Annotated in this window: 53 protein-coding genes and 3 tRNA genes (1 of these 56 cut by a window edge); 33 read left to right on the top strand and 23 right to left on the bottom strand. The window is 64.7% G+C overall.

Translation table 11 applies throughout. From position 1 onward, the window contains the following. On the bottom strand, positions 1–99 hold the 5' end (the start) of the coding sequence (locus ACQ7JA_RS07695) for an HDOD domain-containing protein (RefSeq protein ID WP_430896247.1). Its footprint begins 765 nt before the window's first position; 99 of the gene's 864 nt are visible here — the first part of the coding sequence; its start codon is at positions 97–99; the stop codon falls past the left edge of the window. Further along, on the bottom strand, positions 96–425 hold the full coding sequence (locus tag ACQ7JA_RS07690; protein ID WP_430896245.1) for a hypothetical protein: 330 nt from the start codon (positions 423–425) through the stop codon (positions 96–98). Before ACQ7JA_RS07690 ends, ACQ7JA_RS07695 begins: the two co-directional genes overlap by 4 nt. A gap of 208 nt (positions 426–633) precedes the next feature. Here ACQ7JA_RS07690 and ACQ7JA_RS07685 point away from each other — a divergent pair, with 208 nt between their 5' ends. Next, positions 634–1,176 carry a DUF1697 domain-containing protein gene (locus ACQ7JA_RS07685; RefSeq protein ID WP_430896244.1) on the top strand — a complete coding sequence of 181 codons (543 nt, stop codon included), beginning with the start codon at positions 634–636 and terminating at the stop codon, positions 1,174–1,176. A 109-nt stretch (positions 1,177–1,285) separates the two neighbouring features. Here the strand turns inward: ACQ7JA_RS07685 and ACQ7JA_RS07680 are convergent, their stop codons facing one another. Next, positions 1,286–1,549: a hypothetical protein gene (locus ACQ7JA_RS07680; protein WP_430896242.1), complete on the bottom strand. Its 264-nt coding sequence runs from the start codon at positions 1,547–1,549 to the stop codon at positions 1,286–1,288. Positions 1,550–2,118: 569 nt separating this feature from the next. Here ACQ7JA_RS07680 and ACQ7JA_RS07675 point away from each other — a divergent pair. Further along, the gene (locus ACQ7JA_RS07675) at positions 2,119–4,086 is read left to right on the top strand and encodes an AAA family ATPase (RefSeq protein ID WP_430896241.1); all 1,968 of its coding nucleotides are present in this window, start codon (positions 2,119–2,121) and stop codon (positions 4,084–4,086) included. Positions 4,087–4,291: 205 nt separating this feature from the next. Here ACQ7JA_RS07675 and ybaL read toward each other — a convergent pair whose 3' ends face one another. Both ybaL and ACQ7JA_RS07665 read right to left on the bottom strand, forming a co-directional pair. Beyond that, positions 4,292–5,989, bottom strand: coding sequence for a YbaL family putative K(+) efflux transporter (gene ybaL / locus ACQ7JA_RS07670; RefSeq protein ID WP_430896240.1), 1,698 nt, complete (start codon positions 5,987–5,989; stop codon positions 4,292–4,294). Positions 5,990–6,088: 99 nt separating this feature from the next. Continuing rightward, entirely contained in the window at positions 6,089–6,724 is a 636-nt protein-coding gene (locus tag ACQ7JA_RS07665) for a TetR/AcrR family transcriptional regulator (RefSeq protein ID WP_430896238.1), read from the bottom strand. Positions 6,725–6,816: 92 nt separating this feature from the next. Between ACQ7JA_RS07665 and ACQ7JA_RS07660 the strand changes: the two genes are divergently transcribed. The 8 genes from ACQ7JA_RS07660 to ACQ7JA_RS07625 all read left to right on the top strand — a co-directional run bounded on the left by ACQ7JA_RS07660 (position 6,817) and on the right by ACQ7JA_RS07625 (position 13,639). Then, a complete protein-coding gene (locus ACQ7JA_RS07660) occupies positions 6,817–7,998 on the top strand; it encodes a lipid-transfer protein (RefSeq protein WP_430896235.1) in 1,182 nt (393 codons plus the stop codon). Between the two features lie 4 nt (positions 7,999–8,002). Then, a complete protein-coding gene (locus tag ACQ7JA_RS07655; protein WP_430896232.1) occupies positions 8,003–9,145 on the top strand; it encodes an acyl-CoA dehydrogenase family protein in 1,143 nt (380 codons plus the stop codon). A gap of 19 nt (positions 9,146–9,164) precedes the next feature. Then, positions 9,165–10,316 carry a CaiB/BaiF CoA transferase family protein gene (locus ACQ7JA_RS07650; protein ID WP_430896230.1) on the top strand — a complete coding sequence of 384 codons (1,152 nt, stop codon included), beginning with the start codon at positions 9,165–9,167 and terminating at the stop codon, positions 10,314–10,316. 130 nt (positions 10,317–10,446) lie between these two features. Then, positions 10,447–11,715, top strand: coding sequence for a DUF445 domain-containing protein (locus ACQ7JA_RS07645; protein ID WP_430896227.1), 1,269 nt, complete (start codon positions 10,447–10,449; stop codon positions 11,713–11,715). Between the two features lie 11 nt (positions 11,716–11,726). Next, a complete protein-coding gene (locus ACQ7JA_RS07640; RefSeq protein ID WP_430896225.1) occupies positions 11,727–12,041 on the top strand; it encodes a hypothetical protein in 315 nt (104 codons plus the stop codon). An 89-nt stretch (positions 12,042–12,130) separates the two neighbouring features. Beyond that, positions 12,131–12,289: a hypothetical protein gene (locus tag ACQ7JA_RS07635; protein WP_027866691.1), complete on the top strand. Its 159-nt coding sequence runs from the start codon at positions 12,131–12,133 to the stop codon at positions 12,287–12,289. Between the two features lie 164 nt (positions 12,290–12,453). Then, positions 12,454–12,843 (top strand): hypothetical protein, encoded by a 390-nt coding sequence (locus ACQ7JA_RS07630; RefSeq protein ID WP_430896222.1) that lies wholly within the window; start codon positions 12,454–12,456, stop codon positions 12,841–12,843. 55 nt (positions 12,844–12,898) lie between these two features. Next, a complete protein-coding gene (locus ACQ7JA_RS07625) occupies positions 12,899–13,639 on the top strand; it encodes a suppressor of fused domain protein (RefSeq protein ID WP_430896220.1) in 741 nt (246 codons plus the stop codon). A 54-nt stretch (positions 13,640–13,693) separates the two neighbouring features. Here the strand turns inward: ACQ7JA_RS07625 and ACQ7JA_RS07620 are convergent. From ACQ7JA_RS07620 to ACQ7JA_RS07600, 5 genes are all read right to left on the bottom strand, one after another. Further along, positions 13,694–13,770, bottom strand: a tRNA-Met gene (locus ACQ7JA_RS07620). Between the two features lie 59 nt (positions 13,771–13,829). Then, a tRNA-Met gene (locus tag ACQ7JA_RS07615) sits at positions 13,830–13,906 on the bottom strand. Positions 13,907–13,994: 88 nt separating this feature from the next. Beyond that, complete coding sequence (gene miaA / locus ACQ7JA_RS07610) at positions 13,995–14,945, bottom strand: tRNA (adenosine(37)-N6)-dimethylallyltransferase MiaA (RefSeq protein ID WP_430896218.1); 951 nt, start codon at positions 14,943–14,945, stop codon at positions 13,995–13,997. Beyond that, positions 14,942–16,846, bottom strand: coding sequence for a DNA mismatch repair endonuclease MutL (mutL, locus tag ACQ7JA_RS07605; RefSeq protein WP_430896215.1), 1,905 nt, complete (start codon positions 16,844–16,846; stop codon positions 14,942–14,944). Before mutL ends, miaA begins: the two co-directional genes overlap by 4 nt. Positions 16,847–16,887: 41 nt before the next feature. After that, the gene (locus ACQ7JA_RS07600) at positions 16,888–17,823 is read right to left on the bottom strand and encodes a peptidylprolyl isomerase (protein ID WP_430896213.1); all 936 of its coding nucleotides are present in this window, start codon (positions 17,821–17,823) and stop codon (positions 16,888–16,890) included. 104 nt (positions 17,824–17,927) lie between these two features. Between ACQ7JA_RS07600 and ACQ7JA_RS07595 the strand changes: the two genes are divergently transcribed. From ACQ7JA_RS07595 to ACQ7JA_RS07565, 7 genes are all read left to right on the top strand, one after another. Beyond that, positions 17,928–18,572, top strand: a complete 645-nt coding sequence (locus ACQ7JA_RS07595) for a VTT domain-containing protein (RefSeq protein ID WP_430896210.1) — start codon at positions 17,928–17,930, stop codon at positions 18,570–18,572. A gap of 143 nt (positions 18,573–18,715) precedes the next feature. Beyond that, positions 18,716–19,813, top strand: coding sequence for a carbonic anhydrase (locus ACQ7JA_RS07590; RefSeq protein ID WP_430896206.1), 1,098 nt, complete (start codon positions 18,716–18,718; stop codon positions 19,811–19,813). Positions 19,814–20,036: 223 nt separating this feature from the next. Next, positions 20,037–20,534 carry a hypothetical protein gene (locus ACQ7JA_RS07585; protein ID WP_430896203.1) on the top strand — a complete coding sequence of 166 codons (498 nt, stop codon included), beginning with the start codon at positions 20,037–20,039 and terminating at the stop codon, positions 20,532–20,534. Between the two features lie 41 nt (positions 20,535–20,575). Further along, positions 20,576–21,610 carry a sensor histidine kinase gene (locus ACQ7JA_RS07580; RefSeq protein WP_430896200.1) on the top strand — a complete coding sequence of 345 codons (1,035 nt, stop codon included), beginning with the start codon at positions 20,576–20,578 and terminating at the stop codon, positions 21,608–21,610. Beyond that, positions 21,607–22,356, top strand: coding sequence for a LytR/AlgR family response regulator transcription factor (locus ACQ7JA_RS07575; RefSeq protein ID WP_430896197.1), 750 nt, complete (start codon positions 21,607–21,609; stop codon positions 22,354–22,356). The genes ACQ7JA_RS07580 and ACQ7JA_RS07575 overlap by 4 nt, the downstream gene beginning before the upstream one ends. Further along, positions 22,353–23,507, top strand: a complete 1,155-nt coding sequence (locus ACQ7JA_RS07570; RefSeq protein ID WP_430896195.1) for an acyltransferase family protein — start codon at positions 22,353–22,355, stop codon at positions 23,505–23,507. The genes ACQ7JA_RS07575 and ACQ7JA_RS07570 overlap by 4 nt, the downstream gene beginning before the upstream one ends. Positions 23,508–23,539: 32 nt before the next feature. Continuing rightward, positions 23,540–24,730 carry an alpha/beta hydrolase family protein gene (locus ACQ7JA_RS07565; RefSeq protein WP_430896192.1) on the top strand — a complete coding sequence of 397 codons (1,191 nt, stop codon included), beginning with the start codon at positions 23,540–23,542 and terminating at the stop codon, positions 24,728–24,730. Between the two features lie 61 nt (positions 24,731–24,791). On the opposite strand, the gene ACQ7JA_RS07560 is transcribed toward ACQ7JA_RS07565, so the two are convergent. The 4 genes from ACQ7JA_RS07560 to tsaE form a co-directional block, all read right to left on the bottom strand. Further along, positions 24,792–26,507 carry a M1 family metallopeptidase gene (locus ACQ7JA_RS07560; protein WP_430896190.1) on the bottom strand — a complete coding sequence of 572 codons (1,716 nt, stop codon included), beginning with the start codon at positions 26,505–26,507 and terminating at the stop codon, positions 24,792–24,794. 282 nt (positions 26,508–26,789) lie between these two features. Next, positions 26,790–27,584 (bottom strand): D-hexose-6-phosphate mutarotase, encoded by a 795-nt coding sequence (locus ACQ7JA_RS07555; RefSeq protein WP_430896188.1) that lies wholly within the window; start codon positions 27,582–27,584, stop codon positions 26,790–26,792. Positions 27,585–27,592: 8 nt separating this feature from the next. Then, positions 27,593–29,014, bottom strand: coding sequence for an N-acetylmuramoyl-L-alanine amidase (locus ACQ7JA_RS07550; RefSeq protein WP_430896186.1), 1,422 nt, complete (start codon positions 29,012–29,014; stop codon positions 27,593–27,595). Then, positions 28,978–29,463, bottom strand: coding sequence for a tRNA (adenosine(37)-N6)-threonylcarbamoyltransferase complex ATPase subunit type 1 TsaE (tsaE, locus tag ACQ7JA_RS07545; RefSeq protein WP_430896184.1), 486 nt, complete (start codon positions 29,461–29,463; stop codon positions 28,978–28,980). Before tsaE ends, ACQ7JA_RS07550 begins: the two co-directional genes overlap by 37 nt. A gap of 67 nt (positions 29,464–29,530) precedes the next feature. Here tsaE and queG point away from each other — a divergent pair, with 67 nt between their 5' ends. Then, positions 29,531–30,661, top strand: coding sequence for a tRNA epoxyqueuosine(34) reductase QueG (queG, locus tag ACQ7JA_RS07540; RefSeq protein WP_430896182.1), 1,131 nt, complete (start codon positions 29,531–29,533; stop codon positions 30,659–30,661). Here the strand turns inward: queG and ACQ7JA_RS07535 are convergent. The 3 genes from ACQ7JA_RS07535 to ACQ7JA_RS07525 form a co-directional block, all read right to left on the bottom strand. Continuing rightward, positions 30,632–31,009, bottom strand: a complete 378-nt coding sequence (locus ACQ7JA_RS07535; RefSeq protein WP_430896178.1) for a DUF3052 family protein — start codon at positions 31,007–31,009, stop codon at positions 30,632–30,634. The genes queG and ACQ7JA_RS07535 overlap by 30 nt on opposite strands. A 257-nt stretch (positions 31,010–31,266) precedes the next feature. Further along, the gene (locus ACQ7JA_RS07530; protein ID WP_430896175.1) at positions 31,267–31,848 is read right to left on the bottom strand and encodes a response regulator transcription factor; all 582 of its coding nucleotides are present in this window, start codon (positions 31,846–31,848) and stop codon (positions 31,267–31,269) included. A gap of 54 nt (positions 31,849–31,902) precedes the next feature. After that, entirely contained in the window at positions 31,903–33,903 is a 2,001-nt protein-coding gene (locus tag ACQ7JA_RS07525; protein WP_430896173.1) for a sensor histidine kinase, read from the bottom strand. 122 nt (positions 33,904–34,025) lie between these two features. Here ACQ7JA_RS07525 and ACQ7JA_RS07520 point away from each other — a divergent pair, with 122 nt between their 5' ends. The 5 genes from ACQ7JA_RS07520 (at position 34,026) to ACQ7JA_RS07500 (ending at position 39,571) form a co-directional block, all read left to right on the top strand. Then, complete coding sequence (locus ACQ7JA_RS07520) at positions 34,026–35,054, top strand: TRAP transporter substrate-binding protein (protein WP_430896170.1); 1,029 nt, start codon at positions 34,026–34,028, stop codon at positions 35,052–35,054. Between the two features lie 367 nt (positions 35,055–35,421). After that, positions 35,422–35,940: a methylated-DNA--[protein]-cysteine S-methyltransferase gene (locus tag ACQ7JA_RS07515; protein ID WP_430896167.1), complete on the top strand. Its 519-nt coding sequence runs from the start codon at positions 35,422–35,424 to the stop codon at positions 35,938–35,940. Then, positions 35,913–36,818 carry a site-specific tyrosine recombinase XerD gene (xerD, locus tag ACQ7JA_RS07510; protein WP_430896164.1) on the top strand — a complete coding sequence of 302 codons (906 nt, stop codon included), beginning with the start codon at positions 35,913–35,915 and terminating at the stop codon, positions 36,816–36,818. Before ACQ7JA_RS07515 ends, xerD begins: the two co-directional genes overlap by 28 nt. Positions 36,819–36,911: 93 nt before the next feature. After that, positions 36,912–37,106, top strand: coding sequence for a hypothetical protein (locus ACQ7JA_RS07505; RefSeq protein ID WP_430896162.1), 195 nt, complete (start codon positions 36,912–36,914; stop codon positions 37,104–37,106). Between the two features lie 296 nt (positions 37,107–37,402). Then, a complete protein-coding gene (locus tag ACQ7JA_RS07500) occupies positions 37,403–39,571 on the top strand; it encodes a putative bifunctional diguanylate cyclase/phosphodiesterase (RefSeq protein WP_430896160.1) in 2,169 nt (722 codons plus the stop codon). Positions 39,572–39,778: 207 nt separating this feature from the next. Here the strand turns inward: ACQ7JA_RS07500 and ACQ7JA_RS07495 are convergent, their stop codons facing one another. After that, a complete protein-coding gene (locus tag ACQ7JA_RS07495; RefSeq protein ID WP_430896158.1) occupies positions 39,779–40,753 on the bottom strand; it encodes an endonuclease/exonuclease/phosphatase family protein in 975 nt (324 codons plus the stop codon). 36 nt (positions 40,754–40,789) lie between these two features. Here ACQ7JA_RS07495 and ybaK point away from each other — a divergent pair, with 36 nt between their 5' ends. The 3 genes from ybaK (at position 40,790) to ACQ7JA_RS07480 (ending at position 42,773) form a co-directional block, all read left to right on the top strand. Further along, positions 40,790–41,281, top strand: a complete 492-nt coding sequence (gene ybaK, locus ACQ7JA_RS07490; RefSeq protein WP_430896155.1) for a Cys-tRNA(Pro) deacylase — start codon at positions 40,790–40,792, stop codon at positions 41,279–41,281. A 91-nt stretch (positions 41,282–41,372) separates the two neighbouring features. After that, positions 41,373–41,993: a glycerol-3-phosphate 1-O-acyltransferase PlsY gene (gene plsY / locus ACQ7JA_RS07485; RefSeq protein ID WP_430896152.1), complete on the top strand. Its 621-nt coding sequence runs from the start codon at positions 41,373–41,375 to the stop codon at positions 41,991–41,993. A gap of 114 nt (positions 41,994–42,107) precedes the next feature. Then, positions 42,108–42,773 carry a DsbA family oxidoreductase gene (locus ACQ7JA_RS07480; RefSeq protein ID WP_430896150.1) on the top strand — a complete coding sequence of 222 codons (666 nt, stop codon included), beginning with the start codon at positions 42,108–42,110 and terminating at the stop codon, positions 42,771–42,773. A 1-nt stretch (position 42,774) separates the two neighbouring features. Here ACQ7JA_RS07480 and ACQ7JA_RS07475 read toward each other — a convergent pair whose 3' ends face one another. The 3 genes from ACQ7JA_RS07475 to ACQ7JA_RS07465 form a co-directional block, all read right to left on the bottom strand. Beyond that, positions 42,775–43,620: an endonuclease/exonuclease/phosphatase family protein gene (locus ACQ7JA_RS07475; RefSeq protein ID WP_430896148.1), complete on the bottom strand. Its 846-nt coding sequence runs from the start codon at positions 43,618–43,620 to the stop codon at positions 42,775–42,777. Positions 43,621–43,743: 123 nt separating this feature from the next. Further along, on the bottom strand, positions 43,744–44,781 hold the full coding sequence (tsaD, locus tag ACQ7JA_RS07470; protein WP_430896145.1) for a tRNA (adenosine(37)-N6)-threonylcarbamoyltransferase complex transferase subunit TsaD: 1,038 nt from the start codon (positions 44,779–44,781) through the stop codon (positions 43,744–43,746). Between the two features lie 159 nt (positions 44,782–44,940). Continuing rightward, positions 44,941–45,999 carry a 3-deoxy-7-phosphoheptulonate synthase gene (locus tag ACQ7JA_RS07465; protein ID WP_430896821.1) on the bottom strand — a complete coding sequence of 353 codons (1,059 nt, stop codon included), beginning with the start codon at positions 45,997–45,999 and terminating at the stop codon, positions 44,941–44,943. A 98-nt stretch (positions 46,000–46,097) separates the two neighbouring features. Between ACQ7JA_RS07465 and ybiB the strand changes: the two genes are divergently transcribed. The 7 genes from ybiB to ACQ7JA_RS07430 all read left to right on the top strand — a co-directional run bounded on the left by ybiB (position 46,098) and on the right by ACQ7JA_RS07430 (position 53,973). Further along, positions 46,098–47,057 carry a DNA-binding protein YbiB gene (gene ybiB, locus ACQ7JA_RS07460; protein ID WP_430896142.1) on the top strand — a complete coding sequence of 320 codons (960 nt, stop codon included), beginning with the start codon at positions 46,098–46,100 and terminating at the stop codon, positions 47,055–47,057. Between the two features lie 70 nt (positions 47,058–47,127). After that, on the top strand, positions 47,128–48,351 hold the full coding sequence (locus tag ACQ7JA_RS07455; RefSeq protein WP_430896140.1) for an NAD(P)/FAD-dependent oxidoreductase: 1,224 nt from the start codon (positions 47,128–47,130) through the stop codon (positions 48,349–48,351). 100 nt (positions 48,352–48,451) lie between these two features. Next, positions 48,452–48,664: a 30S ribosomal protein S21 gene (gene rpsU / locus ACQ7JA_RS07450; RefSeq protein WP_005665410.1), complete on the top strand. Its 213-nt coding sequence runs from the start codon at positions 48,452–48,454 to the stop codon at positions 48,662–48,664. A 126-nt stretch (positions 48,665–48,790) separates the two neighbouring features. After that, a complete protein-coding gene (locus ACQ7JA_RS07445) occupies positions 48,791–49,240 on the top strand; it encodes a GatB/YqeY domain-containing protein (protein WP_430896135.1) in 450 nt (149 codons plus the stop codon). A 254-nt stretch (positions 49,241–49,494) separates the two neighbouring features. Further along, entirely contained in the window at positions 49,495–51,291 is a 1,797-nt protein-coding gene (dnaG, locus tag ACQ7JA_RS07440) for a DNA primase (RefSeq protein ID WP_430896133.1), read from the top strand. Between the two features lie 228 nt (positions 51,292–51,519). Continuing rightward, on the top strand, positions 51,520–53,772 hold the full coding sequence (gene rpoD, locus ACQ7JA_RS07435) for an RNA polymerase sigma factor RpoD (protein ID WP_430896131.1): 2,253 nt from the start codon (positions 51,520–51,522) through the stop codon (positions 53,770–53,772). Between the two features lie 122 nt (positions 53,773–53,894). Beyond that, positions 53,895–53,973 (top strand) — tRNA-Ile (locus tag ACQ7JA_RS07430). A gap of 103 nt (positions 53,974–54,076) precedes the next feature. Here the strand turns inward: ACQ7JA_RS07430 and ACQ7JA_RS07425 are convergent. Together ACQ7JA_RS07425 and ACQ7JA_RS07420 are read right to left on the bottom strand one after the other, a co-directional pair. Further along, entirely contained in the window at positions 54,077–54,589 is a 513-nt protein-coding gene (locus ACQ7JA_RS07425; protein ID WP_430896129.1) for a hypothetical protein, read from the bottom strand. Between the two features lie 1,255 nt (positions 54,590–55,844). Beyond that, a partial coding sequence (locus ACQ7JA_RS07420; RefSeq protein WP_430896126.1) for a hypothetical protein occupies positions 55,845–56,086 on the bottom strand: 242 nt, incomplete at its 5' end.

Raw genomic sequence — 56,086 nt, 5'->3', positions numbered from 1 at the left:
CAGTTCCATCACGACGTCCGGCAGCGAGGGCAGGTCTTCGACGCCGCCGATCAGTTCCTCGATCGACAGTGCCATGCTCGGGGAAGCCGGGACGTTCATGGCGCCACCTCGCGCTCGAGGCGGTAATCCTCGACGTAGCGGCGTAGCAGGCCGGTGGCCCAGTCGCCGAGGTCTTCGCGGTCGTTGCGGCGGAACAGGTGATCGAGCCGGGCCTGGATCTCGGCCTCGACGGGAGGCGCCAAGGGGACGGCGCGCAGGATGGGTACGGCGCCGACGCCATGCCGCGCGAGCGACTGGATCGCCGTCTCGTTCAGGGTCGCACCCGCCGCCAGCAGGACGTGGCCGTGCTCGTCCATCAGGGCGTCGGCCAGCACCATCCCCGGATAGAGGTGGGCCAGCGGCGTCATTTCATAGGTATCGCTCATGTTTTCCCCGCGTAGTTTCTTGTGCGTAAGTCTGCCGATCTTAACACTCCAGGATGCGCCGCGAAGGCTCTTCTGGATGGATGTGGCGTTCCCGCAAAGTCTCACTCGAAATGTTGTACGATTGCAATCCAACGGCCGCACAGGCCGCGCTGCGCACGCCTGCCCGGGCTGAGCGCCACATCCCTTTCGCCTCGGATACCATCGTGCCATGAGCCAACGTTACGTAGCACTTCTGCGAGGAATCAATGTCGGACGCGCCAAACGTGTCGCCATGGCCGACCTGCGCCTGCTGGTGGAGGAGCTGGGCTACACGGAGGTGCGCAGCCTGCTCAACAGCGGCAACGTGGTGTTCCGGGCGCAGGGGGTAAGCGCGCCCGAGGCTGCCGCCGCGATCGAGGAAGCCCTGGTGCTCAGGCTGGGCGTGGCGGCGCGTGTCTTCGTGCTGGACCGCGAGGAGCTGGCCGCCATCGTCACAGCCAATCCCTTGCTCGGCGTGGCGGACAACCACGCGCGCCTGATGGTCTTCCTGCTGGGCGACCCTGTGCAGCGCGAGCGGCTGGCGGCGCTGGCGGAGCAGGACTGGGGCTGCGAGCAACTGGCGCTGGGCGAGCGCGCCGCCTATGTCTGGTGCCCGGACGGCATCCTCGATAGCGCCCCGGCGGCGGCCCTGGGCAAGCAACTGGGAGACGGCACGACGTCCCGCAACTGGAATACCTTGATGAAACTGCACGCGATGTGCGCCGAAGGCTGAGGTGGGGGGGCGCCAGGCTGGTGCATGAATCCGCAGGCAAGGAAATGGCGCGCTTTCCTGCCTTGATGCCTCGAGCCGGGCAGGGCGCCCGGCCGCTACGAAAGACTGATTACTTGAACTTCTCGCTGCTGTCGCGGCTGGCGCGGTAGCCGATCAGGACCAGGCCGAGCAGCATCATGGCGAACACTTCCGGCTCGGGCAGTTCGGACATGTGGCTTGGCGGCGAGACGATGTCCTGGCGCTGGGTCACGGACAGGTTGCGGACCGGTTGCTGGGCGGCGGGCTGCGTGCCGGAATGAAGGTCGATCAGGGCAGCTTGCGCCGGACTGCCGAGGCAGATTGCGAGCGCCGCTCCCACTACATATCTTTTCATGGCCGTTCCTCTTGCTGTGAATGCTCATGGCCCCAGGCGACCCCATATGGGAGGATGGGACCTTACCCATTGTTTGAATCAGCATATCAAAACCGCGCAAATTGTCGCGCTCAATTGAACGGTTGAGTTGCGCAAAGATGTCAACAGGATGCGCAAAGATGCATACTGTTGAGCTCACGCAAACCATTCTTTCACTGTCGCAAAATAGCCTCGCGCCTGACTGACATTATTGCAACTCGCGAGCTGCTTTGTAATGTCATTTATATAAGAAATACATTTTGTTTTACCAGTTCGATAATTTCTGCTGACAGCCTGACAATTAAAACCGTTATCGTTATTTTCACTATCGGAGTAATCGGCATTTTTTTCGTCGCACGGTATATACCTTGGTTTTTTTTGCGGGTATAGTCTCCATATCCCTATTGCCTTCGGGCATCAAAACAATACCAAACGAACACGTTTGGAACTCAGAGCGGCCCCTGTGCGCCGCAGCCGATCCCCGCGAGACCATGGCGGTACGGCACCTTCGAGAAGTTGCAACGCTGTCCCAAACTGAGCAAGAGATCACCATGCCCAATTTCGCCCAATTGCAAGTTGCTTTCAAGAATGCATTCAAGAGCTTTTACGTGCGCATCGCCCTGGCGGCGCTGCTCGGCGTGATCGCAGCCGTCGCAATCTGGAAATCGACGGTGAGCCAGGACCCGACCCCGGTCGTGCATTCGCAAAACATCGCCGAGATCACCCAGCTGGCCGCCAAAAAAGAGCGCCTCGAATACCTCCTGATCGCCAAGCCGCTGTCGGAGTCGCCGCGCTACGTCTATAAATTCAAGGATGCGAACGCGATCAACGTCGTAAAGGTGCCGAGCACCTCGCACCTCTCGCTCGAGCGTGAAGTGCTGCTGAAGAATGCGATTCCGTATTCGATCGCCAAGGACGAGTACCTGTCCAGCCACAAGGCCGTCATGGACGAGGGCGAGAGCTTCCTCGACAAGACCGGCACCTTCTTCAAGAACTATGGCCTGCAGATCGGCCTGGTGCTGCTGGTGCTCTACCTGCTGAAATTCGGTCTGCCGGGCATGAATGCCAGCGCCTCGATCATCACCCCGGACAAGCTCAAGGGCAGCATGGACGACCTGATCGGCATGGAAGACATCAAGCAGGAAGTCCTGCACCTGGAAGACATGATCCGCAACCGCGACGAATACCAGTCGCACAATATCGACAAGCCTTTCAACGTCATGCTGACCGGTCCCGCCGGCACCGGCAAGACCAAGCTGGTCGGCTACCTGGCCAAGCGCCTGGACATGCCGCTGATCTCGGCCTCGGGCTCGGCCCTGGAATCGGGCTACGTCGGCGGCGGCTCGAAAGCGCTGAATGCCCTGTACAAGAAAGCTTGCGCCAAGGGCAAGTGCATCATCTTCCTGGACGAGGCGCAAAGCCTGTTCATGCCGCGCGGCCGCAGCGAAAAGAAGTGGGAAGACGACACTGCCAACACCCTGCTGGGCCTGCTGGACGGCGTGAAAAGCGACAAGGGCCAGGGCGTGATCTGGGTGGTCGCCTCGAACTTCGACGATTCGAACACCGAGATGGACGAAGCGATGTTGCGCCGCTTCTCGGTCAAGATCAACTTCCGCCTGCCGAACAAGCAGGAACGCAAGGAACTGCTGCGCAGCTTCCTGGCGCGCAAGAAGGATGGCCTGGTGGACTGGAAGGATACCAACCTGGACCAGGTGGCGGAAATCACCCAGAACCTGAGCCCGGCCCTGCTGGAAACCGTGGTCGAGCGCGCGTCGATGCTGTCGATCCAGGAAAAGGCGATCATCAACACCAACCTGCTGTTCCGTGCCTACGAGCGCGCCACCATCGGCCTGACCGACCGCGCGACCACGGCCGAGAAGACCAAGCAGCGCGAGCGCATCGCCCTGCACGAGCTGGGTCACTTCTTCATGCAGATCGACCCCTACCTGCGCCAGGGCCTGAGCCTGGCCGAGGTGAAGGAAAAGTCGCACCTGCTGAAGATCAGCACCGAGGCGGTGTCGAAGATCGGCGCCCTGGGCTATGTGCTGCAGTCGGGCGAGGACATGTCGCTGCGCACCCTGGAAGAGCTGGAGCGCGACGTGGTCGGCCTGTACGGCGGCGTGGCGGCGGAAGAGCTGTTCTACGGCGCCCGCGGCATCTCGGTGGGCAGTCAGAACGACATCGAGAAGATCACGAAGATGCTCAACCTCATGGTGAGCAAGCTGTCGATGTACTCGCGCTCGAAGATCGACTACTCGCAGCTGCAGAAGGAAGTCGGCGGCGAGCAGACCCTGCGCCTGGTGGAAGAGAAGGCCGATGAGCTGTACAGCTACACCCTGAACGCGATCCGCGACTACAAGCTGGTGATCGAGTCGCTCAAGGACACCCTGATGGACGAGTACGTGCTGTCGAAGGATGCGGTGTTCGCGCTGCTGGAAGAGCGCAGCGAGATGATCTACGCGCAGCTGCACGGCCGCCACGCCAACCTCAAGCTGTGCGTGGAAGAAGCCGCCGCCTGAGTTATACGATTTTTCCTTGCTGTTCTTAGCCCCGCCGTGCGCAAGCCGGCGGGTTTTTTTTGTCTGGCATGACCGGGCTTAGGCAGGGTGGCCTGGGCGGCCCCGTCGCTCTGCCGGCCGCGCGTTCAAATCCCATGTGAAGGGATGGAACGCGACTATTCATCGGATGGTTGAACGCGCGTTCGGCGAAGCCGAACACCCTACCTTAATGCGCCGCGGCGCCTTGCTTGAGCGTCTCCAGCACATGCCGCGTCATGCTGGCCGCCAGCTCCTGCTCGCCCACGAACACCTTGCCGCCGGTCTCCTGGCGCAGCAGGTCCGCCTCGCCTTCGTTATGGCTGCGCACCACGACCTGGACCGCCGGGTTGAGCATGCGCGCGATTTCCACCATGCGCCGCACCTCGAAGGTGTCGGGCGTGGCGATCACGAGCAGCGCCGCGTGCGTGATGTGCGCCTGGATCAGCACTGCCGGTTCCGCCGCATTGCCGGCCACCGCCGGAATCCCGCGTGCGCGCAGCTGTTCGACAGCTTCGCGATTCTGTTCGGCCACGACGAAGTGCACGCCGCGTGCCGTCAGGTCGTCGGCGATGCGGCGGCCGACGCGGCCGAATCCCACCAGCACCACCTGGCCGCTGAGCTTTTCGTGCGCCGTTTCCATCGGCAGCTCGGCCAGCGGGTCGGCCGGGCGCTCCAGCTTGCGCGCAAGTTCAGGCTTCGATTTCAGCCATTTTTCCAACGGCGCGCCGAGGCTGAACATCAGCGGATTGACGGCGATCGAGATGATGGCGCCGGCCAGGACCAGGTTTTGGCCCAGGGCCGGGAGCAGCTCGAGCTGCATGCCCAGCGCCACCAGGATGAAGGAGAACTCGCCGATCTGGGCTAGCGAAGCCGAGACCGTGATTGCCGTGTTGATCGGGTAGCGCAGTGCGATCACCAGCACGAAAGCCGCGAGCGATTTGCCGAACAGGATGATCGCCACCACCGCCAGCACCTGCAGCGGATACTGGATTACGACCATCGGGTCGAACAGCATGCCGACCGAGACGAAGAACAGCACGGAGAACGCGTCGCGCAGCGGCAGCGACTCTTCGGCGGCGCGGTGGCTCAGTTCCGACTCGCGCAGCACCATGCCCGCGAAAAAGGCGCCCAGCGCGAACGAGACGCCGAACAGGTGCGAGGAGCCATAGGCGATGCCGACCGCCGCGGCGATCACGGACAGGGTGAACAGCTCGCGCGAATTGGTCTTGGCCACGCGCCAGAGAAACCAGGGGAAGACCTTGCGGCCGACGATCAGCATGAAGGCGACAAAGGCGCCCACCTGCAGCAGGGTCTTGCCCAGCGCCGGCCACAACTCGGCGCCGGCGTCGCCCTTGCCGCCCAGCGGGCCCGCGAGGGCCGGCAGCATCACCAGCACCAGCACCATGACCAGGTCCTCGACCACCAGCCAGCCGACCGCGATGCGGCCGTTCATGGAATCGAGCACGCCGCGCGCTTCCAGGGCGCGCAGCAGCACCACGGTACTCGCCACCGACAGCGCCAGGCCGAACACGAGCCCGGCGCCCAGTCCCCAGCCCCACCAGTGCGCCAGCCCCATGCCCATCAGGGTCGCCACCGTGATCTGCAGCAGCGCGCCGGGCAGGGCGATCTTCTTCACGTCGAGCAGGTCGCCGAGCGAGAAGTGCAGGCCGACGCCGAACATCAGCAGCATCACACCGATCTCCGCCAATTGCGAAGCCAGCTGCACATCGGCCACGAAACCAGGTGTGGCGGGGCCGATCAGGACGCCGGCGGCGAGGTAGCCGACCAGCGCGGGCAGTTTCAGGCGTATGGCGAGCATGCCGAACAGGAGGCCGAAGCCCAGTGCGGCGGCGATGGTGGTGATCAGGCTGAGTTCATGGTGCATCCGTGCGGCCTCCGTGGCAGGTTGTTAACTCCACGAGTATAAGGGACGCAAGTTCCTTGGCCGGAAAAAAATTCCGGCAAAATCGACGATCGGCGCAAATCAGGGCACGGTCGCAAGCGATAGCAGCACTTTGTGCACCGATGCGCGCACGGCCGCGAACTGCTCGGGACGCGCGTGGCGGTCCAGGCGGAACAGCATCAGGCCTTCGACCTGGGCCACGATCAGGATTGCGCGCTGCATGGCCTCGTCGTCGCCGATGGCCGGGTTCAGGCCGCGGATCAGGCCATACACGGCCTTGCGCTCGCGCCCCATCATCCGGCCCATCAGGCTCGATGCGAAGGGATGGCGCGAGGCCAGCGCCCAGATCTCGAAGAAGATCGCATGGGTGACGGGCTCGGTGATCTCGTCCAGGAACATGTCGATCGTGGTGAGGAAGCGCTCGACCTGCGGCCGGCCGGCCATCGCCACGGCGATGCGGTCCATCTTGGCCTGGAACTCGTCCATGGTGGTGAGCAGCAGCGCTTCCAGCAACTGTTCCTTGTTGCCGTAATAGTGCTGGACGTTGGACAGGCTCATGCCGGCGTCCTGGGCGACGCGCCGCATCGACAGGCCGGCATAGCCTTCGCTGGCGAGCAGGGCGCGCGCGGCCAGCAGGATGGCGCGGGCGCGCCCGAAGCCTTTCTCGGTGGTGAGCGAGGGCTTGTTGCGCAGCGCGCTGTCCAATGTCGGGGTCATGCAGCGATTATCGCATCGGCATACAAAAATACATACGGCTGACCTATAATCGAATCGATAGTAGGTCGCGCGACCTAGAACGAGGAGACAGCATGAACAAGGTGTATGTGAGCGGCGTCGGGATGATCCCCTTCGCCAAGCCGGGCGCGAGCAGCCCCTACCACGAGATGGGCGCCCAGGCGGCGCGCGCGGCGCTGAACGACGCCGGCCTTTCCTACGACCTGGTCGAGCAGGCCTATGCCGGCTACGTCCACGGCGACTCCACCAGCGGCCAGAAGGCCCTGTACGCGGTCGGCATGAGCGGCATCCCCATCGTCAACGTCAACAACAACTGCTCGACCGGTTCCACGGCCCTGTTCCTGGGCCGCCAGGCGGTCGCCAGCGGCGCGGCCGACTGCGTGCTGGTGCTAGGCTTCGAGCAGATGAGCCCCGGCGCCCTCGGCTCGGTCTTCACCGACCGCCCCACGCCTTTCGACGCCTTCGACGAGGTGACCGACCGCCTGGTCGGCAAGCCGGAAATCCCGCTGGCGCTGCGCTACTTCGGCGGCGCGGGCCTGGCGCACATGAAGAAGTACGGTACGCCCCTGGAGGCCTTCGCGCGCATCCGCGCCAAGGCCAGCCGCCACGCCGCCAACAACCCGCTGGCCCTGTTCCGCAAGGAAGTCACGCCGCAGGACGTGCTCGACGCGCCGGAAATCTGGCCGGGCGTGATGACCCGCCTGATGGCCTGCCCGCCGACCTGCGGCGCGGCCGCAGCCTTGCTGGTGTCGGAAGACTTCGCCAAGCGCCACGGCCTGCGCCGCGACGTCCGCATCGCCGCCCAGTCGATGACGACCGACACGCCCGGCACCTTCGATTCCGGCGACATGATGCGCCTGGTCGGCTACGACATGAGCCGCGCCGCCGCACGACAAGTCTACGAGCAGTCCGGTCTCGGCCCGGAAGATCTCGACGTGGTCGAGCTGCACGACTGCTTCGCGCACAATGAACTGATCACCTACGAAGCCCTGGGCCTGTGCCCGGAAGGCGGCGCCGACAAGTTCATCATGGACGGCGACAACAGCTATGGCGGCCGCGTGGTCACCAACCCTTCCGGCGGCCTGTTGTCCAAGGGCCATCCGCTGGGCGCGACCGGCCTGGCGCAGTGCTACGAGCTGACCCACCAGCTGCGCGGCACGGCCGACGCCCGCCAGGTGACCGGCGCCCAGGTGGCGCTGCAGCACAACCTGGGCCTGGGCGGGGCCTGCGTCGTCACCATGTACCGGAAGGGCTGAGGACATGGACACGACCTCCCCATGGATGAACGAGGAACTGGACGCCTTCCGTGACACGGTGCGCCGTTTCGTCAGCAAGGAACTCACGCCGCACCAGGCAACGTGGCGCGAGCAGCAGCACGTCGACCGCGAGCTGTGGCGCAAGGCCGGCGAGATGGGCCTGCTGCTGGCCGACATCCCGGAAGAATACGGCGGCGCCGGCGGCAGCTTCGCCCACATGGCGGTGGTCTTCGAAGAGCTGTCCTACGGCGGCGATACGGCCTTCGGCATCCACGTGCACGCCATCGTCGCCCACTACCTGCTGAACCAGGGCACCGAGGGGCAGAAGCGCCGCTATCTGCCGAAGCTCGCCAGCGGCGAGATGATCGCGGCGATCGCCATGAGCGAGCCGGGCGCGGGTTCGGACCTGAAGGGCATCCGCACCACGGCCGCGCGCGGCCCGGACGGCTACCGCGTGAGCGGTTCCAAGACATTCATCTCGAACGGCTATCTGGCCGACCTGATCCTGGTGGTGGCCAAGACCGATCCGTCGCTTGGGGCCAAGGGCGTGTCCCTGCTGCTGCTCGAGACCCGCGGGAATACCGGCTTCCACGTCGGACGCATCCTGGACAAGGTCGGGCAGAAGGGCCAGGACACCTGCGAACTGTATTTCGACGAGGCCCACGTGCCGCTCGAGAACGTACTGGGAGGCGAGGAAGGAAAGGGTTTTGCCCACCTGATGACCGAGCTGCCCTACGAGCGCACCATCCTGGGCGTGTGCGGCGTGGCCGCCATCGAGCGCGCCCTGCAGCTCACGGTGGAACACACGCGCGATCGACGCGCCTTCGGCCAGGCCCTCATCGAGATGCAGAACACCCGCTTCGTGCTGGCCGAGATCAAGACCGAGGCCACGATCGCGCGCATCTTCATCGACCGCTGCATCGAGGACATGCTGGCGGGACGCATGGATACCGTGCGCGCCTCGATGGCCAAGTACTGGATCTCGGACCTGCAGTGCAAGGTGGTCGACCAGTGCGTCCAGCTCTTCGGCGGCTACGGCTACATGCTGGAATACCCGATCGCCCAGATGTACGTGGACGCGCGGGTGCAGCGCATCTATGGCGGCGCCAACGAGATCATGAAAGAAATCATTGCCCGCTCGCTCTGACAGGCAACAGGAGAACACGATGGCAGGACCCTTGACGGGCGTGCGGGTGGTCGAGATGGTCGGCATCGGGCCCTGTCCCTTTGCCGCCATGATGCTGGCCGACATGGGCGCGGAGGTGATCCGCATCGACCGCAAGGCGGGCCCCGGGGAGGACAGCCCCTACCCGGTGCTGGGCACGCGCCATGACGTGATGGCGCGCGGGCGCCGCTCGATCGCGCTCGACCTCAAGAAGCCCGCCGGCCGCCTGGCCGCGCTGGGACTGATCGACCGGGCCGACGTGCTGCTCGAGGGCTTCCGGCCCGGCGTCATGGAGCGCCTCGGCCTGGGACCGGACGTTTGCCTGCAGCGCAACCCGAAGCTGGTCTATGGCCGCATCACCGGCTGGGGCCAGGACGGGCCGCTGGCGCAGGCGGCCGGGCACGACATCAATTACGTCGCGCTGTCCGGCATGCTGCACGCCATGGGCCGGGCAGGCAGCCCGCCGGCCCCGCCCCTGAACCTGGTCGGCGACTTCGGCGGGGGCGGCATGATGCTGGCCTTCGGCGTCGTCTGCGCGGTGCTGGCGGCCCGGCAGTCGGGCCAGGGGCAGGTGGTGGACGCCGCCATGACCGACGGTGCGGCCCTGCTCGGCGCCATGACCTATGGCCTGCGCGGCTTTGGCGCCTGGAGCGACAAGCGCGAAGCCAATCTGCTCGATGGCGGCGCGCCCTTCTACGACAGCTACGCCTGCCGTGACGGCAAGTTCATCGCCATCGGCGCCATCGAGCCCCAGTTCTTCGCCAGGCTGCTGGCGCTGACCGGGACGGTCGACGAGGCGTTCACGAAGCGCTGGAACAAGGCGCACTGGCCGGAACTGAAAGCGCGTTTCGCAGCCTTGTTCATGACCCGCACGCGCGAGGAGTGGTGCCGCCTGCTGGAAGGCACCGACGTCTGCTTCGCCCCGGTGCTGGACATGGCCGAGGCGCCGCGCCACCCGCACAATGCGGCGCGCAAGACCTTTGTCGAGATCGACGGCGTGACCCAACCGGCGCCCGCGCCGCGTTTTTCGCGGACGGTCCCGGACCAGCCGACGGCGCCATCGAGCCCTGGCCAGGACAACGAGGCCATCCTGCGCGACTGGGGCTTTACGGCCGAGTCAATCGAAACGCTGAGGGCCGGCGAAGTCATATAGGATGCTGTCGGGGACCCGTAGGGTGGGCGGGTAACCCGCCCACGCGGTCAACTCCTGCATGCACTGCAGCGACGCGTTCTCTTGTTGAACGCGTGGGCAAGAAACTTGCCCACCCTACGAACCCGGGACTATGACCAAGGAAGCCGAACTACGAAACTCGAAACTGCTCGCGCTCGCGTTCTTCGCGGGCGCGGCCCTGCTATTCCTGTCGACCCTGTTCCTGCCCCAGAATTGGTGGACCGGCCTGCTGCGCGCCTTTTCCGAGGCGGCCATGGTCGGCGCCCTGGCCGACTGGTTCGCCGTGGTCGCGCTGTTCAAGCGCGTGCCGATCCCGATCGTCTCGCGCCACACCGAGATCATCCCCAAGAACAAGGAGCGCATCGCCGATAACCTGGCGCTGTTCGTGCGCGAAAAATTCCTCGACACCGAATCCATCGTCGGCCTGATCCGGCGCCACGACCCGGTGCAGAAGGTGGCCGAGTGGCTGGTCAAGCCGGCCAATACCGAGCTGCTGGGCCAGCACCTGGTGCGGGTGGGCGCCTGGATGCTCGACTTCATCGAGGACAGCGCCGTGCAGGGCTTCATGCGCCGCGCCGTACACGCCATGGTGGGCAGCGTCGACCTGTCGAAGTCCGCCGGCACCATCCTCGAAAGCCTGACGCGCGACGGGCGCCACCAGGAACTGCTCAACGAAGGTATCGTGCAACTGGCGCGCCTGCTCGACAATGCGGACACCCAGGAGACCATCGGGCAGGGCATCGTCGACTGGCTCAAGGAAGACTACGCCTTCATCGAGAAGATGCTGCCCTCGGAACTCATCGGCCGCAAGGGCGCCGACCTCGCCGTTCGGCTGGCCTCGGGCATCCTGAACAAGGTCGCGGCCGACCCGCAACACCCGCTGCGCCAGCGCTTCGATGCCTTCACCGTGGACTTCATCGAGCGCCTGAAGCGCGATCCGGCCTTCGCGCAGAAGGCGGAGGAGATCAAGGCCTACCTGCTGGGCGACGAGACCCTGAACGGCTACCTCGGCTCGCTGTGGCAGGAGCTGAAGGGCTGGCTCAAGCAGGACCTGCACAGCGAGGAGTCGAGCCTGCGCCGTCGCCTGGTCGGCATGGGCGCCTGGGTCGGCAAGGTGCTGGCCGAGGACCCGCAGCTGCGCGCTTCGCTCAGCGAGAACCTGGAGTCGGCGGCGCGCGGCGTGGCGCCCGAATTCGCGGGTTTTCTCACGCGCCACATCGCCGACACCGTGAAACAGTGGGACGATCGCGAGATGTCCGAACAGATCGAACTCAACATCGGCAAGGACTTGCAGTACATTCGCATCAACGGCACCATCGTCGGTGGCCTGATCGGGGTCACCCTGTACCTGCTGTCGCAGGCGCCCGCGCTGTTCGGATAAAGGGGAGCATCATGCAACAACTCGCACTCGATGACTGGCTGGCGCTCAACCCGGACGTGGTGCAGATCCCGGGCCGCGACCTGTTCGTCATCGCCAGATACCTGGTTCCCATGGAAGCGACGCTGGCCCAGGGCTGCCTGGTCGCCGCCGGCATCCCGGCCGTGCTGGCCGACGCCCACCTGATGCAGACCGACCTGCTGCTGGCCCCCGCGCTGGGCGGGGTGCGCATCCTGGTCCCGTCCGACTACCTGCAGCAGTCGGCGGCCGTGCTCGAAGGCCTGGCGCGCGGCGACTACGCGCTGGACGAGTCGTTTACTGCCGAGTAGATCGCCCCTTTGCGTGAAATAGCGAACTTTGCCGGGACAGCTTGAGGCGTAGCCTGTGCGCATCGACTAACCATGACAGGAGGGTCATCATGCCTCAAGGTGATAAATCGTCCTACACGGACAAGCAGAAACGCCAGGCCCAGCACATCGAGCAAGGCTATGAGAAGAAGGGCGTGCCGAAGAAGGAAGCTGAACGGCGCGCCTGGGCCACAGAGAACAAGATCTCGGGTGGCGGCAAGAAACACTGATTCTTGCGTTCATCACCGTAAAGGCCTGTTTCCGACGAACCGGGCCTTTTCTTTGTGCTGGACAGGGAAGCCTTATGCGGCAGACGTAGGCGTGGATGTCGGGATTGAAGCATGCTAGAGTCGGCAAGATTGCCGATCAGTAAATCCACAGCCAGGAGGAAACCATGTCCAAGTCCGCCTTCAGCGCCAAGGTCTTCGCCGTCTACCTCTTCATCATCGGTCCCGTGCTGGTGTTCGCGCCCAACCTCCTGCTCGCGCTCTTCGGCGTCCCGGCCACCACCGAGGTGTGGATCCGTGTCGCCGGCGTGATTGCCTTCATGCTCGGCGTCTACGCCTGGGTCGCGGCGACGCACGAATTCCGTCCCTTCCTGGAAGCATCGGTCTATACGCGCTTCGTCGTCTTCATCGCTTTCTCGGCCTTCGCCATCCTGGATCTGGGCAGCCCCATGATCGCGCTGTTCGGCGTGATCGACCTGCTTGGCGGCATCTGGACGTATTTCGCCCTGAAGGCCGACGAGCAATCGGTCCGTCCGGTGCTGGTGGGGCAGCGCTGAAGGCAAACGCCGAGGGCGCCTGCCTGGGGAGGCGAGCCACGCGAAGGAACAGCATATGACAACAGAGAAACCAGAACAGACAGCAGACGTCGTTTCACTGAGCGGCAATCCCATCTACCGGCACGGTGAGCCCGCGCCGTGGAGTGCGCCACAAGGCGAAGAATTCATTCAGCAGATTTCGGACCACATCGAACAGCATCTTGGCACGGTGGACGCCGTCTTCCACGAACTGGTTTCGGATACCGTCCATATCGATGTCCATATCGTCAAGCCCACGGCAACGTTTCCTTACACCCGGCTGGTAACGTCCGGCATGAGCGATTTGCCGATGAGTACACCAGACGAGATGGACGTGCCGCGATACGTCGAACTGATGATGACGCTTCCCGCCGACTGGAAAACCGATCAGTCCTCGTTCGAAGACGAGACCTGGTATTGGCCGGTCCGGCTGATCAAGCAGCTGGCGCGGCTTCCGCACAAATACCGGACGTGGCTGGGCTTTGGCCACACCATACCAAATGGCGACCCGGCGGAACCGTATGTAGCCGATATTGCGTTCTGCGGGGCGATCATTCTCCCGCCGGTGAGCGCTCCGGAGGACTTTCATACCCTCGACATCCCCGGGGTCAAGAACGTCACTTTCTACTCGGTCGTGCCGCTCCATGCGAACGAGATGGCGTTCAAGCTGCGTCTCGGGGCGGACAAACTGCTGGAGAAGTTCGATCGCAAGGGCTTCAGTGACGTTGTCGCACCAGACCGGGCGGATGTCACCGCAAAGAGATTTTTGTTCTGGTGAAGAAAAGCCGCAGAAAATGAAAACGGCGAGATCGCTGATCTCGCCGTTTTGTCATGGTGGTGATAGGTGGACTTGAACCACCGACCCCAGCATTATGAGTGCTGTGCTCTAACCAGCTGAGCTATATCACCGAAAGCGGTAAAACAAAATGGCCTGACTGCGAGAGCCAAGCCATCCGTTTGGAATTCTGTGGTGGTGATAGGTGGACTTGAACCACCGACCCCAGCATTATGAGTGCTGTGCTCTAACCAGCTGAGCTATATCACCGCAACGGCAGGCATTATCGGGGCCAGCGCGACGCCTGTCAAGGCTGGACGCTGCTCCCTGGCGTAAAAATCTTACACCGATGTCATTTTTACAACGCGGCCAGCCGATCCAGCAAGGCTTGCGTCGGGTCCGTACCGAGGCAGTCTATCACGATCCGCTCCGGCATCGCGCGCAGCCAGGTGATCTGGCGCTTGGCCAGCTGGCGGGTGGCGATGATGCCCAGTTCGCGCAGCTCGTCGCGGGTGATCGTGCCGTCCAGGTAGTCCCAGGTCTGGCGGTAGCCGACGCAGCGCATCGAGGGCAGTGTCGGCGACAGGTCGCCCCGCGCCCGCAGCCTTGCTACTTCCGCGACCAACCCTTCGTCGTCGCGGGTGCCCAGCATCACATCGAAGCGCTGCGCGATGCGCTTGTGCAGCACGGCGCGGTCCGAGGGTTCCAGCGCGAAGGAGACGAGTTCGAAAGGCAGCTCGGGCTTGGCGCGCAATCCGAGCAGTTCCGACATGGGTTTCCCGGTCAGCTCGATGATCTCGAGGGCGCGGTTGATGCGCTGGGCGTCGTTCGGTTTCAGGCGCTCGGCCGTGACAGGGTCGAGGGCGGCCAGCTTCGCATGCATCGCCGGCCAGCCGACCCGCGCGGCTTCTTCTTCAATGGCAACGCGCACCGCCTGGTCGGCGGTCGGCAGGTCGTCCAGGCTCTCAAGCAGGCCCTTGAAGTACATCATGGTGCCGCCCACCAGCAGCGGCAGCGCGCCGCGCGAGGAGATCTCGGCCACCAGGCGGATCGCATCCTCGCGGAACTGCATCACCGAATACGCTTCGAGCGGGTCGATGATGTCGATCAGGTGGTGCGGAACGGCGGCCAGTTCCTCGGGCGAGGGCTTGGCGGTGCCGATGTCCATCTCGCGGTAGACCAGGGCCGAATCGACCGAGATGATCTCCACGGGACGGGTCTTCGCGATCGCCAGCGCCGCCGCGGTCTTGCCGGACGCGGTCGGGCCCATGATGGCCACGGCCATCGGTTTCTTCGTTTGAGACATCATTGACCGCGCAGGAAGAGCTTGTCGAGCGCCGCGATCTCTAACTGGACCCAGGTCGGGCGGCCGTGGTTGCACTGGTCGGAGCGCTCGGTGATTTCCATCTGGCGCAGCAGGGCGTTCATCTCCTGGTTCGACAGGATGCGGTTGGCGCGCACGGCCGTGTGGCAGGCGAGGGTGCCGAGCAGTTCGTTGCGGCGCTCGATCAGCACGCGCGAGCCGCCGAATTCGCGCACGTCGCGCAGCACGTCGCGCGCCAGGGTCTGCGCGTCGGCGTTCTTCAACAGGGTCGGCACCGTGCGCACGGCCAGCGTGGTCGGCGACAGGGCGGCGATGTCGAAGCCGAGGGCCGTCAATGTCTCCTGGTGGTCCTGGGCGGTCGCCACCTCGATGGCGTCGGCGTAGAAGGTCACCGGGATCAGGAGCTGCTGCACCTGCAGCTCTTCGCCCTCAAGCCTGGCGTCCAGCGCGTTCTTGATCTGCTCGTAGAGGATGCGTTCGTGGGCGGCGTGCATGTCGACCAGCACCAGGCCCTTGGTGTTCTGGGCCAGGATGTAGATGCCGTGCAGCTGGGCCAGCGCGAAGCCGAGCGGGAAATCGTCGTTCGACAGCGGGCGGTCGGAGGCGGACAGCGGCACGCCGACCGGCGCAGCCGATTTCGCCGGCTCGTTCGACGCGAACAGCGCGCCATAGGCTTCGGTGCGCTGCGCGACGCCGCCCTGCGTGGGCTGCGGGCGCGGATCGTCCCAGCGGCTGCCCGGCGCGAAGGGCGAAGGCGAGAAGGTCGGCGCGAGCTGCGATCCGAACGAAGTCTGCTCGTGCGGGCGCGGCGCCCACACCGGCGTGCCGGTCGGCCGCACTTCGGCGGCGGAAATCGGCGCCGGCGCGCTGCCGTGGGCCGTGGCCGAGGTCTGGGCCAGGGTGCGCTGCACCGCGTGGAACACGAACTGGTGCACCGCGCGGCTGTCGCGGAAGCGCACCTCGATCTTCGATGGGTGGACGTTGACGTCGACCAGGGCGGGGTCGAGGTCGAGCGAGAGCACGTAGCAGGGGAAGCGGTCGCCGTGCAGCACGTCCTGATAGGCCGCGCGCACCGCGTGCACCAGCAGCTTGTCGCGGACGAAACGCCCGTTCACGTAGAAGAACTGGCCGTCGGCGCGTGCCTTGGAGGCCGTCGGCAGGCCGACATAGCCGTGCAGGCGCAAGGGACCTGCCCCCTCGTCCAGCGGCAGGCGCGCCTCGGCGAAGTCGCTGCCCAGGATCTGGGCGCTGCGCTTGGCCGCTTCGCTCACGTTCCAGTGGTCGATGGTGCGGCCGTTGTGCGTGAGGCTGAAGGACACGTCCGGACGCGCCAGCGCAATGCGGCGCACGACCTCGGCGCAGTGGCCGTATTCCGTCTGTTCGGACTTCAGGAATTTGCGGCGCGCGGGAGTATTGAAATACAGGTCCTGCACGTCGATGGTGGTGCCGAAGGCGCCGGAGGAAGGCGCCACGGTACCCTCGTGCGAGCCGACGATTTCCCAGGCGTGGGCGGCATTCGGCGTGCGCGAGGTGATGCGCACCGCGGCGACCGAGGCGATCGAGGCCAGCGCCTCGCCGCGAAAGCCCAGGGTGCCGACGTGTTCCAGGTCGTGCAGCGAAGCGATCTTCGAGGTCGCATGGCGGGCCAGGGCGAGCGGCAGCTGCTCGGGCTCGATGCCGCGGCCGTTGTCGGTGATGGCGATGCGCTTGACGCCGCCTTCTTCCAGGCGCACGGTGATCTGGGTCGCGCCTGCATCGAGGGCGTTCTCGAGCAGCTCCTTCACCACGGCGGAAGGCCGTTCGACGACCTCGCCGGCGGCGATTTGCGAGATGAGCTGATCGGGCAGCTGCTGGATCGGACGGTGGGTAGGGACGGGCGCGTTCATCGGCAAATTATATCCCGCCCCACCGGGGTACGGCGGCGGTGTTACTTCTGCTCGCGCACCGGAATCGGCGCATTGCACAGGTCAATCTTGCCGGTGGCAACCTTGGTCCACGGGCCGCCCCGGTTGCGCTGGGCCTCGACCACGGCCTGGTAGGCGGCGCTGTCGGTGCGCATCACTTCGAACTTGCTGCGCTCGGCTTCCGGCAGGTCGGCCGCGATGCGCACCGACCCGATCGGCATGCGCTGTTCCGGCTTCTCGTAGAAGCCGGCGGCGCCCGTGCCGCGCGGCTGAGCGGACAGCAGGGGCATGCCCTGCACGATGCGGCCCACCACCGTGATGTTGCGGTCCAGGTGGCGCGGCGCGTGGCCGGTGACCACGTAGAGCTGGGAGCCGTTGCCGCTGTCGTAGCCGTTGTCGCGCGCCACGCCGATCATGCCGTAGCAGTGGGGCAGCCAGGTCTCGCCTTTGGCGGGATCGCGGGCGACGGGGAAGCCGTTGACATGGCCGACCTGGGGCGCGTAGACGTCGCCGTCCTTCAGTCGGGTGAAGGCGCCGGCCCTGGCCGCGTCCTTGATCGGCACGGTAAATTCTTCCTTGACGGTTCTGGCGGCCTTGAAGGGCTTCGGATTCTCTTCGTCCGGGTCGCCCCACTGCACCACGAAGCCGTCCTGCGAGCGGATGATGAACAGGCCGTCGAAGTATTTTTCGCGCACCAGGGCGCGGATGTTGGCGGCGGTGGCGGGGGCAAAGGCGGGCGCCAGTTCCATGATCACGCGGCCGGTCGGCAGGTCCATGTAGACCGTGTTCTCCGGGTCCAGCGCGCGCCAGTCGGACGGTTTCGACGCCTTGACCACGTCGGCCACGGTCGGCTTCGGCGGCAGGGTATTGGTCTTGGCGGCGTCTGGCGCGGCATGGGCCGCGAAGCCCATGGCGGCGAGGGCGGCGGTGGCAAGGCGCAAGGTGAACACGGCGGTCATGCAGTCTCCCGTATGGATCAGTATTCAAGCGATTGTGCGGGAATGTGGCCACAAGGTAAAGCATCCGGAGATGCTATGATGGCGGGCTACCTTCTAGGACGAATATGGATTTGATGCAATTGTTCGACATGATTCTTCATGTCGATAAGACGCTGGGCGCCTTGCTGGCCCAGTACGGCCTGTATGTCTACATCGTGCTGTTCGCCATCGTCTTCTGCGAAACCGGCCTGGTGGTCCTGTTCTTCTTCCCTGGCGACACCCTGCTCTTCATCGCCGGCGCCTTCTGCGCCACCGGCGAAATGCACTATCCGCTGCTGACGGCCCTGCTGGTCGCGGCGGCAGTCCTCGGTAACACCCTGAACTATTACATCGGGCAGGCGATCGGCCACCGGGTGTTTTCACACAATTACCGCTGGATCAACAAGGACGCCCTGCAGCGCACCCATGACTTCTTCGAAAAGCACGGCGGCAAGACCATCATCGTGGCGCGCTTCGTGCCGGTGGTGCGCACCTTCGCGCCCTTCGTGGCCGGCGTTTCCGAGATGACCCATGCGCGCTTCCAGCTCTTCAACATCACGGGCGCGGTGCTGTGGGTGGTCAGCCTGGTCACGGCCGGCTACCTGTTCGGCAACATCCCGGTCGTCCGCGAGCACCTGACCGAGATCGTGCTGGTCGGCATCTCGGCGGCCATGGTGCCGCTGGCCATCGGCGGTATGGTTAAGTTCGCACGCCGGGTGCTCAGCCGATGAGCAGTCGCTGAGTTGTCAGATCGCTTCCGGCCCTTGCAACACCTTCAACGCCCCGATATTTTCGGGGCGTTGTTGCTTCAGCGCACTCAAGTTTTGACGACGATTTGCCGATAAGCATGAGGACAGCCCAATCCTGGAATCCCATGCGCCACCTCATCGCCCTGTTAGCTTGCAGTCTCGCCATCGCCGGCGCAAGCGCGAGCGACCCCGCTCCAAAACCCGCCGCGCCGGCCAAGCCGGTCGCCGAATTCAAGGCCAGCGACGCCAAGGTCGACGGCAAGTCGGCCGACGTCAAGGCCATCCTCGAAGGCAAGGGCAGCGTGCCGGCCAAGCCGTCGATCAAGCCGAACCTGAAGCCTGCCGCCGCTCCGGCGCCGGCGCCGGCCGCGGCCGACGAAGAACAGTCCGAAGTCGACCTCTCGGTGCGTATCGCCGAGCGCCTGGCCCAGCTGCGCGAGCAGCAGGCCGCGCGCGTGGCCGCCGCCGCCAAGGCGAAGAAGGCGGCTGAGGCCAAACGCCGCAAGGAAGCCGAAGCGGCGATCGCCGCCGCCAACAAGCCGAAGAACGGCACCCACTGGACCTACGAGGGCGAGTACGGCCCCGCCAACTGGTCGAACATCAACTCCAGCTGGGCCAAGTGCAGCACCGGCAAGCGCCAGTCGCCGATCGACCTGCGCGACGGCATGAAGGTCGACCTGGAACAGATCGCCTTCGACTACCGCCCGACGTCGTTCAGCGAGGTCGACAACGGCCACACCATCCAGGTCAACGTCGGCGGCGGCAACTTCCTCACCGTGGGCAACCAGACCTACGAGCTGCAGCAGTTTCACTTCCACCGCCCCTCGGAAGAGCGCATCAACGGCAAGGGCACGGAGATGGTGATCCACTTCGTGCACCGCAGCTTCGAAGGCAAGCTGCTGGTGCTGGCCGTGCTGCTCGAGCGCGGCCGCGCCAACCCCTTGATCCAGACCGTGTGGAACAACCTGCCGCTGGAAAAGCAGACCACGGTCTCGCCCTCGATCGTGCTGGATCCGAACGAAGGCCTGCCCGAGAAGCGCGAATACTTCACCTATATGGGTTCCCTGACCGAGCCGCCCTGCACCGAGGACGTGCTGTGGATCGTCATGAAGCAGCCGATGCAGGCCTCGCCCGCCCAGATGGCTTTGTTCTCGCGCCTGTATCCCCTCAATGCGCGTCCCGTCCAGCCGAGCAACGGCCGGATGATCAAGGAATCGAACTAAACCGAGTCAACATCGGTGTCCAACCTCGGTGTCAGGTCTGACATTCGGACACGAGCTCAGCTTTAATTGCTCGCCAACTGTCGAGGCTGTGTCTGAATGTCAGACCTGACACCCTGGTTTTGTTTCACCGTTTCATCGTGCCGCGTGCACGGCTTGGCGCATTGCGCTGGACCGCCGTCCTGCCCCTCACTAAGGTGGGAACTTTCCAACCCCGGGAGTTCCCATGCGCGCCTTCCTCGCTTCGATCCTTCTCGCACTCTGCCTCACCCATTCCGCCTACGCCGCCGACGGGGTCCGCAGCAGCGGTCCCGCAGCCGATGTCGCGGCCATCAACAACGTCGTCGAGCAGTTCAAGGCCGCCATCATCGCCCACGACGGCAAGACCCTCGGCAGCCTGTTCCTGCAGGACCACGACAGCTGGCTGTCGGTGGCCGACGAAAAGCGCTGGGAGAAGGTCAAGGCGCGGCATCCGAAGGCGCGCAAGGTCTTCCCCTCGAGCTGGAAGAAGTTCGCCGAATTCGTCCAGACCGAGAGCAAGCCGATCGAGGAGCGCTTCTACAACGTGCGCATCGATACCAACGGCGCGGTCGCCTCCGTGTGGTTCGATTTCGACTTCATCGAAGACGGCAAGGTGGTCAACCGCGGTAGCGAAAGCTGGCAGATGGTGCGCGCGGAAGACGGTTGGAAAATCAGCTCGATGCTGTTCTCGATGGGCGATTGACCAGATAGAATCTCAGGATTGACAGATCCGGAACGCCCAGCGTGAAAGTCGAAACGCCCCTGCTCGTCCCCGTGCTGGCTGCCTTGCCGGTGTGCGCCTGCATGGCCATCCTCGGGCTGCCGGCCTTCGGCCACGGCTATGCGGCCGCCTTCCGGACGCTGTACTTCACGGCCTGCCTGGCCTGGCTGGTCCCGCTGGCGCTGCTGCAGCGGGCCATGTGGCGGCGCGAATGGCCCTGGCTGCGCATGGCGCTGGTGCTCTTGGCGTCGACCTATGCGATGTCCCTGCTCAATGCCGTGCTGGGACAGCGCCTCGCCATCTCGCTCGGGCTGGAGACGGACTACCGCTGGGATGAACTGGTGCAGGGACTGGACGGCTGCTGGCTGGCCCTGATCGCCTTCTGCGCGGTGCATGCGGTGGCCGGCTACTACCTGTCGCTGCAGCAGGTCCAGCTGCACCTGGCCCAGGCGCAGGCGGCGGCGCGCGACGCCGAGCTGCGCGCGCTGCGCCTGCAGGTCAATCCCCATTTCCTGTTCAACTCCCTGAACGCGATCTCCGCGCTGGTCTCGAGCCAAGCCAACCGCGAGGCCAACCGCATGCTCGGCTGCGTGTCGAACTTCCTGCGCTCCACCCTGGCGCACGACGGCCGCCACGAGCATTCGCTGGCCGAGGAACTGGCCCTGCTCGATGCCTACCTCGAGATCGAGAAGGCCCGGCTCGGCGAGCGCCTGCGCCTGACGATGAAGGCCGGCCCCGACCTGCTGGACGCCGTCGTGCCCTACCTGATGCTGCAGCCGCTGGTCGAGAATGCGATCCGCCACGGCATTGCGCCGCTGGCCGTGCCGGGACGGCTCGACATCCGCGTCGTGCGCCAGGGCACGCGCCTGCTGGTCGAGGTGCACAACGATGGCCAGCAGCCTGCGCATGCCGGTAACGGCATCGGCCTGGCCAATGTGCGCGAACGCCTGCGCCACCTCTACGGCGAGGAGCAGCAGGTCGATGCGGGGTGGGGCGCTGACGGCCGCTTCGGCGTGCGCATCGCACTGCCGCTGCGCACCGAGAAGGCAGCGGCATGAACATCCGGGTGGCCGTCATCGACGACGAGCCGCTGGCGCGGCTGGCGGTCAAGGTCAGGCTGGCGCGGAGGAGCGGCTTCGAACTGGTGGGCGAATTCGGCGACGGCGACAGCGCCTGCAAAGGGATCGCGGCGCTATGTCCCGACCTGGTCTTCGTCGACGTCGAGATGCCGGGCAGGACCGGGCTCGAGGTGCTGGCCGCGCTGCCGCCCGGGCAGCGGCCGATGGCGATCCTGCTGACCGCCTATGACGGCTTCGCCGTGCAGGCGTTCGACCTGGCCGCGATCGACTACCTGCTCAAGCCCGTCGACGACGAGCGCCTGGACGAAGCCCTGGACCGCGCGCAGCAGGCCTTTCCCTACCGGGGGCAGGGCCGCGCCGCGCCGCCGGTTGCGCCCACGGTGCACACCTTCAGCGTGCGGGTCGGCGCGCGCACGGTGCTGGTGCCGGTCGCCGAAGTCGAGCGCATCGAGGCCGACGGCGACTATGCCACCCTGCACGCGAACGGCAAGACCTGGCTGGTGCGCGAGCGCCTGCACAACCTGGCCATGCAGCTCGATCCACGCCAGTTCCACCGCATACACCGCTCGACCATCGTGCGGCTCGACATGATCGCCGAGCTGCGCGCCCTGACCAACCGCGACGCCCTGCTGCGCCTGCGCGACGGCAGCGTGCTGCGGGCCAGCCGCACCTATATGCCCGCCCTGGCGGAAGCACTGCAACACCTCAACAAGAAAACCGCATGACGCACTTCGAATCGAAACCCGTCCGGCTCGCCGGACTGGACACCTTGCGCGCGCTCGCCATCGTGCTGGTCCTGATGTCCCACTACAATGGCTTCGTCAGCCGGGCCCCGACCTTCGGCTTCATGGGCGACATCGGCTGGGCCGGCGTCGACCTGTTCTTCGTGCTGAGCGGCTACCTGATCGGCAACCAGCTGCTGGCCCCAAGCGCGCGCGGCGAGAGCCTGGAGCTGAAATCCTTCTTCGCCCGCCGCCTGCTGCGCACGCTGCCGAATTACTATGCGGTGCTGGCCGTGTACCTTCTGCTGCCGGATAGCCCGATCGCGGGCAACAGCATGGCGCCGACCTGGCAGTTCCTGACCTTCACCCAGAACTTCGGCCTGAACTACGGCGAGACCTTCACGCATTCGTGGTCGCTGTGCATCGAGGAGCAGTTCTACCTCGTGCTGCCGCTGGCGGTGCTGGCGCTGGTCGGCAGCAGGCGCTCGCCGCGCCTGCTCTGGTGCGCCCTGTTCGCCGCGATCGGCGCCGGCATGACGGCGCGCGGCATGGCCTTCATGGATGGCAAGGACGTCTTCGCGGCGCCCGTGTACTACTCGAGCTTCTGCCGCTTCGATGAACTGCTGCCGGGCGTGGCCATCGCCATGCTGAAGAACTTCCATCCGGCGGCCTTCGCGCGCGTGCTCCGTCACGGGAACGCGTTGCTGGCGGCCGGCCTGGGCATGGCGGCGGCCGTGCTCTATGGCGTGATGAACGATGCGCCGAATGCCTTCATGGCGTCGACCTTCGGCTTCTCGCTGGTCGCGATGAGTTTCGCTCTGCTGACCTGCGCCGCGCTCAGTCCGGGTTCGCTCCTGAACCGCCTGCGCATTCCCGGCGCGGCCAGCCTGGCGCTGTGGTCCTACGCGGTCTACCTGGTGCACAAGCCGGTATTCATGGCGCTGCGCCCGGAGCTGGTTCGCCTGGGTATCGATCCGGGTGCGCCCTTGACCATTGTCGCCGTCATGGCGGCCGGCGTCCTGGGCGGCTGGGTGCTGTACCGGGTGGTCGAGACGCCCTTCATGCGGCTGCGGGCGCGCTGGTTCCCGGAGGCAGGCGCAAAGGCGGCCTGGCCCGCCCCGGCCTTCCCGTCCGGCAGCGCGCGGGTGGGCTGACGGTCATTGACTCCACATTTTCAGGGACTCGTATGCGCGTGATGCTGTTCATGATGTTCTGCCTGGCCTGCACGGAAGCCCGGTCCGAAAGCCTGTTCACGTTCTCGAACACGCCCGGCCAGCACGCCGTGGGCGTGCGTGTGGTCAAGCAATACGATCGCACGCGCACGTTCACGCCGCAGCAGGGCATGCTGGCAAGCCTGTTTTCCAGACAGGAGAGCCGGGGCCGGCCGATGCAAACGGTGATCTGGTATCCGGCGGAAAAGGGCGGCCAGGGCGTCAGGTATGACGATTACCTGCAACTGGTCGGTTGGGAAACCGACCCCGAACGCTCGCCGAAAGAGCAGGCGCGGACGGTGGATGCCTGGCTGCAGATGGTCACCGATGGCAAGCGCAAGCAACAGGTCGAGTCCGAGCGGCGCAGAAGGATGTGGGCGGTGCGCGACGCCGTGCCCAAGGCCGGCAGGTATCCGGTGGTGATCTACGCGCCCAGTATCAACAACACCACCTTCGAGAACGCGGACATCGCCGAATTCCTGGCGAGCCATGGCTACATCGTGATCGCCGCGCCAACCATCGGAGAAACGGGCCGCTGGATCAAGAAGGATTTGGAGCACGCGGAACTGCAGGTGGCCGATATCCGCTTCCTGATCGATCATGCGCGCACGCTGCCGCAAGCCGACATGACGCGCGTCGCCGTGGCGGGATTCAGCTGGGGTGGGCTCAGCAACGTGCTCGCGGCTGCGAAAGACGAGCGGATCAAGGCCCTGGTGTGCATGGATGGCGCGGTACGGTATTTCAATTCCATCGTGACCCAGGCGAAGTACGCCGTGCCCGAGAAACTCAGGACGCCGCTACTCTTCCTCGCCCAGACCCCGGCTTCGATGGAAAACAATATCCGCTACAAGGAAGACATGAGCGGCAGCTTCATGAGCCGCATGAGCAATGCGGACGTGTACCTGCTGACGATGTATCCGATGGACCATGTCCATTTCGGGTCTGCGTATATCCGGCTCGACGATCCCGCCGAGTACAAGGAATACACGCCTGAGGAAGTCTCGTTCGCATACAGCCTGGGGGCCAGGTACATCCTGAACTTCCTGAATGGCTACCTGAAAAATGACGCATCCGGACTCGCCTACCTGGCGAACCGGCCGGTCGCCAATGGCGCTGCGCCGCATTCGATGAAGATGGAATACATGCCCCGGAAGGGCAAGCGTTGACTGGAAGCGCCTGATTCGCGCACCCTGGCGCAAGCCGGGAGTGCGCTAGATTTTATCGAGTCTATTTCGCCGCACTGCGCTTCTTGCGCTGCTCTTCCCGATACTCCTGATAGCGCTCGATATGCTGCTCGCGGCGCAGGATCTTCGAATTCGGATCGAGGACGTAGTGCGCGTCGGCCTCGAGCTGCACGCTGCCGCGCCCGTCCGTCATGGGCACGTTCACGATGCGCTCGCCGACGCGCACCTCGACCGGCATCGGGAAGGGCGTGTCCTTCTCCGTCTTCCACGCCAGGCTCAGGGTATTGCCGTTGCGGGTGGCCTGCAGGTCCGGCAGCGCCGCCTGATACAGGTAGGCCTGGAAGAACCAGTCCAGGTCGCGCCCGCTCACGCGCTTGGCGATCTCCATGAACTCCTTCGTCGTGCCCAGGCGCGGCTGGAAATTGCCGGGGCGCGGGTCCGGTGTGCCGTAGACGCTTTCGCGGACGGTGCGGAAGAAGGCTTCGTCGCCCATCACGCCGCGCAAGGTGTGCATCACGAGGGCGCCCTTGGTGTAGATGTCCTGGCCCGGTCCGCCGCGTTCGGTCGAATACACCTGGCCCTCGGTGCGTGGCTTGCCCGAGACGATCGGCGCCTTGTTCTGGATGCCGGCGCGCTGCGCCATCAGCTCGGCGAAGTAGGCCTGCTGGCCGCGCAGGTACTGCATGTAGAGCGGCTGCATATAGGTGCCCAGGCCTTCGTGCAGCCACATATCGTCCCAGTCGGCATTGGTCAGCTGGTTGCCGAACCACTCATGGGCGAGTTCGTGCTGCAGCAGCTCGTCGTAGCCGTACTGGGTCTTGGCGTACTTGTTGCCGTAGGCGTTGATGGTCTGGTGCTCCATGCCCTTGTGCGGGGTCTCGACCACGCCCATCTTCTCGTAGCCGAAGGGGTAGGGGCCGATGGTGCGCTCGAAGAACTCCAGCATCTGCGGGAATTCCTTGAACAGCTCGGCGGCCTGCTTGTCGTTCTGCGGCAGGTACCAGAAGCGCAGCGGGACCGTGTTGCCGTAGCGGCTGGCGTAGTTCCCTTCCAGGAGCTTGTAGGGGCCGACGTTGATCGAGATGCCGTAGGTGCTGGGGTTCCTGGTCGACCAGTTCCAGGTGCGCCAGCCGTCCTTCTCGTCCATGCCCATCGCCACGCCTGCGCCGGCCGCGACCAGGGGCGCCGGCACCGTGAAGTGCTGGTCGACCTGCTTCGGCTTGCCGGTCGGGTGATCGATGCAGGGCCAGAACAGGTCGCAGCCTTCGCCCTGCACGGCGCTGGCCACCCAGGGCTGGCCATCGGGCGTTTGCGACCACACGAAGCCGCCGTCCCATGGGGCATTCTTGGCCACGTGCGGCGTGCCGCTGTAGCGCACCCGGACCGTGGTCTGCTTGCCCGGTTCCAGGCGCTGCGGCAGCCTGACCGTGAGGCGGCCTTCCGGATTGTTCCAGCTGCTGGCGGCGAGTGCCTGGCCATCGACCTCGATGGCCTCGATCGGCAGGTTGCGGTCGAGGTCGAGCTCGATGCGGTCGACCGGCTGGCGCGTGCCGAAGGTCAGCAGGGCGTCGCCCTGGATGCTGCGGGTCGCGGGTATCACCCGGATGTTCAGGTCCGCCTTCTCGAAGCTGAGCGCCAGCTGGTCGGGACTGCGTGCGACGCCGGAATCGACGGTGTAGCTGCTCAGCGAGGGTGGGGGCGTGGTGGCGCAGGCGGCCAGCAGGGAACTGGCGGCAGCAGCGATCGCGATCTTTTTCATCTGGCGGGCGGAGGCAGTTAATAATCTGTCCAATTTATCACGGAGGAAACATTCCGGATAGTTTGACGGCCCGCGGTCCGTAGGGTGGGCGGGCTACACCAATTCCATTTGTGTAGCCGTGAATCGCGCGCCGCCCACGCGTTCAACTCACTGATGAGCAGAGAGGGCGCTCATTCGAAGTCTGGTTGAACGCGTGGGCGGCGTTAGGAGCACGATGGATCACCCGGAGTAGTAGAGCCGCCCACCCTACGGTTCCCGGCGGCTCCGGCGTGCGTGGTGGAGTCAGCTGACGCGGTAGGCGCCGGTCCAAGACTGGCCCGGCGCCAGGGACAGCGGCTCGAGCAGGGCCGGTTCGATGCACACGAAGCGCTTGTATTCCTCGTCCGCCATGTCCGACAGGGCCGCAGCATCAGCCGCGCCCGGATTCCACACGACGGCGTCCAGGAAGCCGCTTTGTTCCAGCTGCAGCGTGCGTTCGCCGGTGGCCAGGCTGGCGCGTCCCGTCACGTGCGGGTAGACCTTGTCGAGCTTGTCGATGATCGAGATCTCGTCCGAGGAGATGCCTTCGATGCGCACCGCGCACACGTCCGGCACCAGGTAATAGGTGTGCAGGGCGGCGGAGAAGGGGAAGGCAGCAACGCCCTCGTTGCGCACGGTGAGCGTCATCGCCAGCTCGTTGGCGCGGACCGCCACGCGCAGCAGCAGGCTGAAATCGTGCGGCCAGGCCTGGCGGACCGGATCGGCCAGCATGCGCGGCGCCAGCGCGAATTCGGCCCAGGCCGCGCCGTCATCCAGGCCGCTGCCGGCCAGTTCCCAGGTGCTCACGCGCGCAAAGCCGTGGCGCATGCCCGTGCCGCGTTCCGCGAACTGCGGGAAGATCACCGGCACGCCGCCGCGGATTGCCTTGCTGCCGTCCATCGCCGACTGCGTGCTGAGGAACATGCCCTCGATGCCATCCGCCCCCGTCCACGAGACCAGGTGGGCGCCGTACAGCGTCACGATGGCCTGGGCGCCGTCGGGCGCCGCGATGCGGATGGCGGGCAGCTGCCCGAAGGTGATTGGCGTGGCGTGGGTCATGGGCGATATCAGGTCTGGCGGCTCTTGGCCATCGGTGGGTTGTCGGCGAAGTAGCGCTTGATGCCCTTGGTGATGGCGTCGGCCAGCTGGTTCTGGTAGCCGTCGTCGCGCAATCTCGCTTCTTCGTCGGGGTTGGAAATGAAGGCGGTTTCGACCAGGATCGAAGGAATGTCCGGCGCCTTGAGCACGGCGAAGCCGGCCTGTTCGACGGCCGCCTTGTGCAGGCGGTTGATGCCGCCGATTTCCTTCAGGACGGCCTTGCCGACCTTCAGGCTGTCGTTGATCTGGGCCGTGGTCGACAGGTCGAACAGCACGCTGGCGAGCACCTTGTCCTGCACCGCGGCGTTGGCGCCGCCGATCAGGTCGGCCTTGTTCTGGTCGTTCGCCAGCCAGCGCGCCGCGCTCGAGCTCGCGCCCTTCTCGGACAGCACGAAGACCGAGGAGCCGCGCGCGGTCGGCGAGATCCAGGCGTCCGCGTGGATCGAGACGAACAGGTCGGCCTGCACCTGGCGCGCCTTCTGGACGCGCTGGCCGAGGGGCACGAAGTAGTCGCCGTCGCGGGTCAGCATCACGCGCGTATTGGGCAGCTGTTCGAGTTTCGCTTTCAGGCGCTTGGCGACCGCCAGCACGATGTCCTTTTCGCGGCTGCCTTTGGCGCCGATCGCGCCCGGGTCTTCGCCGCCGTGGCCGGGGTCCAGCGCAATGGTCACCATGCGCACCACCTTCTGGGCGGGCGCCCTGGCGACCTGCTTGCCCGGCGTCGGCTGGACCGGCTGCGACGGCGGCGTGCCGTTCAGGGCCGACATCTCGGATTCCAGCTTGGCGATGGCGTCCGGAGCGACTTCGGTCTGGGCCGGCGGCGTGGCCGGCAGGGGCGAGGCCGGGTTGGCGCTGTTCGCAGCCGCGGCCGGGGCACCGTCGGTGGTCCACTCGCCTTTCTGGATCATGGCCGCGATCGGGTCGACCGGCTTGACCGGATACAGGTCGAAGATCAGGCGGTGCTGGTAGCCGGCCACCGGGGCCAGGGTGAAGACCTGCGGCTTGATCTCTTCCTTCAGGTCGAACACCAGCCGCACCACGTTCGGCCGGTTCTGGCCGACGCGCACCTGCTTGATGTAGGGGTCGTTCGATTCGACCTTGGCCACCAGGCTTTTCAGGGTGTTGTTCAGGGCCAGGCCGTCGATGTCCACCACCAGGCGCGGCGGATCGGCCACCAGGAAGTGCGTGGTTTTCAGCTCGCTGTCGTTTTCCAGCGTGACGCGGGTGTAGTCGGGCGCAGGCCAGACGCGCACGGCCATGATCTGGGTGGCGCTTGCCGGCAGCGGCGTGAGGACGGACAGCAGCAGGGTGCCGCCGGCCTTGAGCAGGGTGCGGCGGTGCGGTGAACCGGGAATCAGGGGGGCGGGGCGTAGGCGAGACGGTCGAGGCATAGCAGGCCCAATTGAGACAACGCCTGCAATTCTACCTCACGGCCGAGTCCACTGACGCTAAGCAAGACCCGGACGTCGGGTGGCGGCAACACCGGCGTGCCCTTTTCGGGCCATTCGACGATGCAGACATTGCTGCCGTCGAAGTCGTCGCGGAAGCCCGCGTCGAGGAATTCCTCGGGGCTGGACATCCGGTAGAGATCGTAGTGGATGATGTTGCCAGGTTGGCCATCTAGCGTGACGCGGTAGGGCTCGGACAAGGTATAGGTCGGGCTTTTCACCGTGCCCGTGTGCCCGCTGGCCTGGATCAGGGCGCGGGTGAGCGCCGTCTTGCCGGCGCCGAGGTCGCCGTGCAGGTAGATCACCAGGCCGGGCTGGAGCGCGCGCGCGAGCGCCTGCCCCAGGGCGATGGTGGCGGATTCGTCGGGCAGATAGGCTTTGAAGGGATGCATCGAATAAAATAGCGTGGGTTAAAGCTCGTCCTGTCGCGGCTGTTGATGCCGCTGGTTCCATCCTGCCATGTCGACCACTTCCCCAGATTTGCCTGAACTTTCCCGCGCCATCAAGGCATGGGGACGCGAACTCGGTTTCGCCGACGTGCGCATCGCGGACGTCGACCTGGCGCATGCGGAAGCCGGCCTGCAGGCCTGGCTGGACGCCGGTTATCACGGCGAGATGGATTATATGGCAAGCCACGGCATGAAGCGTGCGCGGCCGAACGAGCTGGTGCCGGGCACGGTGCGCGCCATCGTCGCGCGCATGGACTACCTGCCCATGAGCCGCGACGAGGGCTGGCGCGAGCAGGAACGGGCGCGGCAGCTCGAACCGGGCGCCGCCGTGGTCTCGGTGTATGCACGCGGGCGCGACTACCACAAGGTGCTGCGCAACCGCCTGCAGGCCCTGGCCGAGCGGGTCAAGGCGGCGGTGGGCGAGCTCGGTTACCGCGTGTTTACCGATTCGGCGCCGGTGATGGAATTGCCGCTGGCCGAAAAGGCCGGCCTGGGCTGGCGCGGCAAGCACACCCTGCTGCTCTCGCGCGACGCCGGCTCGACCTTCTTCATCGGCGAAATCCTGGTCGACCTGCCGCTCCCGCTCGACCCGCCCACCGGCGCGCACTGCGGCGCCTGCAGCGCCTGCATCGACGTGTGTCCGACCCAGGCCATCCTCGGACCGGGTCGCCTGGATGCGCGGCGCTGCATTTCCTACCTCACCATCGAACTCAAGGGCAGCATTCCGGAAGAACTGCGGCCTCTGATCGGCAACCGCATCTACGGCTGCGACGACTGCCAGCTGGCCTGCCCCTGGAACAAGTTCGCGCAGCGGGCCGCGCTGCCGGATTTCGACGAGAGGAACGGCCTGGGCGAAGCGGGCATGATCGCGCTGTTCGCCTGGAACGAGGAGGAATTCAACCGGCGGATGGAAGGCAGTCCGATCCGCCGCATCGGCCACGAGCGCTGGCTGCGCAACCTGGCGGTCGGGCTGGGGAATGCGGCGGGAAAGGATGGCGCGGATGGCGAGGCGATCGTTACCGCGCTGCGCGCACGCGCCGGGCACCCGTCCAGCCTGGTGCGCGAGCACGTGCAGTGGGCGCTGGCGCGCCATCGCGTGGATGTTTCCTCTCTATTCGATACGCTTGAGGCGCAGGGCTGACCAGTCGCCGTCGATCGAGATCATCGCCACGCCGGTGATGCCGTTTTCCTTGGCATAGGCGTTGATGGAGTCGCGGTTGATGTCGGTCGCCTTGGAGGCAGTCTGCTTGAGGTAGGCGATCCACAGCGAGCCCTTGTCGCCGAGGCGTTCCTTGGCGGCGGGCAGGTATTGCTCGAGTTCCTTGCGGTTCAGGGCGAACAGCAGGATGACATCGAAGGGACCGTCGCCCTCCTTGACGATCTCGGCGGGCATTTGCGCCGCCACAGCCGGGTTGGCCTGGCCATTGAGGATCAGCATCGATTTGGCCGTCCTCAGGAACATTTTGTCTGCGACAGTCTTTTCGTTCATGAGTATTCCTAAATGCAATTGCTCGCGGCGTAGTGCGGCGAGGCGTTCAGGCTGATTTTACAAGGCTTCGTGCAAAGGGCAGGGACGCTTGCATGCGTGCAAATTTATGCGCCGGATGGCTCGCCAATGCTCGTCATATCGGCTGTTCGTAGGGTGGGCCTGGGCGGCCCCGCGGGTCTCCCGCCCACGCGTTCAAATCACGGTTGCACTGAGGCGGCTCGACCGACAGTTGAACGCGTGGGCAGAATCTGCCCACCCTACTTCAAAAGCCCGGCCAACTCGACGGCCGTCTTGACCTGCATCTTGTCGAAGATATGCGCCCGGTGCACCTCCACCGTCCGCATGCTGATGCCGAGCTTGTCCGCCACGACCTTGTTCATCATCCCGGCCAGGATCAGGTCCAGCACCTCGCGCTCGCGCGCCGACAGGGTCGCCAGGCGCGCCTGTACCGCTGCCGCCTCGGCCGCCTTGCGCGAGGCTGCGAGGGCTTCCTCGACGCGGTCCATCAGCACATTGTCGTTGAAGGGTTTCTCGAAGAAGTCGAAGGCGCCGCGCTTGAGCGAGTCGACCGCCATCGGCACGTCGCCGTGGCCGGTCAGGAAGATCACGGGCAGGCGCGACAGCAGGCCGCGCGCCGCCAGCTGGTCGAACACCGCGATGCCGTTCATGTCCGGCATGCGCACGTCCAGCAGGACGCAGTCGCCTTCCGGATCGGGCGCGCCCACGGCGTCGAGGAAGGCCTGGCCGCCGGCATGGCCGCGCGACTGCAGGCCGCGCGATTGCGCCAGCCAGGCGAGGGCGTCGCGGATGACGTCTTCGTCGTCGACGATGTGCAGCATGTGGTGTCTCCGTCCTGTCGGGGTGTGCCCGCGTTGTTGTGTGCAGCCGGGATTTTAGCCCAGCGTTCCGTCCGCCGCTTGGCCTGCATGACAAGGCAGGGCAAAGGTAAACACCGTGCCGCCGCCCGGGTTCGGCCCATGGCTCAGCGTCCCGCCATGGAATTCGATCGCCGTGCGGCAGATCGACAGGCCCATGCCCATGCCCTCGGCCTTGGTCGAATAGAAGGGCTCGAACAGGCCGGCCGCGACGTGTTCCGGAATGCCGTGGCCGCGGTCGATCACCGACACCGCCACCTTGTCCTCGATGTGGGCGGCGGCGATGCGCAGCACGCGCTGCCCCGGCGCCGTGTCCTGCATCGCCTCGATGGCATTGCGCGTGAGATTGAGCAGCACCTGTTCCAGCATCACGCGGTCGGCCGCCACCTCCGGCAATTGCGGCGGCAGCTCGACGCGCAGCACCACGCCGGCCTGGCGCGCCTGCAGTTCGACCAGGGCGCGCACGCCGTCGATCACGCTGCGGATCGTCACCTGCTCGCGGCGCGGCTCGCGCTTCTTGACGAATTCATGCACGCTGCGAATGATCTGGCCGGCGCGCTGGGCCTGCTGGCGCGCCTGTTCCAGCGCGTGGCGCAGCATGCCGCCATTGAGCGCTTCGCCCGACCCCTTGCTGCGCTCGAGCACGTTGATCGCACCCGCCGTGTAGCTCGAGATCGCCGCCAGCGGCTGGTTCAGCTCGTGCGCCAGCATCGAGGAAATTTCCCCCATGGTGGCGAGGCGCGCACTCGCTTCCAGCTTGGCCTGCTGCTGGCGGTTCAGTTCCTCGACGCGCTTGCGATCGGTGATGTCGAGGATCGAGCTCATCCAGCCGGTCTGGCGGCCGTCGGCGTCCACCAGCGGCGCTTCGAAGACCAGCACCGGCACCCGCACGCCGTCGGGGCGCTGGAATACGGTTTCGAATTGCGGGGTGATATTCCCCGCCAGCACGCCACGGAAGCGTTCCTCGTAGTCGGCCATCGCTTCCGGCGCCCAATAGGGCATGGGCGGCTTCTTGCCGACCAGTTCTTCCGCCGGGTGGCCGACGATTTCGCAGAAGGCCCGGTTGACATAGGTCACGCGGCCCTCGAGGTCGCGCGCGCGCAGGCCCGTGATCAGGGAGTTTTCCATCGCGGTGCGGAAGGCCATCTGCTGGCGCAGCGCGCTCTCCGCGGCCAGGGTGCGCGAGATGTGGCGCCACAGGGCGCCCAGGCTCAGCACCAGGCCCAGGGCCAGCACGATCACCGAGCCCACCAGCAGGTTGGGCAGCAGCTGCGGCGCGCGCTTGGTGCTGTCGGTGGACAGGATGACCAGGGCGCCCGGCAGGTCGAGCTCGCGCCGGTGCGTGTAGATGCCACGGCCGGGGCCGCCGGCCGCACGCCGCGCCACCGGCTGGTCGTCGCGGTCGAGCAGGGTCAGGGCATTGTCCTGGGCGAACCACCAGGGCACGGTTTCGTCGAGCAGGATCTGCAGGCTGTAGGTCGCCACCAGGCTGCCGGCCGGGCGCCCGTTCGCATACAGCGGCAGCACGTAGTCGAGCACGCCGGAGGTGGCGGCGGTCGCGCCGTACACTTCGCTGTAGCGGCCGCCGCGGGTCCCGGCGGCGACCTCGGCCGCCAGTTGGGTGGGCGCGGGCAGGGCGGCGGGCGGCTCCAGGCCGTGGCTGGCCATGACCTTGCCCTCGGCGTCGTACCAGACCACGCGGACCAGCTCGCGGCCATTGTTGAACATCTGCTGGAAGCGCGCCTCCAGGGCGGCGGGCGAGGGTGGGCGCGTGACCAGGTCGGCCCCCAGGCCGGCCAGGGCTTCCTCGCTGCGCGCGAGCTCGAAGCGCAGGGTCTGCTCGACCCAGAGCGTGTCGGCGATCAATTGCTCCTGTCGCTCGGTGGCTTCCATCTGGCGCGCCTGCCAGGGCAGCCAGACCAGCACCGCCAGGAACAGCAGCACCAGCAGCACCGGCACCAGCCAGCGCCAGGAACGCGCGCGCTGGGCGGCTCCGGGCTGGGCTGAAGGAAATGTCATTCGAGGCTGCATATACCTTACACTGTCGAGCGATTGTGGATGTCCACGATGGTGCACCTGTCCTGGTGCGCGCAGACTGGGACTATCTTATTCCCATTGTTCTTCAGGAAGACCGAAACCTCATGCGATTCCCCCTCCTGGCCGCGGTGCTGCTTGCCTGTGCCGGATTCGCCTCCAGCCCCGGCGCCTTGGCGCAAGCGCGCACTGCGCCGAACGCGTCCGCTGCGCCGATCGTCATCAAGTTCAGCCACGTGGTCGCACCCGGCACGCCGAAGGGCCGCGCCGCCGAGCGCTTCAAGGCGCTGGCCGAGCAGATGAGCAATGGCCAGGTGAAGGTGGAAGTCTACCCGAACAGCCAGCTCTACAGGGACCGCGAGGAGCTCGAGGCCCTGCAGCTGGGCGCGGTGCAGATGCTGGCGCCTTCGCTGGCCAAGTTCTCGCCGCTGGGCGTGAAGGAATTCGAAGCCTTCGACCTGCCCTACATCTTCCCCTCCAAACAGGCGTTGTATGCGGTGACCGAGGGCCGCATCGGCCGCAAGCTGCTGGCCAAGCTGGAGTCCAAAGGCATCACCGGCCTGGCCTATTGGGACAATGGCTTCAAGATCATGTCGGCCAACAAGCCGCTGCTTGCGCCCGCCGATTTCCGCGGCCTGCGCATGCGCATCCAGTCCTCGCGCGTGCTGGACGAACAGATGCGCGCGCTCGGCGCCCAGCCGCTCTCGCTGGCCTTCTCGGAAACCGCACCGGCCCTGCGCAACGGCGTGGTGCAGGGCACCGAGAACACGCCCTCGAACATGTTTACGCAGCGGATGCATGAAACCCAGAAGCACCTGACAGTGTCCAACCATGGCTACCTCGGCTATGCGGTCATCGTCAACAAGAAGTTCTGGGATGGCCTGCCGGCCGCGACCCGCCGCATCCTCGAGCGCGCCATGGCGGAAGCGACGGCCTACGAGAAGACCATCGCCCAGCGCACCAACGACGAAGCACTGGAAGCGATCCGCCGCGCGGGCACCACCACCATCCATACGCTCAGCCCGCAGCAGCAGGCCGAGTGGCGCAAGGCGATGGCGCCCGTGTATGCACGGGTGGAAGAGCGTATCGGCAAGGACCTGGTGCAGGCGATCCGGCGCGAAGCGGGCGCCAGGTGACATGGAGACGACACATGTCGCGAACGGTCATGCGATTTCTTCATAAGTAAAATAATTGTAGTAATGTGGTCAAAAAGATACGTTTGAGCGCAATGCTTGCGTTATGATGGGGCCTTCTCGCACTTACATGGTGCGTACGCGAACAGAACACACACGGTTTTGGGGAGCATAGAGAAAATCACGGTAATCCATACCGGAGAAAAATCGAGGAGACACACGTTTTACAGAAGCCGTTAGCACAGCTAAACGGCCGGGGACGTGACCCGAATTGGAGCGCACCTTTGAGTGCGCTTTTTTTTCGTCCGCAGCGCCGCCCGGCGTCTTCAAAGGGGTGGCCTGGGGACCGCTCACCGGTTAAGATGGGGGCATGAAGACAGACTCGGTTTCGTTCAACGCCATCGTGCCGGCCCCGTTTGGCGCGCTCGGGATCCGCACGCAGGAAGGCCGGGTGCGCGAGCTGGTCTACCTGCCGCCGTCCTACGAAGAAAAGGCGGCCGACAACGAGGTAGCCGCACAGGCTGCGGAGCAGGTCGGCCGGTATCTGGCCGACCCCGATTTCCGTTTCGACCTGCCCCTGTTCCAGGCCGGCACCGATTTCCAGCGCCGTGTCTGGGGTGAGATCTCGAGCATCCCGCGCGGCAGCGTCAAGACCTACGGCCAGCTGGCCAAGCTGATTTCTTCGGCCCCGCGCGCGGTCGGCCAGGCCTGCGGCGCCAACTGGTTCCCCCTGATTATTCCCTGCCACCGCGTCACCGCATCCGGCGGCCTGGGCGGCTTCTCGAACCAGGACGACGAGAACGGCTTCCACCTGTCCGTCAAGCGCTGGCTGCTGCGCCACGAAGGCGCAACCGCATCCCCATGGCAGCAGCAATCGATCTGGGACTGATCGACGAGTTCTGCGACACCCTCTGGCTGGAACAGGGGCTGGCCAAAAATTCGCTCGACGCCTATCGCCGCGACCTGAAGCTCTTCGCCGGCTGGCTGGAAGCGAAGCGCCCGCAGCGCGCCAGCCTGCTCGCCGTGCAGCCGGAAGACATCGCCGCCTATTTCGCCGAGCGCCACGAAGACACCCGCCCCAGCTCGGCCAACCGGCGCCTGTCCGTGCTCAAGCGCTTCTATGGCCTGGCGCTGCGCCGCAACCAGATCGCGCAAGACCCCTGCCTGAAGATGGCCTCGGCGAAACAGCCGCTGCGCTTCGTCCACACCTTGAGCGAAAGCCAGGTCGAGGCCCTGCTCGCCGCGCCCGATATATCGACGCCGCTGGGTTTGCGCGAACGCACCATGCTGGAGCTGATGTATGCCAGCGGCCTGCGGGTATCGGAACTGGTGGCATTGAAACTGGTCGAAGTGAGCCTGAACGATGGCGTGCTGCGCATCACCGGCAAGGGCAGCAAGACCCGCCTGGTACCATTCGGACAGGAGGCAAGGCTGTGGCTGGAGCGTTACCTGAAAGATGCGCGCGGCATCATCCTGAACGGGCAGGTCGACGATGCGCTCTTCGTGACCGGCCGCGGCGGGCCGATGACGCGCCAGATGTTCTGGATCCTGATCAAGAAACATGCACTCAAGGCCGGCATCAAGGGGCCGCTGTCGCCGCACACCCTGCGCCACGCCTTCGCCACCCACCTGCTGAACCACGGCGCCGACCTGCGCGTGGTGCAGCTCTTGCTGGGCCACGCAGACATTTCCACCACACAGATTTACACGCATGTTGCGCGCGAGCGCCTCAAGCACCTGCACGCCCAGCACCACCCGCGGGGTTAATTCAAACCGCGGCGCAATCCCTCGTCCATAATGGCCGTGCAGCACGGCAGTGGACATCCCTCTTCAATTGGCAGAGCTCGTAACGAGGTAAACATGGCAAAGACAAACTTCCAGTACGAAAAGCGACAACGGGAACTCGAGAAAAAGCGCAAGGCCGAGGAAAAGGCGCGGCGCAAGCAGGAAGCGAAACATGCGGCGCCGGAAGGACAGGATGGCGCCGCCGGCGGGCAGGATGGCGAAACCTCGGCCGATGCGGAAGACGAGGCGGCGCCACAAGGCGCCGCCTGAACCGTCCGCCTTCGGCTGCGTGCGAGCGCCGGTGCGGGGAAGATTGGGCGCGCGGACTCCGTCTTGTTAGCAAGATGGAGCTCCTTGCGCATGGTGTGACTGTAGGCCTGTGCGCCATGCGGCGCCACCGGCATGCGACAGGCGGCCGCGCGGCGGGTCTGGAATGCAGAAACGCGCGACGAAATGCGGGCCGCCGGCCCGTTTGCGTACCCGCAAAGGGCGTGCCGGAAGAAGGGAAAGAATAAGGGGATTGTCATCGGACTCACGATGCTTTCTTCTTGATAAGGATCTTTCCCGTGAACGACTCCACCCAGGGTCAGACCGGCCGGCCGGGCCTATCCGGCGGCGCGCCCGATCCTGGCCGGCCGGAGCCTGTCGCACGCAGCGACGACCAGGCCGGCGCCTTCCACAGCGACAGCCCCGGCCGTGAAGCGCTGGACTGGCTGTACCGCTTCGTCACGGCCATCGAACTGGCGCCGGCAGTCGCCGTGCACTCGGTCGACGCCCGCGGCATCGTGCGCTTCTGGAACCACGCCTGCGCCCAGCTGTTCGGCATCCCGGCCAGCCATGCCCTGGGGCGCCCTTTCCGCGCGCTCGTCTCCCACCTCGAGCGCCAGGCCGAATTCGACGCCGCCATCGCCGACATCTGGCGCGAGGGCAGTGCGCCCGCCCCACGCGACTGGCATGTGGAAACCGCCGCCGGCCGGCGCCTGTGGCTGCACTCAAACCATTTCCCCGTCAAGCGCGAGGGCGCCACCCAGCAGGTGTTCTGCATGGAGGTCGACATCACCGGCCGCAAGCAGGTCGAAGAAAACCTCATGTCGGCCGCGCGCGTGTTTGAGAACGCGCACGAGGGCATGATCCTCATGGATGCCCAATACCGGGTGCAGGCAGTCAACCCGGCCTTCACCACCATTACCGGCTATGCCGCCGCCGACATCGTCGGGGCCACGCTCGCCAGCCTGCCCTGGCGGGGGATCGAAGCCGGCTTCTACGAAAGCATCTGGTCCCAGCTCGACGGCAACGACTACTGGCAGGGCGAGGTCGCGGCCATGCGCAAGAACGGCGAGCGCTACCCGGCCTGGGTGGCGCTCACCACCATCCGCGATCCGCGCGGCGAGGCCATCAGCTACATGGCCATGCTGTCCGACATCAGCGAGCGCAAGCGGGCCGAAGACCAGGTGCGCCACCAGGCCGAGCACGATCCGCTCACCGGTCTGCCGAACCGCACGCTCTTCCTCGACCGCATGCACCACGCGCTGGCCACCTGGCGCCGCCAGCGCGACAACTTCGCCGTGCTCTTCCTCGACCTCGACCGCTTCAAGGCCATCAACGACAACAATGGCCACCAGGCCGGCGACGCCGTGCTGCGCGAGGTGGCGGCGCGCCTGCGCGGCTGCGTACGGCGCGTCGACACCATCAGCCGCCTGGGCGGCGACGAGTTCGTGGTGCTGCTGGCCGATATCGGCGGCGCCGACCAGGCCGCCCATGTGGCGCACGCCGTCATGCAGGCGGTGGCGCGGCCCGTCGAGGTGGGCGAAAGCCTGGTCACGCTGTCGGCCTCGATCGGCGTGGCGATCTGCCCCACCGACGGAACCGACGTCGACACCCTGATGCACCACGCCGACGTCGCGATGTACCACGCCAAGCAGAACGGGCGCGACAGCTTCCGCTTCTTCAGCCCCGAGATGAATGCCCGCGTGCTCGAGCGCGGCGTGCTGGAGCAGCGCCTGCGCCAGGCCCTGGACCGCGGCGAATTCCTGCTCGAATACCAGCCCGAGCTCGACGTCGGCAGCGGCCGCGTGATCGGCGTCGAAGCCCTGATCCGCTGGCGCCATCCCGAACGCGGCCTGCTGCTGCCCCAGGACTTCCTGCCGGTGGCCGAGGAGTGCGGGCTGATCGTGCCGATCGGCGACTGGGTGCTGCGCGAAGCCTGCGGCCAGGCGCGTGCCTGGCGCGACGAGGGGCACGACGTGACGGTGGCCGTGAACCTGTCCGACGCCCAGTTCCTGCACGGGCGCCTCCTCGACACCGTCGACGAGGCCCTGGCGCAGTCCGGCCTGGCGCCCGGATACCTCGACCTGGAAATCACGGAAGGGGCGATCATGCACGGCGACGCTGGTCTGGACAACATCGTGGAGGCACTGCGTTCACGCGGCGTGCAGCTGACCATCGACCGCTTCGGCACGGGGCTCTCGAGCCTGTCGTCCCTGCGGCGCTATCCGCTGTCGAAGTTGAAGATCGACCGCAGCTTCGTGAGCGACATCGAGCACGATCCCCTGGACGCGGCCATGATCCCGGCCATCATCGCCGTGGCGCGCAGCCTGCGCCTGCGGGTGGTGGCCGAAGGGGTGGAAACGGCGGAGCAACTGCGCTTCCTGCAGCAGCACGGCTGCGACCAGTACCAGGGGTTTTATGCAGCGGGAGCGAGCAGCAGGCCGGATTTCGGGCCGGCGCCCTCGTGAATGGGCAGTTGCCAGGTACTGCTGATGTGCAAGAGAACGTTGGGTGGGCGGCTCCACCGCGCAATGAATCGCGCGATAACCTTGGCGCCGCCCACGCGGTCAACGAACGGATTCGCGCCACGGAGCGTGCCGGGATGCGTAATGTGAACGCGTGGGCTGAGTCTGCCCACCCTACGTTATAGAAGACGCGTCGGCCGGCTCTTTCGCTTAATCAAGGCCGCCGTCGAGCCGCCCCGTCTGCGGATACAGGCGAATCCGCGCCAGCACCTGCCCGTGGTCCGAGGCCTCCGGCAGCCCCAGGTCCAGGTGGTCGTTCAGGTACACCACGTCCACCACCTCCCCGATCGCGTCCGGCAGCACCGGATTGAATTCCTGCGACACCAGGATATGGTCGATGGTCGAATGCCGGCTCTCGTGCACGATCGAGAACCCCACGCTGCGCAGATTATCCTGGTGCATGTGCAGGCGTGCGGCGTCGAACATGCGTTCGGCCAGCGGCGCGCCTTCGCCCAGCACGATCTCGGTGGTGACGGAATCGGCGACGTCGTTGAAGTCGCCCAGCACGATGCGGGGACGCTGATTTTCGCGCGCCATGTCGGTGAGCATGACGCGCAGGGCGGTGGCTTCGGTGCCGCGCCGGATCAGGGAGCGCAGGCAGGCGAGGGCATACAGGTTCGGGTCTTCGCCCGTATCGCTGGCGCGGTAGTCGGGCCGGCGCGACTTCAGGTGCACGACCACGACGTCGATGACGATGCCCGGCGCCAGCTCGACCTCGGCATGCAGCGGCGCGCGCGTGAAGCGGTCAGGGTCGCGGCTGCCGGCCGGCATGGCCACGCTTTCGGGGAACATGGTCAGGGGCCGCGCGTGGCTCACGACCGGCAGGCGCGAGACCAGGGCCACGCTCGGTGTCAGGCGCGGGGCTTCCGGATCGGGATCGAAGCCGAGGTGCACTGCCTCGCGAAAGCGCCGGGTGCGTGACAGCACCTCGCGCAAGGTAGCCTGAGAAAAAATCTCCTGGAAGCCGATCACGTCGGCATTCAGAAGATCGATTTGATGCGCCGTCCACTGCAGCTTGGCCTCGTACTCCTCCGGACTGCAGGGCTCGAGGTTCTCGTAGCAGCGCATGCCGGGCGGGGCCAGGTTATAGGTGTTGAAGGTGGCAAAGCGAATTTCTTGCTGCATAATAGAAACTCCCATAGTCATCTTAGCGTACCACGCATGGCCAAGAAAGAGCACGTGTCAGAGACACCCGCGACGCAGTTCCTGCGCAAGCATGGGGTGAGTTTCACGGAACATCCCTACGACTATGAAGAACATGGTGGCACGTCAGTTTCTTCGCGCGAGTTAGGAGTGCCTGAGCACCATGTCGTGAAGACCTTGGTGATGCAGGACGAGGCCGCGCGCCCGCTGATCGTCCTGATGCACGGCGACCGCAAGGTCTCGACCAAGAACCTGGCGCGCGCGATTCCCTGCAAGTCGGTCGAGCCCTGCAAACCGGAAGTCGCGCAGCGCCATTCGGGCTACCTGGTGGGCGGCACTTCGCCCTTCGGGATCCGCAAGGCGATGCCGGTCTATGTCGAGGAAACGGTCCTGGCGCTGGAAAAAATCTATATCAACGGTGGCCGCCGCGGCTACCTGGTCGGCATCGATCCGGGCGTCCTGACCGGCGTGCTGGGCGCGCGGCCGGTGCAATGCGCGCTGGCCGAGTGAGCTTCCTGGGCGCCGGGGCAATGGTGTATAGTCCCGAGCGCCCGAGCATATGTACTCATAAGAACAAGCAAGAGACCACTAGAAAGACGTGATGAACACCCTGATTGCCACCATTGCCGCTTATTTGATCGGCTCGATTTCCTTCGCCGTCGTGATGAGCCGCGCCTTCGGCCTGTCCGACCCGCGCACCTACGGCTCCAAGAACCCGGGCGCCACCAATGTGCTGCGCAGCGGCAGCAAGAAGGCCGCGATCGCGACCCTGGTCGGCGACGCCGCCAAGGGCTGGCTGGCGGTCTGGCTGGCGGTCAAGTTCGGCCCGTCCTACGGCATCGAAGAGGGCGGCATTGCCCTGGTCGCCATCGCGGTCTTCCTGGGCCACCTGTGGCCGGTGTTCTTCCGCTTCGTGGGCGGCAAGGGCGTGGCGACGGCGCTCGGCGTGCTGCTGGGCATCAACGTCTGGCTCGGCCTGGCCACGCTCGCGACCTGGCTGATCGTCGCCTACGCCTTCCGCTACTCCTCGCTGGCGGCCCTGATCGCCTCGGTGTTCGCCCCCTTCTACTATGGCCTGCTGTTCGGCGCGGACGAGATCCTGTTCGCCGTGGTCGTGATGAGCGCGCTGCTGCTGTATCGCCATGGCGCGAACATCGCAAACCTGATCGCCGGCAAGGAGTCGAAGATCGGCAGCAAGGCCAAGGGCGCTGCGAAGAAATAGCACCGTAGCTCCTGGCGCGCCGAAATAGCCGGCGCGCCACGCCAAAACGCACATCGCGTTACCATAACGCCACCTGGCACACTCCGTGCCGCAATGAACAGAAAGGTGGCATCAATGGCCAAGCAACTCAGGATCGACTTCGTGTCGGACGTCTCGTGCCCGTGGTGCGCGATCGGCTACAAGTCGCTGGAAACGGCGCTGCTGCGCATGGGCGGCGACGTGACCGTCGACCTGCATTTCCAGCCCTTCGAACTGAACCCGAACATGGGCCCGGACGGCCAGGACATCGTCGAGCACATCACGGAAAAATACGGCGCGACGGCCGAGCAGCAGGCCAATAGCCGCGAGATGATCCGCCAGCGCGGCCTCGATGTCGGCTTCACCTTCGACATGGAGCGCCGCGGCCGCATCTACAACACCTTCGACGCCCACCGCCTGCTGTCCTGGGCCGAGGAAGAGGGCCAGCAGCGTGACCTGAAACTGGCGCTGTTCGAAGCCTATTTCACCCGCTGCGAAGATCCGAGCAACCACGACGTGCTGCTGCGCGCCGTCGAGCGTGTCGGCCTGGACCGCGACACCGCCGCGCAGATCCTGCAATCCGATGCCTATGCGGACGAGGTGCGCGAGCGCGAGCAGTTCTTCCAGCGCGCCGGCATCCACTCGGTGCCGGCCATCATCATCAACCAGCGCCACCTGATCTCGGGCGGCCAGCCGCCGGAAGTGTTCGAGCAGGCCCTGCGCGAGATCGCCGCACGCGGCGACGCGCCCCAGCCCGGCTGACTCAGTTCAGCTCCAGCAGGATCGGCTGGTGGTCGGAGGCCGCCGTCTCCGACTGCACCTCGACCGTGGCCACGCGCGGCGCCAGGTCCTCGGTGACGAAGAAATAGTCGTAGCACTCGGGACGCTCCGGCCAGGGGTAGCCGTGCAGGCCGGTGGTCGGCGCGCGCGCGACCGTGCCGTGCGCCACGCGCCAGGCATCCTGGAAGGCGGGGGCGCCGCCCTCCATCGGCGCCAGCAGCGCCGCGTAATCTTCCGCATCGGGCGCGAAATTGAAGTCACCGCACAGGATGCTCGATGCCGGCCGGAAGCCAAGCTGGTAAGGCGCGTCGAGGTTCGGGTCGGGCTGGAAGATGCGGGCCCGGTTGCTGGCTTCCATGTGCAGCTCGCGGATGCGGCGCACCTGCGCCATGCGCTGCAGCGGTGAGTAATACTCGAGGTGGGTGGTCATCAGGCGCAGCTTGCCATTGGGCGCATCGATGACGGTTTCCATCAGGCCGCGCGGCATGCCGGCCGGGTTGCCCGGGTCGGCCGGCCAGGGCAGCAGGTGGCGGTGCACCTGCGAGATGCGGTATTTCGAGAGGATCAGGTTGCCAAACAGGCGCGGCGAGTTGTTCTTGTAGAGTTCACTCGGCGCATGTTCCATCATGTGGTAGCCGCCGAAGGCGCCGCCCAGCTGCTTGAACTGGTTGGCGGTGGCGCCGCCATCCAGTTCCGAATGATTCGCCGCCACTTCCTGCAGGCAAACGACATCCGGATTCAGCCGGCGCAGGACGTCGATGATCGCATGGATGCGGATCCGTCCATCCTTGCCACAGCCCCAGTGAATATTCCAACTCACAACGCGCATTGCACCTACCTCCGTAAAACTTTACCGCCGGATATTGCCACTGTTTGGCATGGGGCGGTCACACGGTAGGATCGATGTCAGGCTTGCAAGTTCAATTGTGATAACAAGGTTTTCAGCAGAGAATCAGGCGGCTTCGAGCTCGTCGAGCGGCCAGCGCGGACGCACGTTGAAGGCGTACTCGCGCTGCGCCAGCGCAGGATTGCGCTCGAGGCGCATGGCGCCGGCGAAGGCGATCATGGCGCCATTGTCGGTGCAGAATTCCAGCTCGGGATAATAGACCTTGAACTTGCGCCTGGCGGCCGCCGCATTGAGCGACTCGCGCAGCTGGCGGTTGGCGCCGACGCCGCCGGCGATCACCAGGCGTTTCAGGCCCGTGTGCTTCAGCGCGTTCACACACTTGGCGGTGAGCACCTCTACGATGGCATCGACGAAACCGCGCGCGATGTTCGCCTTGTCCTGCTCGCAGATGTTCGCCACCGCTTCGCTGTGGTTCTTCACCACCGTCAGCACCGCCGTTTTCAGGCCCGAGAAGCTGAAGTTGAAATCCTTCGAATGCAGCATCGGGCGCGGCAGGGTATAGGCAGCCGGGTCGCCGAATTCGGCCAGGCGCGAGATCGCGGGGCCGCCCGGGTAGCCGAGGCCGAGCAGCTTGGCCGATTTGTCGAAGGCTTCGCCCGCCGCGTCGTCCAGCGTTTCGCCCAGCAGGGTATAGCGGCCGACGCCATCCACACGCATCAGCTGGGTGTGGCCGCCGGAGACCAGCAGGGCGATGAAGGGGAATTCCGGGCGCTCGCTGGCCAGCAGCGGCGAGAGCAGGTGGCCTTCCAGGTGATGCACGCCGAGCACCGGCTTGTCCAGGGCGAGGGCCAGCGAGCAGGCCACCGAGGAGCCGACCAGCAGGGCGCCCGCCAGGCCCGGGCCCTGGGTGTAGGCGATCGCGTCGATGTCCGATGCCGGGGTGTCGGCGCGTTTCAACACTTCCTCCAGCAGCGGCAGGGCGCGGCGGATGTGGTCGCGCGAGGCGAGTTCCGGCACCACGCCGCCATACTCTTCGTGCATGGCCACCTGCGAATGCAGGGCATGGGACAGCAGGCCGCGCTCGGTGTCGTACAGAGCCAGGCCGGTTTCATCGCAGGAGGATTCGACGCCGAGGACAATCATGGGGAAACAGCTGGAGGGAAAAACGAGATTTTACAGTAGGGTGGTCGGCTTCGCCGGCCGCGCGTCCAATCAGCGTAAAAATGGACGATACGTCAATTCAAAAACGATTTGAACGCGCGTTCGGCAGAGCGTGTTCCGGTCCACTGGACCGGAACACGCCTACGGGCGCTGGAGCAGCTCTGCGTGCGCGCTGCGCAACATCGCCTCGGTTTCTTCCCAGCCGATGCAGCCGTCGGTCACCGAGCAGCCGTACTTCAGCTGCGACAGGTCGGCCGGAATCGCCTGGGCGCCACTGACGATATTCGATTCGATCATCACGCCCACCAGCGAGCCGTTGCCGTGCTTGATCTGCTGGATCACGTCCGACATGACCAGCGGCTGCAGTTCCGGCTTCTTGTAGCTGTTGGCATGCGAGCAATCGACCACCAGGTTGGACGGCAGGCCCGCCTTCTTGAGCGCACCTTCGGCGATCGCCACCGACACGGAGTCGTAGTTCGGACGTCCGCCGCCGCCGCGCAGCACCACGTGGCCGTAGGCATTGCCGCTGGTGCGGACGATCGACACATTGCCCTGGCCATTGATGCCGAGGAAGGCGTGCGGATTGGCCGAGGACAGCACCGCATTGATCGCGATGCTCACATCCCCGTCGGTGCCGTTCTTGAAGCCGACCGGGGTCGACAGGCCGGAGGACATTTCGCGGTGGGTCTGCGATTCGGTGGTGCGGGCGCCGATGGCGGTCCAGGCGATCAGGTCGCCGAGGTACTGCGGCGAAATCGGGTCCAGCGCCTCGGTGGCGGTGGGCAGGCCCAGTTCGCAGACGTCGAGCAGGAAGCGGCGCGCGCGTTCCATGCCCACGTCGACGCGGAAGGAATCGTCCATGAAGGGGTCGTTGATATAGCCCTTCCAGCCGGTGGTGGTGCGCGGTTTCTCGAAATACACGCGCATCACCAGCACCATCGTGTCCGCGACTTCGGCCTGCAGCGCCTTCAGGCGGCGCGCATAATCCAGGCCCGCTTCCGGATCGTGGATCGAGCAGGGCCCGACGACCACGAAGAGGCGCTTGTCCTTGCGATCCAGGATATTGCGCAGCGTCTCGCGGCCTCCCATGACGGTGGCGAAGGCGCGGTCGCTGAGCGGCAGGGTGGCGTGGAGTTCCGTCGGCGTCGGCATGCGCGCGAAGGAACTGACGTTGGTATTTTCGATGGCTGGGGTGTTGATCATGATGCGATAGTGTCTGATGGACGCTCCAGTGTAGACCGAAATTGCTGCAACTGCACATCAGGGCGCGATTTTTCAACGCGTTGTATGCTGGCGCCATGGACAAGAATATCGAACGATTTGCCGCCGCGCCCTTCATCAAGGAAATCGGCCGCGGTGTGAAAGGCGCGCGCAGCATGTCGCGCGAAGATGCCAGGGCACTGTATGCCGCCATGCTCGGCGGCCGCGTCTCGGACCTGGAACTCGGGGGCATCCTGCTGGCCATGCGCATCAAGGGCGAATCGGTCGACGAGCTGGCCGGCTTCATGGATGCGGCGGAACATTCCTTCGCTCCCTTGCCGGCGCCGCCAGGCCCCTATGCCCCAGTCCTGATCCCGAGCTACAACGGCGCGCGCAAGCTGGCCAACCTGACGCCGCTGCTGGCCCTGCTGCTCGCGCGCGAGGGCGTGCCGACCCTGGTGCATGGCGTGCGCAACGATCCCGGACGCATCACCACGGCCGAGATCCTGGCCGAACTGGGCCTGGCCGAGGCCGGCACCTCGAACGACATCCTCGAGGCGATGGGGAGCGGCCGCCCGGCCTTCATCCCGATCGAACGCCTGGCGCCCGAGCTGGCGCATCAATTGTCCCTGCGCCGCATCCTGGGTGTGCGCAATTCCACCCACACCCTGGTCAAGATCCTGCAGCCTTTCGAAGGACCGGCCCTGCGCCTGGTGTCCTATACCCATCCAGAGTATCTCGAGACCCTGGCGACCTACTTCACGACGGCGGCGCCACCGGCGCGCGGCGACGCTTTCCTGATGCGCGGCACGGAAGGCGAGACGGTCGCCAATCCGCACCGCGCCCAGCAGATCGACTGGTTCCACGGCGGCGAGCGAACCCTGCTCGTCGAGCGCGATGCGCCGGCCGACGAACTGGCCGAGGTGCCGGAGGCGCGCGATGCCGCCACCACTGCCGCCTGGATCGCCGCCGCCCTGCGCGGCGAAGCGCCGATTCCGCGTCCCATCACGGCCCAGGTTGCACACTGCGTGCGCGTCGCCCGGGCCCTTCGTTCCTGATACGTCTGCCTTTCTCGCGGCTTCTCAACCGTTTACAATGGCCGGTTTGGCGAACGGTTTAGGGCGGGGAATGGCAAAACACTATGATGTGGCAGTAATCGGCGCAGGCGCCGCCGGCATGATGTGCGCGGCCGTAGCAGGCGGGCGCGGCAAGCGCGTGGTGCTGCTCGACCATGCCGGCCGCCTGGCCGAGAAGATTCGCATTTCCGGCGGCGGGCGCTGCAATTTCACCAACGTCAACGCTGGCCCGGCCAACTTCCTGTCCGAGAACCCGAACTTCTGCCGCAGCGCCCTGTCGCGCTACACTCCGCAGGATTTTCTCGGCCTCGTGAAGAAGCACCGCATCGCTTACCACGAGAAGCACAAGGGCCAACTGTTCTGTGACGATTCCTCCGAGCAGATCATCGGGATGCTGCGCGCCGAATGCCAGCAGGGCGAGGTCGCCTGGCGCATGCCCTGCAAGATCGGCGCGATCGAGAAAACCGACACGGGTTTCCTGGTGACGGCGGAAGGCGGCGACATCAGCTGCGACAGCGTGGTGGTCGCCACCGGCGGCCTGTCGATCCCGAAGATCGGCGCGACCGATCTCGGCTACCGCATCGCGAAGCAGTTCGACATGGGGATCGTCGAGCCGCGCCCCGGCCTGGTGCCGCTGACCTTCGACGGCCCCAGCTGGGAAGCGTTTGCCCCGCTGGCCGGCATTGCGCTCGAAGTCGAGGTGAGCACCGGCGGTGGCAAGGGGAAAGGGAAGGGCGGCAAGGGCAAGAGCGGCGGCCATTTCCGCGAGGACCTGCTGTTCACCCACCGCGGCCTGTCCGGCCCGGCGATCCTGCAGATCTCGAGCTACTGGCAGCCGGGCACCCCGATCGTGCTCGACCTGCTGCCGGAGATGGATGTCGCGGAAGAACTGATCTCGTCGAAAACCACGGTCAAGAAGCAGCTCGGCAATGTGCTGGCGCAATGGCTGCCGGCGCGCCTGGCCGAGGGCCTGTTGATCGCCAATGGCTTCGCACCGGATGCGCGCCTGGCGGACATGGCCGACGCGAAACTGCGCAAGCTGGGCGACGCCATCAACCGCTGGGCCATCGTCCCGACCGGTTCGGAAGGGTATAAAAAGGCCGAAGTAACCCTGGGCGGCGTGGATACGCGCGAACTGTCTCAGCAAACCATGATGGCAAATAAGGTGCCGGGCCTCTACTTCATTGGCGAGACCGTCGACGTGACTGGCTGGCTGGGCGGCTACAATTTCCAGTGGGCCTGGGCCTCGGGCTACGTCGCCGGGTCGAGCGTATGAGCGCTGTAGCAATTGTGGAACAAGTTGATAAAACCTTCCACTGGACGGCAAATGGTGCTAGAATTTCGTTCTTCCCTAAATCCAACGGTTTGATTTTTACATGACCACTATCCGCCTTAAAGAAAACGAGCCGTTCGAAGTCGCTATGCGTCGCTTCAAGCGCACTATCGAAAAAACCGGTCTGCTGACTGAACTGCGTGCTCGCGAGTTCTACGAAAAGCCAACTGCAGAGCGCAAGCGCAAGCTGGCCGCCGCAGTGAAGCGTCACTACAAGCGTATCCGCAGCCAACAGCTGCCGAAGAAGCTGTACTAATCAGACTGCATTGACGGCTTGGCCGGTGACAGCATTGTCCCGGCGAGCCGCTGAGCGTCCGCAAGCCCGCTCCGGTTGTTACCGCGGCGGGTTTTGTCGTTTATACCCATCGAATACGGAGAAGCCATGAGCCTGAAAGCACAAATCACCGAGGACATGAAGGCCGCAATGCGCGCCAAGGAAAGCGCCCGCCTGGCCACCATCCGCCTGATCCTCGCCGACATCAAGCGCAAGGAAGTGGATGAGCAGATCGAGCTGGACGACGCCCAGACCCTGGCCATCGTCGAGAAGATGATCAAGCAGCGCAAGGATTCGATCACCCAGTTCGAAGCCGGCGGCCGCGCCGACCTGGCCGAGATCGAGAAGGGCGAGCTGGCGATCCTGTCGACCTATATGCCTGCCGGCCTGTCGGACGAGGAAATCGCCGCCGAGGTGAAGGCCGCCGTGGCCTCGACCGGTGCTGCGGGTCCGCAGGACATGGGCAAGGTGATGGGCGTGCTCAAGCCGAAGCTGGCGGGGCGTGCGGATATGACGGTGGTGTCGGGTCTGGTCAAGAAGGCGCTGAGCGGGGGCTGATCTCCGGCTGGCTGGACGCGTGGGCGGAGTACCGTCCACCCTACGAACATCGCAGTTGTAGTACCGTAGGGTGGGCGGGGTAATTCCGGGCAACGCCCGGAATCACAAACGCCCACGCGTTCAACCAGCTTTGGAACCGCCGCGATGCATGTTTCCCACAGCCGGCCCCATCAAGACATCTGTCTTGTCATTAATCAACTTGCAGTCAGCGCTGCGGTATAGTCTGAGTTGAGACAAACACTGAGTACCTCCTAGTGATTCCGCAATCATTCATTACCGATTTGCTCAATCGTGTCGACATCGTCGATGTCGTCGGCCGCTACGTCCAGCTGAAAAAGGGCGGGGCCAACTACATGGGCCTGTGCCCATTCCATAACGAAAAATCCCCCAGCTTCACGGTCAGCCCGACCAAGCAGTTCTACCACTGCTTCGGCTGCGGCGCCCACGGTACCTCGATCGGCTTCCTGATCGAATACTCGGGCATGGGTTTCGTCGATGCCGTCAAGGACCTGGCCCAGAACGTGGGCATGGTGGTGCCTGACCAGGACGACAAGATCCCGCCCCAGCAACGCGCCGCCCAGCAGGCCCAGGCGCTGGCGATGACGGATGCGCTGACCCAGGCCTGCGCCTATTACCGCGCCCAGCTGCGCGAAGCGCCGAATGCCATCGCCTACCTGAAGAACCGCGGCCTGACCGGCGAAGTCGCCGCCCGCTTCGGCATGGGCTACGCCCCCGGCGGCTGGGACAATCTGCGCTCGGTCTTCCCCGACTACGACGCCCTGGCCCTGGTCGAGTCCGGCCTGGTGATCGACAAGGTCGACGAGGACGGCAACAACAAGAAGCGCTACGACCGCTTCCGCGAACGGGTCATGTTCCCGATCCGCAATACCAAAGGGCAGGTGATCGGCTTCGGCGGCCGCGTGCTCGACGGTGGCGAGCCGAAATACCTGAACTCGCCGGAAACTCCCTTGTTCCAGAAAGGCCTGGAACTGTATGGCCTGTTCGAGGCGCGCCAGCCGATCCGCGACGCCGGCTACGTGCTCGTGACCGAGGGCTATATGGATGTGGTCGCCCTGGCCCAGCTCGGTTTCCCGCAGGCCGTCGCCACCCTCGGCACCGCCTGCACCAGCACCCACGTGCAAAAGCTGCTGCGCCAGACCGACACGGTGATCTTCAGCTTCGACGGCGACAAGGCCGGCCGCCGCGCCGCCCGCCGCGCGCTCGAGGCCTGCCTGCCGCAGGTGACGGACGACAAGACCATCAAGTTCCTCTTCCTGCCCCAGGAACACGACCCCGACAGTTTCGTCCGCGAACGCGGCGCGGAGGCCTTCGAACAGGAAATCCAGGATGCGATGCCGCTGTCCCAGTTCCTGCTGCGCGAGGTGACCACCGAGCACGACCTGGAAACCCCGGAAGGCCGCGCCCACGCCCAGCACGAGGCCAAGCCCATGTTGCAGGCGATGGCGCCGACAAGCCTGCGCCTGCAGATCGTGCGCGGCCTGGCCAGCCTCACGGAATCGACGCCGGCCGAGATCGAATCGCTGTTTGAACTGTCTAAGCCGGTATCGGTGGCGCGCCGGGCTCCGCCGCGCCAGGGCCGGCCCAAGCCGGTGGGGCTGGAACTGCAGATGCTGCGCATCCTGGTCTCGCACCCGCACCTGGCGCTGCTGTTCGATGAAGCCGCGCAGCAGTCCTTCGACTACTTCGGCCAGGAAGCGGCAGACAGCCTGCGCCACCTGGTCGGCATGGCCCAGGCGCTGGGCGAGCACGGCACGTTCGCCGCCTTGTCACAGCAGTTAAAAGAAGTGACGGCAGAATACGACAGTCTGATTGCGGAAATCGCAGCCGAGCCGGAATCGGACGTTGATGCGGATCGCATCTGGTTGTTAAGTGCGGTGCGTCAGATCAAGATGGATGCGTTAAAGCAGGAGCTTAACCAGTTGTTTTCTTCGGGCCTGACCCCAGATCAGGTAAGTGCTCGCTATCGCGAAATTACCGCCCAGCAGGACCTCTTGGCCCGCGAGGCGGCAGCAGACATGGCGCCCCGGTAATCAAGGCAATCAAGCACATGTGTGTACATTTGTGCAACTTGGAAAAACAGGGGTGCGTGCTATAATAAAACGCTAACTATTGCAACCTTTGAAACCATTTTTTGTTTCAATCGGGGCGTGGTGTTTCAGTTAGCGAGGCAACAGATTGTTGCCTGCAGGGTGATGTAAGGTAACAAAACTTTATCTTTAACCATCGTAAAGTTAGTCGTTGTGACTTCGAAAGCGCCTGTGCCAACCAAGAAACCCGAAACCAAAGTGGCTGCTAAAACCACGAGAGCGTCCGCCAAGGCGGACAAAGGTCAAGACAAGGCCGAGGTTCGTACCGCGAGCCCGGCGCCTGTCAGCCAGACGACCGATGCGGCAGCACTGGCCGCGATCGATACGTCCGGCTACGTCCTGCCTTCCGTCAAGGTCCCGGGACGCCGTGGTCGCAAGCCGAAGGAATTCACGCCCGAGAACGACGAGATCGCCGCGCTGAACGCGGTCGAGCGCGCCGAACTGAAAGCCGCGGACAAGGCCAAGGCCAAGGACCGCAAGGCCAAGGAAAAAGCGCTGCTGAAAGACGCCTTCTCGTCGGACACCGAAGCGAGCGAGGAAGAGCTCGAGATTCGCCGCAACAAGCTCAAGGCCCTGATCAAGTCGGGCAAGGAGCGCGGCTTCCTCACCTACTCGGAAATCAACGACCACCTGCCGGAAAACATCGTCGATCCGGAAGCGATCGAGGGCATCATCGGCACCTTCAACGACATGGGCATCGCCGTTTACGAGCATGCCCCTGACGCCGAAACGCTGCTGCTCTCCGACAATGTTCCGAACGTCACGAGCGACGACGAGGCCGAAGCGGCTGCCGAGGCAGCCTTGTCGACCGTCGATTCCGACTTCGGCCGTACCACCGACCCGGTCCGCATGTACATGCGCGAGATGGGTTCGGTCGAGCTGCTGACCCGCGAAGGCGAGATCGAGATCGCCAAGCGCATCGAGGACGGCCTGAAGGACATGATCCAGGCGATCTCCGCCTGCCCGGTGACCATCGCCGAGATCATCGACGCCGCCGCCAGGATCGAGAAGGACGAGATCAAGATCGACGAGATCGTCGACGGCATGGTCGATCCGGAAGAAGACGAACAGACTTCGCCGACGGCGGTCGCGCCGACTTCGACCGATGACGAGGACGAGGACGAGGACGAAGAGGAAGAAGCCGAGGAAGAGGAAGAAGACAGCGGCGGTGCATCCGGTGCGGCGGGCTACTCGGCCGAGCAGCTGGAAGCGCTGAAGCAGGCTGCGCTCGGCAAGTTCGACCAGATCGCCCAGCAATTCGACAAGATGCGCAAGGCCTTCGAGAAGGACGGCTATAACTCCAAGGCCTACGTCAAGGCACAGGAGTCGATCTCCAACGAGCTGCTGGGCATCCGCTTTACCGCAAAGGTCGTCGAGAAGCTGTGCGACACCCTGCGTGGCCAGGTGGACGAGGTGCGCCACATCGAGAAGCAGATCCTCGACGTCGCCGTGAACCGCTGCGGCATGCCGCGCGCCCACTTCATCAAGGTCTTCCCGGGCAACGAGACGAACCTGGAATGGGTCGACGGCGAAGTCAACGCCGGCCACGCCTACAGCGCCATCCTGGGCCGTAATATCCCGACGATCAAGGAACTGCAGCAACGCCTGATCGACCTGCAAGCGCGCGTCGTGCTGCCGCTGCCGGACCTGCGCAACATCAACCGCCAGATGGCGGCCGGTGAAATGAAGGCCCGCAAGGCCAAGCGCGAGATGACCGAGGCCAACCTGCGTCTCGTGATCTCGATCGCCAAGAAGTACACCAACCGGGGCCTGCAGTTCCTGGACCTGATCCAGGAAGGCAATATCGGCCTGATGAAGGCGGTCGACAAGTTCGAATACCGTCGCGGCTACAAATTCTCGACGTATGCGACGTGGTGGATCCGCCAGGCCATCACCCGTTCGATCGCGGACCAGGCGCGCACGATCCGTATTCCGGTGCACATGATCGAAACGATCAACAAGATGAACCGGATCTCGCGCCAGATCCTGCAGGAGACCGGCGCCGAACCGGATCCGGCAACCCTCGCCATCAAGATGGAGATGCCGGAAGATAAGATTCGCAAGATCATGAAGATCGCAAAGGAACCGATTTCGATGGAGACGCCGATCGGCGACGACGACGATTCGCACCTGGGCGACTTCATCGAGGACAACAATACGCTGGCGCCGTCGGATGCGGCCTTGCATGCCTCGATGCGCGGTGTAGTGAAGGACGTGCTGGATTCGCTGACCCCGCGCGAAGCCAAGGTGCTGCGCATGCGTTTCGGTATCGAGATGTCCACGGACCACACGCTGGAAGAGGTCGGCAAGCAGTTCGACGTCACCCGCGAGCGTATCCGCCAGATCGAAGCGAAGGCCCTGCGCAAGCTGCGTCACCCGTCGCGTTCGGACAAGCTGAAGAGCTTCCTCGAAGGCAGCTCGTGATCGTTGTAGTCTGAGCTTGACGTACCTGCACTAAAAGCAATATCCTCTCGCCACTCTGCTTCACGGTACCGCACCGGTGGAAGCGGGTGGCGAGATCACTTCTAGCCACTGTCCCGATTTCTGGGCCTCTAGCTCATGCCTGGTTAGAGCAGCGGACTCATAATCCGTTGGTGCCCGGTTCGACTCCGGGGAGGCCTACCAGTAAAATCAAGCACTTAGAGTGCTTTTTGCGATTTGCGCAGTTCCGCAAAACGATTTTGCGTCTGCAAGGGTCCGCTAACGACCGAAGCGGACGGACGCGACTTCATAGTTCTTCCCAAGCCTCCCTTGCTTCTTTCACCTTAAGATGACGCTTAATGCGAATCGCGTCGAACTCGGGATTTGAAACAGGGCCAGAAATTTTTCCAGATTTAATATCGATAATCATCCAGCCGTCCGGGTCTCCACGAAAAATGGCGTACCGCTCTGCAGCGATAACCTCGCGATCCCAAGCTATACGAACAAGCACGCCGTCGATCACTCCACCTCCGCTTTGGCCTTCAAATAATTTTGACGGTCCATGTAAATAGTAAGATTTGCCATCTTCCCATCGTTCTAACTTGTAATTGCCAGGCAGGGATTTCGTGTCGCTGCACCCAATGACGGCGACTAGGAGCGAGACCGCTAGAAGAAGCCGGTAAGCAGTGTTTTTCATCGGTGAGTTTTCGACATAAATCGCTAAGTCCACCAACCCATTGAATGCGCAACCCAAAGCGGACGCAGCAGGGGGCGTTTCCCGTGCAGGCTCCCCATCGGTTACATCTTCCAGTCGAGCCAAACGAAACCTAGGAATGCGACAAATGCGAACGCCAGCGAAGGCGCTATCGTTGATGCAGCCGCAGTACGAAGCACCCTTGCCAGTCGAGGTGAGGAATCGGCAACAGTCAGCGCATACGTCAGACCGCAGAGTGCGATAGGTAACCAGACCAAAAAAGCGTGACCTAGAGGATTCGATAGCCAATTTGCGCTTAACCGAAGTAGTGCTAGCGTGCAGCAAAAGTACAAGCCTGCAAGAAGTAGAGTAAGCATAAATGCCTCGACAGGGCGGAGTTGTAGTCGACGCAGATTCATGTTGAATCCTCGAATGCGAGCTTCCGCTTCTGGCCGATAGTGGCGATTGATGGCTGAGTGTACGACCCCTGTTGGCCTCAAGGCAAGGAGGGTCTTGAGTGGTAAGGCTATCTACGTGCAAAGCAGTTCCGCAAAAATCTCCGGAAAACCTTGGAAGCCCAAGGAAAACGGCAAGGATTTTTGATTTTTGCGGAACGATTTTCAAGCTAAGTCTTTGATTTTATTGACTTTCGCAGATGACTCATAATCCGTTGGTGCCCGGTTTGACTCCGGGGAGGCCTACCAATAAAATCAAGCACTTAGAGTGCTTTTTACGCTTTACGCAGTTCCGCAAAACGATTTTTTCATCTACAAAGGTCTGCTAGTCGACCCTGAGCGACATGACTACTTGAGCTAGTATCGATTACTCGACACAATGATCTTGCGTAGGCGTGGAAAGAGGTAGAGGGAAAACGCTAACGCGACGGGCAGTCCGACACATAGGAGAACGGTGCCGGAATCGACATTGAACGCATATCTGACGCCGGCCGCAGCTACTGCACCCCAAAACGTCGAGGCGCAAACTGTGTAGCAGACCGTAACAATCAGTTTCCTTATTTCTTCCAATCTCAAACTCAATGTTAAGCGCGTGCTTTTGTCCGAATGCGAACAGTTGATGGATCAGTGTACGACCGGTGTTGGATTCAACGCAAGGCGGGACTCGAATGGCAAGGTCTACGCGAAATGCAGTTCCGCAAAAGTGTCCAGAAAACGTTGCAAGCCTGAGGGAAATGGCGATAAGTTTTGATTTTTGCGGAACGACTTTTAACCTAAGTCATTGATTTTATTGATTTTGGCAGGTGACTCATAATCCGTTGGTGCCCGGTTCGACTCCGGGGAGGCCTACCAATTCAAGCAAGTACTGCAGCACCGCCCGCATTCCGGGCGGTGAACAGTGCTTTTGTCTCTTAGTCAATCTTCTGCTAGTTGTTACCGACTGCGCAGCGCAACGCTTCCGCTTGATGTGACACGTGGTCGCGACCCACTACAGCAAATACCTTTTTCCCTTCGCGGACCGCTGCTGAAAGACGTTGCACCATATTAATATTGCGGAATGCGCTCGACTGCGCGTTGACTTCGTTCGTGAACACACCGCCGGTATCCGCCGATTTCGCCTGCGGATCGAACCAGCGTGACGGCGCCTGCCACCACTGTGCGGGTTCCT

The organism is Massilia sp. BKSP1R2A-1 (assembly GCF_050586525.1).
GTDB lineage: Bacteria > Pseudomonadota > Gammaproteobacteria > Burkholderiales > Burkholderiaceae_D > Telluria.
This window is presented reverse-complemented; position numbering and strand designations above follow the sequence as displayed.

Coding starts and splice junctions, on each gene's coding strand:
- tsaE (WP_430896184.1), bottom strand. CDS start 29,463: ATGCATCCCTTCAAAGCCTATCTGCCCGACGAATCCGCCACCATCGCC.
- ACQ7JA_RS07520 (WP_430896170.1), top strand. CDS start 34,026: ATGCGATTCCCCCTCCTGGCCGCGGTGCTGCTTGCCTGTGCCGGATTC.
- ACQ7JA_RS07675 (WP_430896241.1), top strand. CDS start 2,119: ATGCCCAATTTCGCCCAATTGCAAGTTGCTTTCAAGAATGCATTCAAG.
- tsaD (WP_430896145.1), bottom strand. CDS start 44,781: ATGATTGTCCTCGGCGTCGAATCCTCCTGCGATGAAACCGGCCTGGCT.
- ACQ7JA_RS07645 (WP_430896227.1), top strand. CDS start 10,447: ATGACCAAGGAAGCCGAACTACGAAACTCGAAACTGCTCGCGCTCGCG.
- ACQ7JA_RS07665 (WP_430896238.1), bottom strand. CDS start 6,724: ATGACCCCGACATTGGACAGCGCGCTGCGCAACAAGCCCTCGCTCACC.
- ybaK (WP_430896155.1), top strand. CDS start 40,790: ATGGCCAAGAAAGAGCACGTGTCAGAGACACCCGCGACGCAGTTCCTG.
- ACQ7JA_RS07555 (WP_430896188.1), bottom strand. CDS start 27,584: ATGACCCACGCCACGCCAATCACCTTCGGGCAGCTGCCCGCCATCCGC.
- ACQ7JA_RS07680 (WP_430896242.1), bottom strand. CDS start 1,549: ATGAAAAGATATGTAGTGGGAGCGGCGCTCGCAATCTGCCTCGGCAGT.
- ACQ7JA_RS07505 (WP_430896162.1), top strand. CDS start 36,912: ATGGCAAAGACAAACTTCCAGTACGAAAAGCGACAACGGGAACTCGAG.
- ACQ7JA_RS07550 (WP_430896186.1), bottom strand. CDS start 29,014: ATGCCTCGACCGTCTCGCCTACGCCCCGCCCCCCTGATTCCCGGTTCA.
- ybaL (WP_430896240.1), bottom strand. CDS start 5,989: ATGCACCATGAACTCAGCCTGATCACCACCATCGCCGCCGCACTGGGC.
- ACQ7JA_RS07660 (WP_430896235.1), top strand. CDS start 6,817: ATGAACAAGGTGTATGTGAGCGGCGTCGGGATGATCCCCTTCGCCAAG.
- ACQ7JA_RS07515 (WP_430896167.1), top strand. CDS start 35,422: ATGAAGACAGACTCGGTTTCGTTCAACGCCATCGTGCCGGCCCCGTTT.
- ACQ7JA_RS07530 (WP_430896175.1), bottom strand. CDS start 31,848: ATGCTGCACATCGTCGACGACGAAGACGTCATCCGCGACGCCCTCGCC.
- mutL (WP_430896215.1), bottom strand. CDS start 16,846: ATGAACGCGCCCGTCCCTACCCACCGTCCGATCCAGCAGCTGCCCGAT.
- ACQ7JA_RS07570 (WP_430896195.1), top strand. CDS start 22,353: ATGACGCACTTCGAATCGAAACCCGTCCGGCTCGCCGGACTGGACACC.
- ACQ7JA_RS07480 (WP_430896150.1), top strand. CDS start 42,108: ATGGCCAAGCAACTCAGGATCGACTTCGTGTCGGACGTCTCGTGCCCG.
- ACQ7JA_RS07590 (WP_430896206.1), top strand. CDS start 18,716: ATGCGCCACCTCATCGCCCTGTTAGCTTGCAGTCTCGCCATCGCCGGC.
- ACQ7JA_RS07455 (WP_430896140.1), top strand. CDS start 47,128: ATGGCAAAACACTATGATGTGGCAGTAATCGGCGCAGGCGCCGCCGGC.
- ACQ7JA_RS07630 (WP_430896222.1), top strand. CDS start 12,454: ATGTCCAAGTCCGCCTTCAGCGCCAAGGTCTTCGCCGTCTACCTCTTC.
- ACQ7JA_RS07535 (WP_430896178.1), bottom strand. CDS start 31,009: ATGAACGAAAAGACTGTCGCAGACAAAATGTTCCTGAGGACGGCCAAA.
- ACQ7JA_RS07560 (WP_430896190.1), bottom strand. CDS start 26,507: ATGAAAAAGATCGCGATCGCTGCTGCCGCCAGTTCCCTGCTGGCCGCC.
- ybiB (WP_430896142.1), top strand. CDS start 46,098: ATGGACAAGAATATCGAACGATTTGCCGCCGCGCCCTTCATCAAGGAA.
- ACQ7JA_RS07685 (WP_430896244.1), top strand. CDS start 634: ATGAGCCAACGTTACGTAGCACTTCTGCGAGGAATCAATGTCGGACGC.
- ACQ7JA_RS07565 (WP_430896192.1), top strand. CDS start 23,540: ATGCGCGTGATGCTGTTCATGATGTTCTGCCTGGCCTGCACGGAAGCC.
- queG (WP_430896182.1), top strand. CDS start 29,531: ATGTCGACCACTTCCCCAGATTTGCCTGAACTTTCCCGCGCCATCAAG.
- ACQ7JA_RS07575 (WP_430896197.1), top strand. CDS start 21,607: ATGAACATCCGGGTGGCCGTCATCGACGACGAGCCGCTGGCGCGGCTG.
- ACQ7JA_RS07640 (WP_430896225.1), top strand. CDS start 11,727: ATGCAACAACTCGCACTCGATGACTGGCTGGCGCTCAACCCGGACGTG.
- ACQ7JA_RS07525 (WP_430896173.1), bottom strand. CDS start 33,903: ATGACATTTCCTTCAGCCCAGCCCGGAGCCGCCCAGCGCGCGCGTTCC.
- ACQ7JA_RS07690 (WP_430896245.1), bottom strand. CDS start 425: ATGAGCGATACCTATGAAATGACGCCGCTGGCCCACCTCTATCCGGGG.
- ACQ7JA_RS07495 (WP_430896158.1), bottom strand. CDS start 40,753: ATGCAGCAAGAAATTCGCTTTGCCACCTTCAACACCTATAACCTGGCC.
- ACQ7JA_RS07635 (WP_027866691.1), top strand. CDS start 12,131: ATGCCTCAAGGTGATAAATCGTCCTACACGGACAAGCAGAAACGCCAG.
- plsY (WP_430896152.1), top strand. CDS start 41,373: ATGAACACCCTGATTGCCACCATTGCCGCTTATTTGATCGGCTCGATT.
- ACQ7JA_RS07625 (WP_430896220.1), top strand. CDS start 12,899: ATGACAACAGAGAAACCAGAACAGACAGCAGACGTCGTTTCACTGAGC.
- ACQ7JA_RS07585 (WP_430896203.1), top strand. CDS start 20,037: ATGCGCGCCTTCCTCGCTTCGATCCTTCTCGCACTCTGCCTCACCCAT.
- ACQ7JA_RS07650 (WP_430896230.1), top strand. CDS start 9,165: ATGGCAGGACCCTTGACGGGCGTGCGGGTGGTCGAGATGGTCGGCATC.
- ACQ7JA_RS07655 (WP_430896232.1), top strand. CDS start 8,003: ATGGACACGACCTCCCCATGGATGAACGAGGAACTGGACGCCTTCCGT.
- rpsU (WP_005665410.1), top strand. CDS start 48,452: ATGACCACTATCCGCCTTAAAGAAAACGAGCCGTTCGAAGTCGCTATG.
- ACQ7JA_RS07475 (WP_430896148.1), bottom strand. CDS start 43,620: ATGCGCGTTGTGAGTTGGAATATTCACTGGGGCTGTGGCAAGGATGGA.
- miaA (WP_430896218.1), bottom strand. CDS start 14,945: ATGATGTCTCAAACGAAGAAACCGATGGCCGTGGCCATCATGGGCCCG.
- xerD (WP_430896164.1), top strand. CDS start 35,913: ATGGCAGCAGCAATCGATCTGGGACTGATCGACGAGTTCTGCGACACC.
- ACQ7JA_RS07445 (WP_430896135.1), top strand. CDS start 48,791: ATGAGCCTGAAAGCACAAATCACCGAGGACATGAAGGCCGCAATGCGC.
- ACQ7JA_RS07600 (WP_430896213.1), bottom strand. CDS start 17,823: ATGACCGCCGTGTTCACCTTGCGCCTTGCCACCGCCGCCCTCGCCGCC.
- ACQ7JA_RS07595 (WP_430896210.1), top strand. CDS start 17,928: ATGGATTTGATGCAATTGTTCGACATGATTCTTCATGTCGATAAGACG.